Source organism: Pseudomonas sp. PDM10 (assembly GCF_014852295.1).
Lineage (GTDB): Bacteria > Pseudomonadota > Gammaproteobacteria > Pseudomonadales > Pseudomonadaceae > Aquipseudomonas.
Genome location: NZ_JACVBJ010000001.1, coordinates 171352 through 228493 on the forward strand (window position 1 = coordinate 171352; position 57142 = coordinate 228493).

General features: G+C 59.4%; 53 protein-coding genes (1 of these 53 cut by a window edge). 32 read left to right on the forward strand and 21 right to left on the reverse strand.

Features of this window, described 5'->3' with window-relative positions:
* Positions 1-2: 2 nt before the first annotated feature.
* The 5 genes from lepB (at position 3) to pdxJ (ending at position 4342) form a co-directional block, all read left to right on the forward strand.
* Positions 3-857 (forward strand): signal peptidase I, encoded by an 855-nt coding sequence (lepB, locus tag IB252_RS00820; RefSeq protein WP_111451359.1) that lies wholly within the window; start codon positions 3-5, stop codon positions 855-857.
* 184 nt (positions 858-1041) lie between these two features.
* Entirely contained in the window at positions 1042-1731 is a 690-nt protein-coding gene (gene rnc / locus IB252_RS00825; protein WP_033053426.1) for a ribonuclease III, read from the forward strand.
* Positions 1724-2626 carry a GTPase Era gene (gene era, locus IB252_RS00830; RefSeq protein WP_008151577.1) on the forward strand — a complete coding sequence of 301 codons (903 nt, stop codon included), beginning with the start codon at positions 1724-1726 and terminating at the stop codon, positions 2624-2626. Before rnc ends, era begins: the two co-directional genes overlap by 8 nt.
* A gap of 173 nt (positions 2627-2799) precedes the next feature.
* On the forward strand, positions 2800-3489 hold the full coding sequence (gene recO, locus IB252_RS00835) for a DNA repair protein RecO (protein WP_076029865.1): 690 nt from the start codon (positions 2800-2802) through the stop codon (positions 3487-3489).
* Between the two features lie 109 nt (positions 3490-3598).
* Positions 3599-4342 carry a pyridoxine 5'-phosphate synthase gene (pdxJ, locus tag IB252_RS00840; protein WP_095130562.1) on the forward strand — a complete coding sequence of 248 codons (744 nt, stop codon included), beginning with the start codon at positions 3599-3601 and terminating at the stop codon, positions 4340-4342.
* A 125-nt stretch (positions 4343-4467) separates the two neighbouring features.
* Here the strand turns inward: pdxJ and mltF are convergent, their stop codons facing one another.
* Complete coding sequence (mltF, locus tag IB252_RS00845) at positions 4468-5928, reverse strand: membrane-bound lytic murein transglycosylase MltF (protein ID WP_192406276.1); 1461 nt, start codon at positions 5926-5928, stop codon at positions 4468-4470.
* Positions 5929-6202: 274 nt separating this feature from the next.
* On the opposite strand from mltF, the gene purL reads away from it, so the two are divergent.
* The 4 genes from purL (at position 6203) to IB252_RS00865 (ending at position 11797) form a co-directional block, all read left to right on the forward strand.
* Positions 6203-10099 carry a phosphoribosylformylglycinamidine synthase gene (purL, locus tag IB252_RS00850; protein ID WP_192406277.1) on the forward strand — a complete coding sequence of 1299 codons (3897 nt, stop codon included), beginning with the start codon at positions 6203-6205 and terminating at the stop codon, positions 10097-10099.
* A gap of 35 nt (positions 10100-10134) precedes the next feature.
* Positions 10135-10446, forward strand: coding sequence for a divalent cation tolerance protein CutA (cutA, locus tag IB252_RS00855; RefSeq protein ID WP_192406279.1), 312 nt, complete (start codon positions 10135-10137; stop codon positions 10444-10446).
* A 273-nt stretch (positions 10447-10719) separates the two neighbouring features.
* The gene (locus IB252_RS00860) at positions 10720-11358 is read left to right on the forward strand and encodes a DUF6036 family nucleotidyltransferase (RefSeq protein WP_192406280.1); all 639 of its coding nucleotides are present in this window, start codon (positions 10720-10722) and stop codon (positions 11356-11358) included.
* Positions 11342-11797: a hypothetical protein gene (locus IB252_RS00865; RefSeq protein ID WP_111451363.1), complete on the forward strand. Its 456-nt coding sequence runs from the start codon at positions 11342-11344 to the stop codon at positions 11795-11797. Before IB252_RS00860 ends, IB252_RS00865 begins: the two co-directional genes overlap by 17 nt.
* 112 nt (positions 11798-11909) lie before the next feature.
* Here the strand turns inward: IB252_RS00865 and nagE are convergent, their stop codons facing one another.
* The 7 genes from nagE to IB252_RS00900 form a co-directional block, all read right to left on the reverse strand.
* Complete coding sequence (gene nagE, locus IB252_RS00870; protein ID WP_192406282.1) at positions 11910-13625, reverse strand: N-acetylglucosamine-specific PTS transporter subunit IIBC; 1716 nt, start codon at positions 13623-13625, stop codon at positions 11910-11912.
* Positions 13626-13668: 43 nt separating this feature from the next.
* A complete protein-coding gene (ptsP, locus tag IB252_RS00875; protein ID WP_192406283.1) occupies positions 13669-16185 on the reverse strand; it encodes a phosphoenolpyruvate--protein phosphotransferase in 2517 nt (838 codons plus the stop codon).
* 102 nt (positions 16186-16287) lie between these two features.
* The gene (locus tag IB252_RS00880; RefSeq protein ID WP_192406285.1) at positions 16288-17310 is read right to left on the reverse strand and encodes an SIS domain-containing protein; all 1023 of its coding nucleotides are present in this window, start codon (positions 17308-17310) and stop codon (positions 16288-16290) included.
* Positions 17291-18397, reverse strand: coding sequence for an N-acetylglucosamine-6-phosphate deacetylase (gene nagA / locus IB252_RS00885; RefSeq protein WP_192406287.1), 1107 nt, complete (start codon positions 18395-18397; stop codon positions 17291-17293). The genes IB252_RS00880 and nagA overlap by 20 nt, the downstream gene beginning before the upstream one ends.
* 31 nt (positions 18398-18428) lie before the next feature.
* Positions 18429-19160, reverse strand: coding sequence for a GntR family transcriptional regulator (locus IB252_RS00890; protein WP_010463034.1), 732 nt, complete (start codon positions 19158-19160; stop codon positions 18429-18431).
* A gap of 526 nt (positions 19161-19686) precedes the next feature.
* Positions 19687-20190, reverse strand: coding sequence for a L,D-transpeptidase family protein (locus IB252_RS00895; protein ID WP_111451368.1), 504 nt, complete (start codon positions 20188-20190; stop codon positions 19687-19689).
* A gap of 64 nt (positions 20191-20254) precedes the next feature.
* A complete protein-coding gene (locus tag IB252_RS00900; RefSeq protein ID WP_192406288.1) occupies positions 20255-20806 on the reverse strand; it encodes an NUDIX hydrolase in 552 nt (183 codons plus the stop codon).
* 146 nt (positions 20807-20952) lie between these two features.
* Here IB252_RS00900 and IB252_RS00905 point away from each other — a divergent pair, with 146 nt between their 5' ends.
* The 5 genes from IB252_RS00905 to purT all read left to right on the forward strand — a co-directional run bounded on the left by IB252_RS00905 (position 20953) and on the right by purT (position 24293).
* Positions 20953-21552, forward strand: coding sequence for a CoA pyrophosphatase (locus IB252_RS00905; protein WP_111451370.1), 600 nt, complete (start codon positions 20953-20955; stop codon positions 21550-21552).
* Between the two features lie 68 nt (positions 21553-21620).
* The gene (locus tag IB252_RS00910) at positions 21621-22145 is read left to right on the forward strand and encodes a gamma carbonic anhydrase family protein (RefSeq protein WP_007954617.1); all 525 of its coding nucleotides are present in this window, start codon (positions 21621-21623) and stop codon (positions 22143-22145) included.
* Complete coding sequence (locus tag IB252_RS00915; RefSeq protein WP_192406290.1) at positions 22142-22357, forward strand: DUF1289 domain-containing protein; 216 nt, start codon at positions 22142-22144, stop codon at positions 22355-22357. Before IB252_RS00910 ends, IB252_RS00915 begins: the two co-directional genes overlap by 4 nt.
* A gap of 187 nt (positions 22358-22544) precedes the next feature.
* The gene (locus IB252_RS00920; protein ID WP_192407549.1) at positions 22545-23012 is read left to right on the forward strand and encodes a VUT family protein; all 468 of its coding nucleotides are present in this window, start codon (positions 22545-22547) and stop codon (positions 23010-23012) included.
* A 99-nt stretch (positions 23013-23111) separates the two neighbouring features.
* Positions 23112-24293: a formate-dependent phosphoribosylglycinamide formyltransferase gene (gene purT / locus IB252_RS00925; protein WP_033056398.1), complete on the forward strand. Its 1182-nt coding sequence runs from the start codon at positions 23112-23114 to the stop codon at positions 24291-24293.
* Positions 24294-24399: 106 nt separating this feature from the next.
* On the opposite strand, the gene IB252_RS00930 is transcribed toward purT, so the two are convergent.
* The 3 genes from IB252_RS00930 to IB252_RS00940 all read right to left on the reverse strand — a co-directional run bounded on the left by IB252_RS00930 (position 24400) and on the right by IB252_RS00940 (position 28092).
* Complete coding sequence (locus IB252_RS00930) at positions 24400-25716, reverse strand: MFS transporter (RefSeq protein WP_192406291.1); 1317 nt, start codon at positions 25714-25716, stop codon at positions 24400-24402.
* A gap of 315 nt (positions 25717-26031) precedes the next feature.
* On the reverse strand, positions 26032-27267 hold the full coding sequence (locus tag IB252_RS00935; RefSeq protein ID WP_192406297.1) for a transporter associated domain-containing protein: 1236 nt from the start codon (positions 27265-27267) through the stop codon (positions 26032-26034).
* Between the two features lie 12 nt (positions 27268-27279).
* Positions 27280-28092: an inner membrane protein YpjD gene (locus IB252_RS00940; RefSeq protein ID WP_033053429.1), complete on the reverse strand. Its 813-nt coding sequence runs from the start codon at positions 28090-28092 to the stop codon at positions 27280-27282.
* A 210-nt stretch (positions 28093-28302) separates the two neighbouring features.
* On the opposite strand from IB252_RS00940, the gene ffh reads away from it, so the two are divergent.
* From ffh to IB252_RS00995, 11 genes are all read left to right on the forward strand, one after another.
* Positions 28303-29679 (forward strand): signal recognition particle protein, encoded by a 1377-nt coding sequence (gene ffh, locus IB252_RS00945; protein ID WP_192406299.1) that lies wholly within the window; start codon positions 28303-28305, stop codon positions 29677-29679.
* 249 nt (positions 29680-29928) lie between these two features.
* Positions 29929-30180, forward strand: coding sequence for a 30S ribosomal protein S16 (gene rpsP, locus IB252_RS00950; RefSeq protein WP_007944872.1), 252 nt, complete (start codon positions 29929-29931; stop codon positions 30178-30180).
* Between the two features lie 5 nt (positions 30181-30185).
* Complete coding sequence (rimM, locus tag IB252_RS00955; protein WP_111451377.1) at positions 30186-30722, forward strand: ribosome maturation factor RimM; 537 nt, start codon at positions 30186-30188, stop codon at positions 30720-30722.
* Positions 30704-31477 (forward strand): tRNA (guanosine(37)-N1)-methyltransferase TrmD, encoded by a 774-nt coding sequence (gene trmD / locus IB252_RS00960; protein WP_173667518.1) that lies wholly within the window; start codon positions 30704-30706, stop codon positions 31475-31477. Before rimM ends, trmD begins: the two co-directional genes overlap by 19 nt.
* Positions 31478-31522: 45 nt before the next feature.
* Positions 31523-31873: a 50S ribosomal protein L19 gene (gene rplS, locus IB252_RS00965; protein WP_003175895.1), complete on the forward strand. Its 351-nt coding sequence runs from the start codon at positions 31523-31525 to the stop codon at positions 31871-31873.
* Between the two features lie 99 nt (positions 31874-31972).
* Positions 31973-32869, forward strand: coding sequence for a site-specific tyrosine recombinase XerD (xerD, locus tag IB252_RS00970; protein WP_074879884.1), 897 nt, complete (start codon positions 31973-31975; stop codon positions 32867-32869).
* Positions 32870-33189: 320 nt separating this feature from the next.
* Complete coding sequence (dsbC, locus tag IB252_RS00975) at positions 33190-33921, forward strand: bifunctional protein-disulfide isomerase/oxidoreductase DsbC (RefSeq protein WP_192406304.1); 732 nt, start codon at positions 33190-33192, stop codon at positions 33919-33921.
* A gap of 134 nt (positions 33922-34055) precedes the next feature.
* Positions 34056-35360: a homoserine dehydrogenase gene (locus tag IB252_RS00980; RefSeq protein WP_074880855.1), complete on the forward strand. Its 1305-nt coding sequence runs from the start codon at positions 34056-34058 to the stop codon at positions 35358-35360.
* Between the two features lie 66 nt (positions 35361-35426).
* The gene (thrC, locus tag IB252_RS00985) at positions 35427-36836 is read left to right on the forward strand and encodes a threonine synthase (RefSeq protein WP_192406306.1); all 1410 of its coding nucleotides are present in this window, start codon (positions 35427-35429) and stop codon (positions 36834-36836) included.
* Positions 36837-36969: 133 nt separating this feature from the next.
* Positions 36970-38328, forward strand: a complete 1359-nt coding sequence (locus tag IB252_RS00990; protein ID WP_192406308.1) for a transporter substrate-binding domain-containing protein — start codon at positions 36970-36972, stop codon at positions 38326-38328.
* 162 nt (positions 38329-38490) lie between these two features.
* Positions 38491-38778, forward strand: coding sequence for a DUF3509 domain-containing protein (locus IB252_RS00995; RefSeq protein ID WP_033056390.1), 288 nt, complete (start codon positions 38491-38493; stop codon positions 38776-38778).
* A 170-nt stretch (positions 38779-38948) separates the two neighbouring features.
* On the opposite strand, the gene IB252_RS01000 is transcribed toward IB252_RS00995, so the two are convergent.
* Entirely contained in the window at positions 38949-39917 is a 969-nt protein-coding gene (locus IB252_RS01000; protein WP_192406309.1) for a TIGR02285 family protein, read from the reverse strand.
* Positions 39871-41070, reverse strand: a complete 1200-nt coding sequence (locus IB252_RS01005) for a CaiB/BaiF CoA transferase family protein (protein WP_192406311.1) — start codon at positions 41068-41070, stop codon at positions 39871-39873. The genes IB252_RS01000 and IB252_RS01005 overlap by 47 nt, the downstream gene beginning before the upstream one ends.
* Before the next feature lie 147 nt (positions 41071-41217).
* Between IB252_RS01005 and IB252_RS01010 the strand changes: the two genes are divergently transcribed.
* The 3 genes from IB252_RS01010 to IB252_RS01020 all read left to right on the forward strand — a co-directional run bounded on the left by IB252_RS01010 (position 41218) and on the right by IB252_RS01020 (position 44911).
* A complete protein-coding gene (locus tag IB252_RS01010; protein ID WP_008151638.1) occupies positions 41218-41760 on the forward strand; it encodes a YaeQ family protein in 543 nt (180 codons plus the stop codon).
* 66 nt (positions 41761-41826) lie between these two features.
* Positions 41827-43536: a single-stranded-DNA-specific exonuclease RecJ gene (gene recJ, locus IB252_RS01015; RefSeq protein ID WP_192406312.1), complete on the forward strand. Its 1710-nt coding sequence runs from the start codon at positions 41827-41829 to the stop codon at positions 43534-43536.
* A 268-nt stretch (positions 43537-43804) separates the two neighbouring features.
* Entirely contained in the window at positions 43805-44911 is a 1107-nt protein-coding gene (locus IB252_RS01020; RefSeq protein WP_192406313.1) for an NADH:flavin oxidoreductase/NADH oxidase, read from the forward strand.
* 208 nt (positions 44912-45119) lie between these two features.
* Here IB252_RS01020 and IB252_RS01025 read toward each other — a convergent pair whose 3' ends face one another.
* The gene (locus IB252_RS01025) at positions 45120-46745 is read right to left on the reverse strand and encodes a glucan biosynthesis protein D (RefSeq protein ID WP_192406315.1); all 1626 of its coding nucleotides are present in this window, start codon (positions 46743-46745) and stop codon (positions 45120-45122) included.
* Between the two features lie 391 nt (positions 46746-47136).
* On the opposite strand from IB252_RS01025, the gene IB252_RS01030 reads away from it, so the two are divergent.
* Entirely contained in the window at positions 47137-47322 is a 186-nt protein-coding gene (locus IB252_RS01030) for a hypothetical protein (protein ID WP_111451415.1), read from the forward strand.
* A 97-nt stretch (positions 47323-47419) separates the two neighbouring features.
* Entirely contained in the window at positions 47420-47581 is a 162-nt protein-coding gene (locus tag IB252_RS01035; RefSeq protein WP_192406316.1) for a hypothetical protein, read from the forward strand.
* A gap of 96 nt (positions 47582-47677) precedes the next feature.
* Here the strand turns inward: IB252_RS01035 and IB252_RS01040 are convergent, their stop codons facing one another.
* The gene (locus tag IB252_RS01040; RefSeq protein WP_192406318.1) at positions 47678-48190 is read right to left on the reverse strand and encodes a Bro-N domain-containing protein; all 513 of its coding nucleotides are present in this window, start codon (positions 48188-48190) and stop codon (positions 47678-47680) included.
* Between the two features lie 303 nt (positions 48191-48493).
* Between IB252_RS01040 and IB252_RS01045 the strand changes: the two genes are divergently transcribed.
* Both IB252_RS01045 and IB252_RS01050 read left to right on the forward strand, forming a co-directional pair.
* On the forward strand, positions 48494-49747 hold the full coding sequence (locus IB252_RS01045; protein WP_192406319.1) for an AAA family ATPase: 1254 nt from the start codon (positions 48494-48496) through the stop codon (positions 49745-49747).
* Between the two features lie 2 nt (positions 49748-49749).
* Positions 49750-50376, forward strand: coding sequence for an RloB family protein (locus IB252_RS01050; protein WP_192406321.1), 627 nt, complete (start codon positions 49750-49752; stop codon positions 50374-50376).
* A gap of 44 nt (positions 50377-50420) precedes the next feature.
* Here IB252_RS01050 and IB252_RS01055 read toward each other — a convergent pair whose 3' ends face one another.
* The 6 genes from IB252_RS01055 to ydcS form a co-directional block, all read right to left on the reverse strand.
* Positions 50421-51905: an APC family permease gene (locus IB252_RS01055; RefSeq protein WP_192406322.1), complete on the reverse strand. Its 1485-nt coding sequence runs from the start codon at positions 51903-51905 to the stop codon at positions 50421-50423.
* Positions 51906-52159: 254 nt separating this feature from the next.
* Positions 52160-53584 (reverse strand): gamma-aminobutyraldehyde dehydrogenase, encoded by a 1425-nt coding sequence (locus IB252_RS01060; protein WP_192406324.1) that lies wholly within the window; start codon positions 53582-53584, stop codon positions 52160-52162.
* 167 nt (positions 53585-53751) lie between these two features.
* Positions 53752-54594 carry an ABC transporter permease gene (locus tag IB252_RS01065; protein ID WP_008151649.1) on the reverse strand — a complete coding sequence of 281 codons (843 nt, stop codon included), beginning with the start codon at positions 54592-54594 and terminating at the stop codon, positions 53752-53754.
* Positions 54584-55531: an ABC transporter permease gene (locus IB252_RS01070; RefSeq protein ID WP_111451390.1), complete on the reverse strand. Its 948-nt coding sequence runs from the start codon at positions 55529-55531 to the stop codon at positions 54584-54586. Before IB252_RS01070 ends, IB252_RS01065 begins: the two co-directional genes overlap by 11 nt.
* A gap of 1 nt (position 55532) precedes the next feature.
* Entirely contained in the window at positions 55533-56570 is a 1038-nt protein-coding gene (locus tag IB252_RS01075; RefSeq protein WP_111451391.1) for an ABC transporter ATP-binding protein, read from the reverse strand.
* Positions 56571-56828: 258 nt separating this feature from the next.
* A protein-coding gene (gene ydcS, locus IB252_RS01080) for a putative ABC transporter substrate-binding protein YdcS (protein ID WP_111451392.1) crosses the window boundary here: on the reverse strand, positions 56829-57142 show its 3' end. 838 nt of this gene lie beyond the right edge of the window; the window shows 314 of its 1152 coding nt (coding positions 839-1152); its start codon lies beyond the right edge, outside the window; its stop codon occupies positions 56829-56831.

A 57142-nucleotide genomic window follows, 5' to 3' on the forward strand; every position in this document is an offset into this window, starting at 1 on the left:
CTATGTCACTAAATTTCCCGCTGTTGCTGGTCATCGCCGTGTTCGTCTGCGGCCTGTTGGCGTTGCTCGATCTGCTGTTCCTGGCGCCACGGCGCCGGGCTGCCATTAACTCTTACCAGGGTAGCGTCAGCCAGGCTGACATGGTGGTGCTCGAGAAACTGAACAAGGAGCCGCTGCTGGTCGAATACGGCAAGTCGTTCTTCCCGGTGTTGTTCATCGTGCTGGTGCTGCGTTCGTTCCTGGTGGAACCGTTCCAGATTCCTTCGGGCTCGATGAAACCTACGCTGGATGTTGGCGACTTCATTCTGGTGAACAAGTTTTCTTACGGGATCCGCTTGCCGGTGATCGACAAGAAAGTCATCGAAGTCGGTGATCCACAGCGCGGCGATGTGATGGTGTTCCGCTACCCGAGCGATCCGAACGTCAACTACATTAAACGTGTGGTGGGCCTGCCGGGTGACCAGATTCGTTACACCGCCGACAAGCGTCTGTTCGTCAACGGTGAGTCGATTGCCGAACAACTGGTCGGCTCCGAGCCGGGCACGTTGGGCAGCGCTGAGCTCTACAAGGAAAAACTCGGCGTCGCCGAGCACCTGATCCGCAAGGAAATGAGCCGCTATCGTGCATCGCCGGACCATACATGGACCGTGCCTGCCGGGCACTACTTCATGATGGGCGACAACCGCGACAACTCGAACGACAGTCGCTACTGGGATGATCCGAGCATTCCCAAGGATCTGCTGGGCATGGTTCCCGACAAGAATATCGTCGGCAAGGCCTTTGCAGTCTGGATGAGCTGGCCGGAACCCAAACTCAGTCACCTGCCGAATTTCTCGCGGGTTGGCCTGATCAAGTAATCACACACGGCGCTGTTGAACACAGCGCCGAATGCATTTCTGGAGTCGGCACAATCGGCGCCAGACGCATGAAAACAATGATATTCAGGACGTAATTTTTGAACACAGCGTTAATTGTCCCAAGCCTGCGCCGCACCACGGCGATGGCGGTGGAATCCAGCCACGAACTCAGCGTGGGTAAACCGTGAGCGTCTCCTTAAGCCGTCTAGAGCGTCAGCTCGGCTACACCTTCAAGGATCAGGAACTGATGGTCCTGGCCCTGACTCACCGCAGCTTTGCCGGGCGTAACAACGAACGCCTGGAGTTCCTCGGTGATGCCATCCTTAACTTCGTCGCTGGCGAGGCGCTGTTCGATCGCTTCCCGCTGGCCCGCGAAGGTCAGTTGTCGCGCTTGCGCGCACGCCTGGTGAAAGGCGAGACCCTGGCCGTACTGGCTCGCGGTTTCGATCTGGGCGAATACCTGCGCCTGGGTTCCGGTGAGTTGAAAAGCGGCGGGTTCCGTCGCGAGTCGATTCTGGCCGACGCCCTTGAAGCGCTGATTGGTGCGATCTATCTGGATGCCGGCATGGACATGGCGCGCGAACGCGTGCTGGCCTGGCTGGCCGGGGAGTTCGAAGGCCTGACGCTGGTCGACACCAACAAAGATCCGAAAACCCGCCTGCAAGAATTCTTGCAGTCCCGTGGTTGCGAACTGCCGCGTTACGAAGTGGTGGATATCCAGGGTGAGCCGCATTGCCGGACGTTCTTCGTCGAATGTGAAATCACCTTACTGAATGAAAAAAGCCGAGGTCAGGGTGTGAGCCGTCGTATTGCCGAACAGGTAGCGGCCGCTGCAGCACTGATTGCCCTGGGCGTGGAGAATGGCCATGACTGATTCAACTGCAACTCGCTGTGGCTATGTCGCCATCGTCGGCCGTCCCAACGTGGGCAAGTCCACGCTGCTGAACCACATCCTCGGTCAGAAGCTGGCGATCACCTCGCGCAAGCCTCAGACCACTCGCCACAACATGCTCGGCATCAAGACCGAGGGCGCCGTGCAGGCGATCTACGTCGACACCCCCGGCATGCACAAAGGTGGCGAGAAAGCCCTGAACCGCTATATGAACAAGACCGCTTCGGCAGCGTTGAAAGACGTCGACGTAGTGATCTTCGTGGTTGACCGCACCAAGTGGACCGACGAAGACCAGATGGTCCTCGAGCGCGTTCAATACGTGACCGGTCCGCTGATCGTGGCGCTGAACAAGACTGACCGCATCGAAGACAAAGCCGAGCTGATGCCGCACCTGACCTGGTTGCAGGAACAGTTGCCGAACGCGCAGATCATGCCGATCTCGGCCCAGCACGGGCATAACCTCGAAACGCTGGAGCGTGTGATTGCCGGTTACCTGCCGGAAAACGATCACTTCTTCCCGGAAGACCAGATCACCGACCGCAGCAGCCGCTTCCTCGCCGCTGAACTGGTACGCGAGAAAATCATGCGCCAGATGGGCGCCGAGCTGCCATACCAGATCACCGTCGAAATCGAAGAGTTCAAGCAACAGGGCAAAACCCTGCACATCCATGCCTTGATCCTCGTTGAACGCGACGGCCAGAAGAAAATCATCATTGGCGACAAGGGTGAGCGGATCAAGCGCATCGGCACCGAGGCACGCAAGGACATGGAGTTGCTGTTCGACTCCAAGATCATGCTCAACCTCTGGGTAAAAGTGAAAGGCGGCTGGTCCGACGATGAACGCGCCTTGCGTTCGCTGGGTTACGGCGACCTGTAACATCGGTTCCCGATACGCCGAAGTACCCTGTGGGAGCGAGCCTGCTCGCGATAGCGGTCTGCCAGTCAACATCAATGTTGAATGTCATGCCCTCATCGCGAGCAGGCTCGCTCCCACATTGGTTTTTGGGTGGTTTATAAATCTGTGCTGACTCATTGAGAGCGCTGACTTCCATGTCCCCAACCCAACCCATCGGCCAACCCGCCTTCGTGCTCCACTCCCGCGCTTACCGCGAGAACAGCGCGCTGGTGGATTTCCTCACGCCGCAAGGCCGGCTGCGGGCGGTGTTGCGCAGTGCGCGGGGCAAGGCCGGGACGTTGGCGCGGCCGTTCGTGCCGCTGGAAGTGGAGTTCCGTGGCCGTGGTGAGCTGAAGAATGTCGGGCGCATGGAAAGCGCCGGTGTTTCCACCTGGCTCAACGGTGAGGCGCTGTTCAGCGGTCTCTACCTCAATGAGCTGTTGATTCGGCTGTTGCCCTCCGAAGACCCGCATCCGGCTGTGTTTGACCACTACGCCGCGACCCTGCTTGCGCTTGCCGAAGGCCGTCCGCTGGAGCCTTTGTTGCGATCCTTCGAATGGCGGCTGCTGGATGACTTGGGTTACGGCTTCGCTCTGACTACTGACATCCATGGCGAGCCCATCGCGCCGGACGGTCTCTACCGTCTGCAAGTGGACGCGGGGCTCGAGCGGGTCTACCTGCTGCAACCCGGTCTGTTCAACGGCACCGAACTGTTGGCCATGGCCGATGCAGATTGGTCTGCCCCTGGCGCGCTATCGGCAGCCAAGCGATTGATGCGCCAGGCACTGGCGGTTCATCTGGGTGGTCGTCCCTTGGTAAGTCGCGAGTTGTTTCGCAAGCCGTAGGGTCTGTTGATGCTTGGCAGCGCCCGGCGCGGCCGCTGCCAAACATCAACAGACCCTATCTCCCCGTGTATGCTGTGCACCGAACTTTCCCTTCTTCAGGAGCGCTTCCGTGACCACCAGCAATCGCATTCTTCTTGGCGTGAACATCGACCACGTTGCCACCCTGCGTCAGGCCCGGGGCACTCGCTATCCGGATCCGGTCAAGGCTGCACTGGACGCGGAAGAGGCGGGCGCTGACGGCATAACCGTGCACCTGCGCGAAGACCGTCGGCACATTCAGGAGCGCGACGTGTTGCTGCTCAAGGATGTGCTGCAAACCCGCATGAACTTCGAAATGGGCGTGACCGAAGAGATGATGGCGTTTGCCGAACGCATTCGTCCGGCGCACATTTGCCTGGTACCGGAAACCCGTCAAGAGCTGACGACCGAAGGTGGTCTGGACGTGGCGGGGCAGGAAGCACGGATTAAAGCCGCGGTGGATCGTCTGTCAAAGATCGGCTGTGAAGTGTCGCTGTTCATTGATGCTGACGAGCGGCAGATCGAAGCATCCCGTCGTGTTGGTGCGCCGGCTATTGAGCTGCATACCGGCCGTTACGCCGATGCCGAGACGCCGACCGATGTGGCTGAAGAGCTCAAGCGTGTGGCGGATGGCGTGGCGTTTGGTCTGGCTCAAGGTTTGATCGTCAACGCTGGCCACGGTCTGCACTATCACAACGTTGAAGCTGTAGCGGCGATCAAAGGCATCAACGAACTGAACATCGGTCACGCGCTGGTGGCTCATGCGTTGTTCGTCGGGTTCAAGTCGGCGGTGTCTGAAATGAAAGCACTGATCCTGGCTGCCGCAAAAGCCTAAAGCCAAACACAAAACACTGTGGGAGCGAGCCTGCTCGCGATAGCGGTTTTACAGGCAACATCTTTGTTGAATGTTAAGACGCCATCGCGAGCAGGCTCGCTCCCACATTTGATTGGTGGTGGCCGTTAAAGCTGTGGGGTTTCCGGATTCGGCTTGGTCTTGTCGACCCCCGGCACATGCAGGTTGCCCTCGGCGACCTGATTGCCTTCAAGCTGCGGCTGCGTCACCCACGTCAGGATGTCGTAGTAGCGGCGGATGTTCGCCACAAAGTGAACGGGTTCGCCGCCACGGGCGTAGCCGTAACGGGTTTTGCTGAACCACTTCTTCTCGGACAGGCGCGGCAGGATCTTTTTCACGTCCAGCCACTTGTCCGGGTTCAGTCCTTCCTTGGCCGCCAGTTTGCGCGCGTCATCCAGATGACCGCTGCCAACGTTGTAGGCCGCCAGCGCAAACCATGTGCGATCCGGCTCCTGGATCGACTCATCCAGCTGATCCTTCATGTAGGCCAGGTACTTGGCGCCACCCATGATGCTTTGTTTGGGGTCCAGTCGATTGGACACACCCATGGCCTGCGCAGTGTTCTGGGTCAGCATCATCAGGCCGCGCACGCCGGTCTTCGACGTGACGGCCGCTTGCCATAGCGACTCCTGATAGCCGATCGCTGCCAGCAGGCGCCAGTCGACTTTCTCTTTCTTGGCGTACGCCTTGAAGTGCTGTTCGTATTTGGGCAGACGTTGCTGCAAGTGTTGGGCGAAGGTGGTGGCGCCCATGTAACCCAGTACATCGACGTGCCCGTAATAGCGGTCTTTCAGACGTTGCAGGGTGCCGTTTTTCTTCACCTTGTCGAGGTAGTCGTTGATCTCGTTGAGCAAGCTGTTGTCGTCGCCAGCGGCCACCGCCCAGCTCTGGTTGCTGGCATCACCGAGGTCGAAGGCCACTTGTATGTTGGGGAAGTAGACCTGGTTCATCGCGACTTCGTTTGAATCGACCAGGGTCAGGTCTATCTGACCTTCATCGACCATCCGCAGCAAGTCGACGACTTCAACGGCGTCGGACTCTTCGTATTCAATGCCGGGATACTTCTTTTTCAGCTCCGCCAATTGCTCGGCGTGGGTGCTGCCCTTGAGCACCATGATCTTCTTGCCCACCAGATCCTTCGCGTCGGTCGGCCGCGATTGGCCGTTGCGATAGATGACCTGCGGGGTGACTTCAAGATAGGAGTGGGAAAACCGCACCTGCTGTTTGCGTTTGTCGCTGCTGACCAGGCCGGCAGCAGCGATCACCGGGCCGTTGGGTTTGCCCACCTGATTAAACAGGTCGTCGAGGTTGTCGGCGGTTTCGATTTTGAGTTCCACCCCCAGATCGTCGGCGAAGCGCTTCACCAGCTCGTATTCGAAGCCGGTTTCACCGTTGCGATCCTGAAAGTAGGTGGCGGGGCTGTTACGGGTAACCACCCGCAGCACGCCATCCTCCTTTACGCGCTCCAGCGTGTTGGGTTTATCAACACAGCCACTGAGCACCAGGAAGAGTCCGGTTGCGATCAGCCATTTGGCGAACCGCGGACGCAAAGCCGTTGGGGAAAACATCTGCGCAGTATACGCAAAGGACCACGAGCGCCATATCTCGACAGCGAAGGGCTTGTCTGCTAGGCAATTGAAAACCGCTCCGGACCCCGCAGGAATGGGCCCGAGCAGCATTTTGTGACAGAAAAAATATCGCTCGGCGTGCGCCTGTTTTATGTCCGAATACCCGGCCCGACGCCCGGGTGCAGCCGCCCGTACCGTTTCGGGTGATGTCGCGGCCTGTTTAGGCTAGAATGCACGGCCTCAAAGCACACCCCTTCCCGAGGCTGTCCCGAAGATGTTGATCCTGCGCGGCGCTCCTGCCCTTTCTGCCTTTCGCCACAGCAAACTCCTTGAGCAACTGAGCCAGAAAGTTCCGGCTGTCAGTGGCTTGTATGCTGAATTCGCTCACTTCGCCGAAGTTACCGGCGTCCTGACCGGCGACGAACAGCAGGTGCTCGCGCGCCTTCTGAAGTACGGCCCAAGTGTTCCGGTACAAGAGCCGACCGGTCGTCTGTTCCTGGTGTTGCCGCGTTTCGGCACCATCTCGCCATGGTCCAGTAAAGCCAGCGACATCGCTCGCAACTGCGGCCTGACGAAAATCCAGCGCCTGGAGCGCGGCATCGCGTTCTACGTGGCCGGCCAGTTCAGCGACGCCGAAGCGCAGCTGATCTGCGATGCGCTGCACGACCGCATGACCCAGATCGTCCTCGGCAACCTTGAACAAGCCGCCGGCCTGTTCAGCCATGCCGAGCCGAAACCGCTGACTGCCATCGATGTGCTGGGTGGCGGCCGCGCCGCGCTGGAAAAAGCCAACACCGAGCTGGGCCTGGCCCTGGCCGAAGACGAGATCGACTACCTGGTCAACGCCTTCATCGGCTTGAAGCGCAACCCCCACGACATCGAACTGATGATGTTCGCCCAGGCGAACTCCGAGCACTGCCGTCACAAGATCTTCAACGCCAGTTGGGACATCGACGGTCAGAGCCAGGAAAAAAGCCTGTTCGGCATGATCAAGAACACCTACGTGATGCACAGCGAAGGCGTTCTGTCGGCTTATAAGGACAACGCTTCGGTGATCGTCGGCAACGTCGCCGGTCGTTTCTTCCCGGACCCTGAAACCCGCCAGTACGGCGCGGTGCAGGAACCGGTGCACATCCTGATGAAAGTCGAAACGCACAACCACCCAACCGCGATTGCCCCGTTCCCGGGCGCTTCCACCGGTTCCGGAGGCGAGATTCGCGACGAAGGCGCAACCGGTCGCGGTGCCAAGCCAAAGGCTGGCCTGACCGGTTTCACCGTGTCCAACCTGCAAATCCCGGGCTTCGAACAGCCGTGGGAAGTGCCGTACGGCAAGCCTGAGCGCATCGTTACCGCGCTGGACATCATGATCGAAGGCCCACTGGGTGGCGCCGCGTTCAACAACGAATTCGGTCGTCCGGCCCTGACCGGTTACTTCCGTACCTTCGAACAGTCGATCACCACCCCGCGTGGCGACGAAGTTCGCGGTTACCACAAGCCGATCATGCTGGCCGGCGGTATGGGTAACATCCGTGCCGAACACGTGCAGAAAGGCGAGATCACCGTTGGCTCCAAGCTGATCGTGCTCGGCGGCCCGGCGATGCTGATCGGCCTGGGCGGCGGCGCGGCTTCCTCCATGGCCACCGGCACCAGCTCGGCAGACCTGGACTTCGCTTCCGTACAGCGCGAAAACCCGGAAATGGAACGTCGCTGCCAGGAAGTCATCGACCGTTGCTGGCAGTTGGGCGAACACAACCCGATCAGCTTCATCCACGACGTCGGCGCGGGCGGTCTGTCCAACGCCTTCCCGGAACTGGTCAACGATGGCAACCGTGGCGGTCGCTTCGAACTGCGCAACATTCCTAACGACGAGCCGGGCATGGCCCCGCACGAAATCTGGAGTAACGAATCCCAGGAACGCTACGTTCTGGCGGTCGGTCCGGCTGACTTCGAACGCTTCCAGGCGATCTGCGAACGCGAGCGTTGCCCGTTCGCCGTCGTCGGCGAAGCCACTGCCGAGCCGCAACTGACGGTCACCGACAGTCACTTCGGCAACAGCCCGGTGGACATGCCACTCGAAGTGCTGCTGGGCAAAGCCCCGCGCATGCACCGTTCGGCCGTTCGTGAAAATGAACTGGGCGACGATTTCGATCCGTCGACGCTTGAGATTGCAGACTGCGTCGAACGCGTTCTGCATCACCCGGCCGTGGCCAGCAAAAGCTTCCTGATCACCATCGGCGACCGCACCATCACCGGCCTCGTGGCTCGTGATCAGATGGTCGGCCCGTGGCAGGTTCCGGTGGCCGACGTTGCCGTCACCGCTACCAGCTTCGACGTCTACACCGGTGAAGCCATGGCCATGGGCGAGCGCACTCCGCTGGCACTGCTGGACGCTCCAGCGTCGGGCCGTATGGCCATCGGCGAAACCCTGACCAACATCGCGGCTTCGCGCATCAACAAAATTTCCGACATCAAACTGTCGGCCAACTGGATGTCCGCTGCCGGTCACCCAGGTGAAGACGCGCGTTTGTATGACACCGTGAAAGCGGTCGGCATGGAGTTGTGCCCGGACCTCGGCATCACCATTCCGGTGGGCAAGGACTCCATGTCCATGGCCACGCGCTGGAACGACGAAGGCGTCGACAAGACCGTGACCTCGCCGATGTCCCTGATCGTGACCGGTTTCGCGCCTGTGGCTGACATCCGTCAGACCCTGACGCCGGAACTGCGCATGGACAAGGGCACCACCGACCTGATCCTGATCGACCTCGGTCGTGGTCAGAACCGCATGGGCGCTTCGATCCTGGCTCAGGTTCACGGCAAGCTCGGTTCGCAAGCGCCGGACGTCGACGATGCCGAAGACCTCAAAGCCTTCTTCGCCGTGATCCAGGGCCTCAACGCCGACGGTCACCTGCTGGCTTACCACGACCGCTCCGACGGTGGTCTGTTGACCAGCACCGTGGAAATGGCCTTCGCCGGCCATTGCGGTCTGAGCCTGAACCTCGACGGTCTGGCAGAGACTTCTGCCGACATCGCCGCGATCCTGTTCAACGAAGAACTGGGCGCCGTGATCCAGGTTCGCCAGGACGCTACTCCAGACATCCTCGCGCAGTTCAGCGCTGCCGGTCTGGGCGAGTGCGTGTCGGTGATCGGTCAGCCGATGAACAACGGCCAGATCAGCATCACCTTCAACGGCGAAACCGTGTTCGAAGGTCAGCGTCGTCTGCTGCAACGTCAGTGGGCTGAGACCAGCTACCAGATCCAGCGTCTGCGTGATAACGCCGACTGCGCAGAGCAAGAATTCAACGTGCTGCTGCAAGAAGACAACCCGGGCCTGAGCGTCAAGCTCAGCTACGACGTCAACCAGGACGTCGCCGCGCCTTACATCAAGAAAGGCATCCGCCCACAGGTTGCCGTGCTGCGTGAGCAGGGCGTCAACGGTCAGGTGGAAATGGCGGCTGCGTTCGACCGCGCCGGTTTCAACGCAATCGACGTGCACATGAGCGACATTCTGGCCGGCCGTGTCGACCTGAACGAGTTCAAAGGCCTGGTGGCGTGCGGTGGTTTCTCCTACGGCGACGTTCTCGGCGCCGGCGAAGGCTGGGCCAAGTCCGCGCTGTTCAACAGCCGTGCTCGCGATGCGTTCCAGGGCTTCTTCGAACGTACCGACAGCTTCACCCTCGGCGTGTGCAACGGTTGCCAGATGATGTCCAACCTGCACGAGCTGATCCCGGGTAGCGAGTTCTGGCCGCACTTTGTGCGTAACCGTTCCGAGCAGTTCGAAGCCCGTGTGGCGATGGTTCAGGTTCAGGAATCGAACTCGATTTTCCTGCAGGGCATGGCCGGTTCGCGTATGCCGATCGCTATTGCTCACGGTGAAGGTCATGCCGAATTCGCCAGCGAAGAAGCGTTGCTGGAAGCTGATCTGTCGGGTTGCGTGGCGATGCGTTTCGTCGACAACCACGGCAAGGTCACCGAAAACTACCCGGCCAACCCGAACGGCTCGCCGCGCGGGATCACCGGTTTGACCAGCCGCGACGGTCGCGTGACGATCATGATGCCTCACCCGGAGCGTGTGTTCCGCGCGGTGCAGAACTCGTGGCGTTCGGAAGACTGGAACGAAGACGCACCTTGGATGCGTATGTTCCGTAATGCGCGCGTCTGGGTGAACTAAGAGCGGGTAAATTAAGAGCGGGTGAACTAAGCGCTGTGTACAAGCTCAGTTTTTTTGTTCCAACCAGTCACGTCGAAGACGTGAAAAGCGCCGTATTCGCCGCCGGTGGCGGACGAATCGGCGCGTACGACCATTGCGCCTGGCAAGTGCTCGGCCGCGGCCAGTTTCGCCCGTTGGACGGCAGTCAGCCGTTCATTGGGGAAGCGGGGCAGGTCGAGCAGGTTGAGGAATGGAAGGTTGAGCTTGTGGTCAGTGATGAGTTGATTCGGGCGGTGGTGGAGGCTCTGAAGCAGAGTCATCCCTACGAGACGCCGGCTTATGAGGTGTGGCGGTTGGAGGAACTTTGATCTGCCTGCCGCTGAAATGAGAAACCCGCTGATGAAGATCAGCGGGTTTTTTTTGCCCGGGATTTGGACTGATGTACACAACTCAAACTGTGGGAGCTGGCTTGCCTTCGATGATGGCCTAATAGCCGTTTTCGTCGAGGTGTGGATACTATTCTTGCGGTAACGGCTACATCGTTCGATGAAATATCCGACAACCTTTTCAGGTTGTCCGTCGGAAGTCTCAAGTCCAGCCTTTGTCCATCACAAACACTTCAATCCACTTGAGGTTCAACGATGGAATTGCCGGACGCAATTACTCCCTGGGTTAACTCGAACACCGCGCTTGGGCAGGCGCTAATTTCGATGTTCAAATCAGTCGAACTGGAGCTAGTCGGTGAATGCGCAGAGCCAGGGGCGGTCAAGGTTGTTGTGTTCGGAGGGTGCGCCGTCCACCTCTACACTCATCACCGCGTGTCAACTGATGTTGATGCTGAGATCTATTATGCAAATCTTCCGCAGGGTCTTCACTTACAGACCTTGCTCGCAGAAGTACCTGAACAATTCGTTGATGAGCAATCCGGCCGGTTAATGGAGCTGAACTACGACCTTCAGTACAACACCAGCTTCGGTCCCATTCATGAAGACTACTGGGAACGTAGTCTTCCTCTTGCAGATTTCTCCGTAGAGTCGCCGCTGCATGTCCATATTGCTGCTCCTGTCGACATCGCAATATCCAAACTAGGTAGAGCGACAGACCAGGATATCGGCGACGTCATGGCGCTGCTCCGGGCGGGTTTCATACTGACCACTGAACTCCGTCGTCTGGCATTGCAGGCAATTGATGTATATGTTGGCAACAAAGAGCCACCGACGTCCGTTCTCACTAACATATTGCAAGATTACCTGGAGACTACAGATGGCGACGCCCCTTAGCGGCCACGTCCTCTCATCCGCCTTGGACACCTTGGTCAAAAAACCGTTGAATCAAGCAGATGACGCTGCGTTGGTGCGCGCAGCTAAAGTTGTCTGGTATTCGGAGGATGATCTTGTGAGTGAAGTCGAAGCCTTCCTGAGCCTTCACTCTGACGAGCTCGAAGTTCGCCGCGCAGGTTATTTGCTTGAGCGGTTCACGCGTTTTGCATGTGTTTCTGATAGCCGTGTATTGGAAACCTTCTGGGCTCTTAAGCTTTTTTTACGCTCTACGTCCAGACTGGAAGTGAGGTCGGAGGTAGCGACTGTTCCGCTTCGCAAGCGTCGCGATGAACTCGCGGCTTCTTGGGGACTGAGTGAGGGGCTTGGCCTGAAGGCTCAGACCCTCATGCCTTTCCAGACTCGACATTACGAAGCTGAGCAGCACGCCACGTCTGCTTGAACTCATCCAATGCCTCATCGCGCGCAGGCTCGCTCCTGCATTGGTTCTATGTACGCCAATCCAATGTGGAAGCTGGCTTGCCTGCGAAGACTGACTATCAGGCACCCACAATTTAAACCTTGGCACTCACCTCACTGCGATTCACCAATGCCTCCAGTGCATCATTCAAACTCGATGCCTTGTCGCCAATCAGCAGATGCCAAATCCCTCCCTCCAACTGACTGACGCCCTGGCAACCCAACGCCTTCAGATCACATTCCGACACTGCTTTGCCGTCCGCCAGTTGCAATCGAATCCGGGTCATGGCGATGCAGTCCATCTGCAACACGTTCTCGCCGCCGCCCAACGCATTCAGCCATTGCTGCGCTTCCAGCGGCGCCACCGCAGCTAGTTTCGGCGCATCGATCACCGCAGCGGGGGAGGAAATGATCGCGCGCCCCAACGCAGGCATCGCCAAGCGAATCTCATCGGCAATGCTGTCTGCCATCGGCCCGACCACCACCTGCAAACTCCCACCCTTGCCCGGACGCACCACCGCCATCGCCCCCAGCGCTTTCAATTCCGCATCGTTCGCCTTGTTGCGATCCACCATGTCCAGCCGCAACCGAGTGGTGCAGGCACCCACGGTGATCAAATTCTGCGCACCCCCCAGCGCCTTGATGTAAGCGCCTGCCCGTTCGCTGTCGGCGACGACGACTTTGTCACCCGTTGGAATGTCTTCACGCCCTGGGGTCTTGAGGTTGAAGCGGCGAATGCAGAAATCGAACACCACGTAGTAGATCACCGCATACGCCAGGCCGACCGGGACCATCAACCAGCCGTTGGTGGATTTCCCCCAGCCGAGAATCATGTCGATCAAACCACCGGAAAACGTAAACCCGAGGTGAATGTTCAGCAGGTTGGTGATCGCCATCGACAGGCCCGTCAGCAACGCATGCACCAGGTAAAGCAGCGGCGCGAGGAACATGAAGGCGAATTCGATCGGCTCAGTCACACCCGTTAAAAACGACGTCAGCGCCATCGACAGAAAGATCCCGCCCATGACCTTGCGGCGCTCCGGCGAAGCATTGCGGTACATCGCCAGGCACGCGGCGGGCAGACCGAAGATCATCACCGGGAACATGCCGGTCATGAACTGGCCGCCCTTCGGGTCACCGGCGAAGTAGCGCGACAAGTCACCGGTGACGATGGCGCCGGTGGTCGGATCAGTGAAGTTGCCGAAGACGAACCACGCCATGTTGTTGAGGATGTGGTGCAGCCCGGTGACGATCAGCAGGCGGTTGAAAACGCCAAAGACGAACGCGCCGAAGCTGCCGCTCTCCATCATCAACGTGCCGAAGCTGTTGATGCCTTGTTGGATGGGCGGCCAGATCAAGCCGAAGATGACGCCCAGGCCGACGGCGGCGAACCCGGTGACAATCGGCACGAAGCGCCGGCCGCCAAAGAATGCCAGGTACTCCGGCAGTTTGATGTCCTTGAAACGGTTGTACAGCGCGCCCGCCATCAAGCCGCTGACGATCCCGGCGAGCATGCCCATGTTGATGCTCGCGTCGAGCACCTTGAGGGTGGAGATCATCACCAGGTAGCCAATGACTCCGGCCAGGCCTGCGGTGCCGTTGTTGTCCTTGGCGAAACCGACGGCGATGCCGATGGCGAAGATCATTGCCAGATTAGCGAAGATCACTTGGCCGGCGTCGTGGATGATCGCGATGTTCAGCAGGTCGGTGTCGCCCAGGCGCAGCAACAGGCCGGCGATCGGCAGGATCGCAATCGGCAGCATCAGCGCGCGGCCGAGGCGTTGCAGGCCTTCGATGAAGTAGTGGTACATGGCGGTTCTCCCTGTGTTCTTTTTGTTATAGCGCTGTTGTTGTTCAGCTCAGAGGCCATTGCTGGTGACAGGCGTGACGCACCGCAGCGGCACTGCTCAACTTGAGCAGGTCCTGGCAGATGCGTCGGCATTCGGCGGCGTCGAGATGACGGACGCGGTCTTTGATTTCACCGATCTGCACCGGGCTGACCGACAGCTCGCTGACGCCAAGGCCAATCAGTACCGGCGTGGCCAGCGGATCGGAGGCGAGCGCGCCGCAGACACCGACCCAACGGTTATGCACCGCCGCACCGGCGCAGGTCTGGGCGATCAGCCGCAGCAGCGCCGGGTGCATGGCGTCTACCCGCGAAGCGAGGCCGGCGTGGTCGCGGTCCATGGCCAGGGTGTATTGCGACAAGTCGTTGGTGCCGATCGACAGGAAGTCCGCGTGTTCGGCCAGTTGCTCGGCCAGCAGTGCGGCGGCGGGGACTTCGATCATCACGCCTAACTCAGGGCGTTCACTCACACCGAGTTCAGTGCACAACGCGTCGAGACGCTGGCGGACGTGCAGCAACTCATCGACTTCAGTCACCATCGGCAGCAGGATCCGGCAACGCGACAGCGGATGGACGTGCAGCAGGGCGCGCAATTGCTGATCGAGGATTTCCGGACGGACCTGAGCCAGGCGAATGCCGCGCAGACCCAGCACAGGATTGGCTTCAGCCGGCAGCGGCAAATAGTCGAGTTGTTTGTCTCCGCCAACGTCGATGGTGCGAATGATCACCGACTTGTCGCCGATGGCGTCGAGCACGGCTTGATAAGCAGTGCGCTGTTCCTCTTCGTCCGGTGCGGTGTTGCGGTCGACGAAGAGAAACTCGGTACGCAGCAAGCCGACGCCGTCTGCACCATTGGCCAAGGCATCAGCCGCTTCAGCGCTGGAGGCCACATTGGCGGCGACTTCAATCTGCAAGCCGTCGAGCGTCAGCGCCGGGGTGTGAGCCTGAGCCTGTTGTTCGGCGCGACGCTGTTGATGATCGAGTTGCGCTTGATGCACTTCGGCCAAACGTTCGGCACTTGGCTTCAGTTCGAGACGACCGCCATCGGCATCCAGCACGACCGCTTGGCCTTGCTGCTGATCCAGCAGCGTAGAACCCAGCGCGACCATGCACGGCAGACCTTTGCCGCGAGCGAGAATCGCCACGTGGGAAGTCGCGCCACCCTCGGCCATGCACAACCCGGCAGCACCTTGCTGACTGAGTTGCAGCAGATCGGACGGGGTCAGTTCATGCGCGGCGACGATGGCGCCGGCCGGCACGTCGTAGTGCCAGGCTTCGCCGAGCAGGACGCGCAGCACGCGTTGTTTGAGGTCGCGCAGATCATTGGCGCGCTCGGCCAACAACGGGCTGCCGAGTTGCTGGAGCACCTCGCACTGCACGTCGATCGATTGGCTCCAGGCGTGGGTTGCGGCCATGCCCTGATCGATGGAGGTGTTGGCTGCGTTCAGCAGCGCCGGGTCTTCGAGCAGGGCGAGGTGTGCGGCGAAGATCGCTTCTTCGTCGGTGTTTTTATGTTTCCTTGCTTGGGCCAGCGTGTGGTTGATTTCACCGCGTACAACGGTCAGCGCGGTGTCGAGGGTTTGCAGTTGTTGCTCGGGAACATGGTTGCCGGCGTCCACCGGCAGGCTGATGGCGCTCAAGCGGAACAATGGCCCGCCAACCAAACCGGGAGCTGCACAAACACCGTGCAGCACGCCCGCTTCGGCCGCTCGAGTGCGTCGGGCAATCGGTGTCGGCGCGGCGGCGTGGCTGTCTTCGGCCAGCGCTGTGGATAACGCGATCAGCAGCGCTTGCAACGCAGCTTCGGCGTCCGGCCCCTGGCAGCTGACCTGAACCTCATCCTGTTCGCCGACTGCCAAACCCATCAAGCCGATCAAGCTGTCGCAGGTCGCCGATTTGCCAGCGAAGTGCAGCTGCGATTGGCTCTTGAAACCTTGCGCTGTCTGGCGAATCAGCGCTGCAGGGCGAGCATGCAAACCGCCGCGATGGGCGATGCGAACGTAGCCATGCATCTCTTCCCCGCAGAGCTCCGCTTCAGCCTGCGCGCCCGACGCGTGCCGACGAATGATGTGCAGCAATGGCTCGCCAACTTTCACCGACTTCAGCGTGATCGGTCGCGCCTGAAAGTCCTGGCTGTTGGTCAGGATCATCAGGCTGACCAGGCTTTTGCAGTGCTGCGCGACCTTGTCCAGATCGTAGCGCAACAGCGGCTGGCCGTTGCTGACCCGCGCACCTTCCTTGACCAGCATCGAGAAGCCTTGGCCCTGCAACTCGACCGTGTCGAGGCCCAGGTGCAGCAGCAATTCGGCACCGTTGTCGGCACGCAAGGTGATGGCATGGCCGGTGCGTGCGACGTGCACCACGACGCCGGCGCACGGGGCGTGGAGGGTGTCGTTCAGCGGATCGATGGCGATCCCGTCGCCCATGGCGCCGCTGGCGAACACCGGGTCAGGGACCTTGGCGAGCGTGAGCACCGGGCCGCTGAGCGGGGCGCTGAGGGTCAGCTCTTTATTATTGTTGTGCATGGCTCGGTCTCATCAGTAAAAACTACGGTTCGGATCAACTCGCCCTGCACGGATTAACGGGGGTATTCATCCGCCGGTAAATAGGGATAGATTCCAATCGGTTCAGTGGGTGCGGGTCACTTTGCTCAAGTGCCGTGGCTGGTCCGGGTCCATGCCTCGGGCGACGGCCAAACCGGCGGCCATGACGTAGAAACTCTGGATCGCCAGAATCGGGTCGAGGGCCGGGTGCTCGGCGCGGGTCAGGGTGAGGTCGCGTTCGGCAATGTCATCCGGTGCGGCCAGCAATACGCGAGCACCGCGCTGGCGCATGTCGGCGGCGAGGCTCAGCAAGCCGGCCTGCTCGGCCCCGCGTGGGGCGAAGATCAGCAGTGGATAATTTTCATCGATCAACGCCATCGGACCGTGACGGACCTCGGCGCTGCTGAAGGCTTCAGCCTGGATCGCCGAGGTTTCCTTGAATTTCAACGCGGCTTCCTGGGCGATGGCGAAACCGGCGCCACGGCCGATCACCATCAGGCGCTGGCAATCACGCAGGGCATCGATGGCCAGGCTCCAATCCTGTTTCGCCGCCTCGCGCAAACCTTCCGGCAGTGCGAGGCCGGCCTCCAGCAATTGCGTGTCCTCTTTCCAATGGGCGATCAGACGGGCGCTGGCGCTGAGGGTGGCAATAAAACTCTTGGTCGCCGCGACGCTGTTTTCGGTGCCAGCACACAGCGGCAAGCTGAACTCACACGCGGCCTCCAGCGGTGAACTCTCGGCGTTGACCATCGAGATGCTCAGGGCGCCGCGCTTGCGCAGCAGACGCATGCTGTTCACCAGATCGGGACTTTGCCCGGACTGCGAAAAGGCGAACGCCACTTGGCCGCTGACCTTCAACGGCGCTTGCAGCATGGTCACCACCGACATCGGCAACGACGCCACCGGGAAGCCCAATTGCTGCATGGTCAGGTAGGCGAAGTAACTGGCGGCATTATCGGAGCTGCCGCGAGCGACGGTCATCACCACCTGCGGCGGCTGACGGCGCAGGCGCCCGGCGATCTCGATCATCTGCGGGTCGAGTTGCTGCAATTGGGCTTGCACGGCCTCGAACGAGGACAGCGCCTCTTCAAGCATTTTTGAAGTCAATGTCTTCTCCTTCGACCATGACGGCGGTCAGTGTGAGTGAGCGATCGAGCCGTACGCAGTCGGCCCAGCTGCCGGGTTGCAGGCGGCCGCGTTCGTTGAGGCCGAGGTAGTCGGCGGGGAATTGCGAAAGACGTTGCGAGGCTCCGGCGATGGGCAAACCGATCTTCACCAGATTGCGCAGGGCCTGATCCATGGTCAGGGTGCTGCCGGCCAGCGTGCCGTCGGTCAAGCGCACACCGCCCAGGCATTTGGTCACGGTGTGGCTGCCGAGCTTGTACTCACCGTCGGGCATACCCGCTGCGGCGGTCGAATCGGTGACGCAATACAGGCACGGGATTGAGCGCAGGGCCACACGGATGGCGCCGGGGTGCACGTGCAGCAAGTCTGGAATCAGCTCGGCGTATTTGGCGTGAGCCAGTGCCGCGCCGACAATGCCTGGCTCGCGGTGATGCAGCGGGCTCATGGCGTTGTAGAGGTGGGTGAAGCTGCTGGCGCCGGCGTTCAGCGCGGCAACGCCTTCCTCGTAACTGCCGAGGGTGTGGCCGATTTGCATGCGCACACCGCGAGCGCTGAGGTCGCGGATCAAGGCGTCGTGACCGGCGATTTCCGGGGCGATGGTGATCACCCGGATCGGCGCCAGTGCCAGGTATTCTTCGACTTCGGCCATCAATGCGGTGTGGGCGAAATTCGGTTGGGCGCCGAGTTTGCCGGGGTTGATGTACGGGCCTTCGAGGTGCACGCCGAGGACTCGGGCGCTGCCTTTCGGGCGCTGTTCGCAATATTTGCCAACGGCTTTGAGCACGCTGGAAATTTCCGCAGGCGGCGCGGTCATGGTGGTCGCCAGCAGCGAGGTCGTGCCGAAACGCACGTGGGTTTTGGTGATGGTCTCGAAGGCTGGCGCACCTTCCATGATGTCTTTGCCGCCGCCGCCGTGAACGTGCAGGTCGATGAAACCCGGCAGCAGGTAAGGCAGGTCGTTGTCGGCCGGATCGCACGGTTGGCCTTCGATCGACACGACCTTGCCGTGTTCGTGAATCAGCCGGCCGCGAACCCAGCCGTGGGCGGTGAGGATATTGTCTTCGGACATGATCGGTTCTCAGTCTTGGCGGCGAAGCTCTTTATCGACGAAGCTCGGCGACAAAGTCGTAGTAGTCGTTGCGGCAATAGGTGTCGGTGACTTCGATCGGCGTGTTGTCTTCCAGGTAACCGACCCGGGTCATCAGCAGCATGGCGGTGCCGGGGGCGATGCCCACCAGGGCGGCGAATTCGTCCGAGGCGTTGATCGCCTGAATGTGCTGCAGGGCACGGACGATCGGCTTGCCGATGCCGTCGAGGTATTCGTACAGGGAGTCGCCCACCGCTTGCGGCTTGGGAATGATCGAGGCGGGCAGGGTGCTCATCTCGATTGCCATCACCGTGTCGTCGGCTTTACGCAGGCGCTTGAGCCGGGCGACCTTATCGTTCGGCGAGAGGCCCAGGCGAATCAGTTCTTCGTGGGTCGGCGGAGTGATTTCACGCTCCAGCCATTGCGAGCCGGGGACGAAGCCTTTCAGGCGCAGCATCTCGCTGAAACCCGAGAGGCGCGACAGCGGTTGTTCCAGGCGCGGGGTGATGAAGGTGCCGGAACCCTGGTTGCGGCGAATCAGGCCTTGTTCGAACAGAACTTCCAGTGCCTTGCGGGCGGTGACGCGGGAGATGCCCAGCAGCTCGCTGAGGTTGCGCTCTGACGGCATGGCCTGTTCGGCTTTCCACTGGCCGGCATGGATCGCCGCTTCCAGATTGCGCGCCAGTTGCAGGTACAACGGCGTGGGCTGGGTGTCGTCAGGGCGTAGGGCCTGGAGGTCATTCATGTAGGTTTGGTCCGATGCGGATATAGGATTGTTGTCGCCCGGTGGTGGGGTGAAACCTAATACCACTTGAATACCATGTCAATGAGACCACTTTGCTGTTGGCACGGGAAAGCCGGCCCTTATTGATGGGCAATAGGGTTGCTGGTTTTAAGTGGTATTAGCGGTGGGGGTTTTGAGCGCAAAGATCGCAGCTTGCGGCAGCTCTTACACAGGGAATTGGTATTCACCCGGTAGGCGCTGCCGCAGGCTGCGATCTTTGGAATTTATTTGTTGATGCCGACCGAAGGTAGCGGCCAGAACATAATGTTGGAGCCCACTCGATCCCTTGTGGTGAGGGGATTTATCGGAACGCCGCACCGCCCCGTTCGGCTGCGAAGCAGTCGCAAACTCAGGCGGCGCGGTGGGCCTGACACAATGCAATTGCAGGTTTCAGCGCTGCTTCGCAGCGCAACGGGGATAAATCCCCTCGCCACAGAAGCCCATCACCAGTCTGGAAAAGTCTTTCATCCGTCCGGGAAGCTTGAGATTACGGGCGGATTTCGATCATCGTGCCGTCCGGCACCAAACCCCAAACCTCGCGCATGTCCATATTGCGCATGGCAATGCAGCCGTCGGTCCAGTCCAGCGTGTGGAACAGGTCTTCGGGGTTTTCTTCAGTGTCCGGGGTGCCGTGGATCATGATCATGCCACCGGGTTCGACGCCTTCACGTCGGGAGCGTACGGAGTCACTGATGTTCGGGTAGGAGATGTGCATCGCCAGATTGAAACGGTCACTGACCTTGCGCCAGTCCAGCCAGTAAAAACCTTCTGGCGTGCGTTTGTCGCCTTCCATGAGTTTCGGGCCGATGGGTCTTTTTCCCAATGAGATGCGATAGGTCTTGATCGGCTTGCCGTCATTGATCAATTGCAATTGGTGAGCGGACTTAAGCACCAGAACTTTTTCGATGACTTTGCCGTCCAGCGTTTCCGCAACGGAAGCCTGGGAGACAGCGACGAACGCCAAGCAAAACAGGGCAAGCAACCAGCGCATTGAAACGATATCCCTAAAAGGTGTCGCGACTATTAAGTTATAGGTGATTTTAGAGCCAGGAGCTTTATGTATTGGCAGGCTGAGCAAGTGGCGGAATCGACTCGGACCGCACAGGGTAGACCTCGGTCCGCCGGTCAGCAAAGAAGCATTCTAAGGTACGGCCCACTGTGCGGAAAGCCAACTCGGACCACGGGATGTCGGCTTCGTCGAAAAGCGCCACTTCCAGGCTCTCGGGGCCGGCGGCAAAGTCCAGGTCCACCAGCTCGGCGCGAAAGAACACATGCACCTGACTGATGTGCGGCACGTCGATCAACGTATAGATGGTCAGGTTACGCACCCGCGCGCAGGCTTCTTCGGCCGTCTCGCGAATGGCCGCCTGTTCGATGGTTTCCCCGTTTTCCATGAAGCCGGCGGGCAGGGTCCAATAACCGAGCCGAGGCTCGATGGCGCGTCGGCACAGCAAGACCTTGGAGCCCCAGGTCGCCACGCAACCGGCGACGATATTGGGGTTCTGGTAGTGAATCGCCTGACAGCTGTCACAGACAAAACGCAGGCGCGAATCGCCTTCTGGAATGCGCTGGGTCACCGGGTTGCCGCACTGACTGCAAAATTTCATGCTTGGGTTCCTGAATGCTGCGCCTATCTTGGCGTGCGGCGGTGTCTGTCGGCAAGTTGTCGTTTAGCGACATGCAGTGGTTATGGGGTTGGGCGGCCGGTTCGATTGGTGCATGATGCGAGATAGAGAACAAATCGAGAAGACTCATGCTGGACGAGCTACTTCACCGAGTAAGCAATCACACCCCAAGCACACTGGAAACCGATAAGCGTTTCCCCGAAGCCGCTGTGCTGGTGCCCATTACCCGCAGCGACGAGCCGGAACTGGTTCTGACCCTGCGCGCCAGCGGGCTCTCGACCCATGGCGGCGAAGTCGCCTTTCCCGGCGGGCGACGCGACCCTGAAGACCCGGACCTTATTTTCACCGCCCTGCGCGAAGCCGAAGAAGAAATCGGCCTGCCGCCGGGGCTGGTCGAAGTGATCGGCCCGCTGAGCCCGTTGATCTCCCTGCACGGCATCAAGGTCACACCCTATGTCGGTGTGATTCCGGACTTTGTCGAGTACCTGGCCAACGATGCCGAGATTGCCGCCGTCTTCAGCGTACCGCTTGAGTTCTTCCGCAAGGATCCGCGCGAGCACACCCATCGAATCGATTACCAGGGCCGCAGTTGGTACGTGCCGAGCTATCGTTACGGCGAATACAAGATCTGGGGCCTGACGGCGATTATGATCGTCGAGTTGATCAACCTGCTCTATGACGCCAAAATCAGCCTGCACCAGCCACCCAAGACGTTTATCAACACCTGAAGCCATCGCCCGTATGGCGTGAACCCCGCTTTTTGCAAGTGAGCCTGCCTGGCCTTGAGGACAATAAGATGAAATATCGCCTGGGCGACGCCCGCGTCGAAACCCATCCGCAGAGCTGGGTCGCACCCAATGCCGTGCTGGTGGGTAAGGTCAAACTGGAAGAGGGCGCCAACGTCTGGTTCAACGCTGTGCTGCGTGGCGACAACGAACTGATCCTGATCGGCAAGAACAGCAACGTCCAGGATGGCACGGTGATGCACACCGACATGGGGTACCCGCTGACCATCGGCACCGGCGTGACTATTGGCCATAACGCCATGCTTCATGGCTGCACGGTGGGCGATTACAGCTTGATCGGGATTAACGCGGTGATCCTCAACGGCGCGAAAATCGGCAAGAACTGCATCATCGGCGCCAACTCACTGATTGGGGAAGGCAAAGAGATTCCAGACGGTTCGCTGGTCATGGGTTCCCCCGGCAAAGTGGTGCGCGAGCTGACCGAGCCGCAGAAGAAAATGCTGGAGGCCAGCGCTGCTCACTATGTGCATAACTCGCAACGTTATGCCCGCGATCTGGTTGAGCAGGAAGAATGAGCGCCACAGAACGGCCGGTGCTATCGCCCTGCGTGAACATTTGCGCGCTGGACGAGGACGATATTTGCACCGGGTGTCAGCGCACAGTGGAAGAGATCACGCGCTGGAGCCGGATGGACAACGAAGAGCGGCGCAAGGTGTTGGGGTTGTGTCATGAGCGGGCCAAGTCCAGCGGGATACTCTGGATGATCGGGGGGAAATCCGATATTTGAGGTGCCGCTATCGCGAGCAAGCTTTGCTCCTACGGGCTCGGGGGATTACGCGATGATGTGATCGACACAAAACCGTAGGAGCATGGCTTGCCCGCGATTGCGTCATTACAGACGCCGCACTCTACCTTGGCCCAACCCGGTCCCTGAAGTACCCTGTGCACCAAATTGACAGGTTTCCTACTTGCCCATGCTCTTCCTGATCGCCTACATCAGCAGCGTCGTGCTGATCAACTACGCCTTTTCCACCGCTCCGCACCTGGACATCATCTGGTCAGCCTGGGGTGGTTTGGTGTTCGTTTTGCGCGATATGGTGCAAACCCGTTTCGGCCATGGCGCGATCGCGGCGATGCTGGCAGCGCTGGTGTTGTCCTACGTGACGTCCGATCCCTCCATCGCCCTGGCCAGCGCCACGGCGTTTGCGGTGTCCGAATGCATCGATTGGCTGGTGTTCAGCGTCACCAAGCGTCCCTTGCACGACCGCCTGTGGATAAGTTCAGCCCTGAGCATTCCTCTCGATACCTTTATCTTCTTCGGCATGATCGATGCGTTCACCCCGGCCGTGATCCTCACCGCCATGGGCTCGAAGTTCGCCGGCGTGACCATTGTGTGGATCGCAATGGCCTGGCGTCTGCGCAAGAACGCGATTCCCGGTTAAAGCCAAACCCCTCGGTTCATGTAAAATGCCGCGCTTTCTCCCCATGGGAAGCGCGCCAGGCGTCGCGTCCCTCGATGATCCGCTTCTTGAGGACCTGAGATGACCCGTATCGGAACTCCATTGTCGCCAACCGCGACCCGCGTATTGCTGTGTGGCTGTGGCGAGTTGGGCAAGGAAGTGGTGATCGAGCTGCAACGCCTGGGCGTTGAAGTGATTGCCGTGGATCGCTACGCCAACGCGCCGGCCATGCAAGTCGCGCATCGCAGCCATGTGATCAACATGCTCGACGGCGCCGCCCTGCGTGCGGTGATCGAAGCCGAAAAGCCGCATTTCATCGTGCCGGAAATCGAAGCCATTGCCACCGCGACCCTCGTGGAGCTGGAAGCCGAAGGCTTCACCGTGATCCCGACCGCTCGCGCCGCGCAGTTGACCATGAACCGTGAAGGCATCCGTCGCCTGGCCGCCGAAGAGCTGGACCTGCCGACCTCGCCGTACCACTTTGCCGATACCTTCGAGGATTACAGCAAGGCTGTCGAAGACCTCGGTTTTCCCTGTGTGGTTAAACCGGTGATGAGCTCGTCGGGCAAAGGCCAGAGCCTGCTGCGTAGCGTCGATGACGTGCAGAAAGCCTGGGATTACGCTCAAGAGGGCGGCCGTGCCGGTAAAGGCCGCGTGATCATCGAAGGCTTTATCGACTTTGACTACGAAATCACCCTGTTGACCGTGCGCCACGTTGGCGGCACTACGTTCTGTGCGCCAGTCGGCCACCGCCAGGAGAAGGGCGACTATCAGGAATCCTGGCAGCCACAAGCCATGAGCCCGATTGCCCTGGCCGAATCCGAGCGCGTTGCCAAAGCCGTCACTGAAGCCTTGGGTGGCCGTGGGCTGTTTGGTGTCGAGCTGTTCATCAAAGGCGATCAAGTCTGGTTCAGCGAAGTCTCGCCGCGTCCACATGACACCGGTCTGGTGACGTTGATTTCCCAGGACCTGTCGCAGTTCGCGCTCCACGCACGGGCGATTCTGGGCCTGCCGATTCCATTGATCCGTCAGTTCGGTCCATCGGCTTCGGCGGTGATTCTGGTGGAAGGGCAGTCCACACAAACCGCATTCGCCAATTTGGGCGCTGCGTTGAGCGAGCCGGATACGGCGTTGCGTCTGTTCGGCAAGCCTGAGGTGAATGGTCAGCGTCGGATGGGTGTGGCGTTGGCCCGTGATGAGTCGATTGACGCGGCTCGTGCTAAAGCGACCCGCGCTTCTCAGGCTGTCGTGGTCGAGCTGTAAACCGAGGCGCGGCTATCGCGAGCAGGCTCACTCCCACAGAGGGCGCGTTCTTTCTGACAGAACGCGGTCACTGTGGGAGTGAGCCTGCTCGCGATGCTCTTGCTTTTTAAGCCACTCGATTCAGATCGTTATTGCGCGTTTCCTTCAGGCACAGCACAGCAATCAAGCTCAGCACCGCCGCCCCCGACACATACCCGCCGACATAACTCAAACCACCCATCGCCACCAGCTTCTGTGCGAAGAACGGCGCCGCCGAGGCCCCGACAATACCGCCCAGGTTGTAGGCCGCTGACGCACCGGTATAACGCACGCGGGTTGGAAACAGCTCCGGCAGCAGCGCGCCCATCGGCGCAAACGTCACGCCCATCAGAAACAGCTCGATGCACAGGAACAGCGCCACGCCCCAGGTCGAACCTTGGGTCAGCAGCGGCTCCATCAGGAAGCCGGACAGAATCGCCAGCACACCGCCGATGATCAGCACCGGTTTGCGCCCGTATCGATCACTGGCCCAGGCCGACAGCGGCGTAGCGGCGGCCATGAACAGCACGGCGAAGCACAGCAGCGCGAGGAAGGTCTCGCGGGTGTAGCCGAGCGTCGACACGCCATAGCTCAGCGAAAATACCGTCGAGATATAGAACAGCGCGTAGCACACCACCATCGATCCGGCACCCAGCAGCATCGGCGCCCAATATTGGCTGAACAACTCGACCAGCGGGATTTTTACCCGCTCCTGGCGAGCCATTGCGTTGGCAAACACCGGGGTTTCGTGAAGCTTGAGACGCACGTACAGACCCACCATTACCAGCACGGCACTGAGCAGGAACGGAATCCGCCAGCCCCACGAACGGAACTGCTCGTCGTTCAGGGTCATGGCCAGCGTAAGAAACAGCCCATTGGCCGCGAGGAATCCGATCGAGGGGCCAAGCTGCGGGAACATGCCGAACCAGGCGCGTTTGCCCTTCGGCGCATTCTCCGTCGCCAGCAGCGCTGCACCGCCCCATTCGCCGCCGAGTCCCAGGCCCTGGCCGAAGCGCAGCACGCAGAGCAGGATCGGCGCCCAGGCCCCGATGCTGTCGTAACCCGGTAGTACGCCGATCAGCGTGGTGCACACGCCCATCAACAGCAGCGAGGCAACCAGCGTCGACTTGCGCCCGATGCGGTCACCAAAGTGGCCGAAAAGCGCTGAGCCCAGCGGTCGAGCCAGGAAAGCGATGCCGAAGGTGAGGAACGCCGAGAGCATCTGGGCTGTGCCGGAGGTCTGCGGAAAAAATACCGGACCGATCACCAACGCAGCGGCAGTGGCATAGACGTAGAAGTCGTAGAATTCGATGGCCGTGCCGATGAAACTCGCGGTCGCCACGCGGGTGGCGGAGTTCGTCGGCTGCGCAGGCGCGGTGTCGTTATAAGTCGTGCTGGTCGTCATGCGGTTATCCCTGACAGTCATGTGCCCCAGTGGAGCGAATTATTATGGTCGAACACCCAGGGATGTGGGTTTGATGCGGGGTGCGGGTAGCACGGGGGTATGGCGGGGCTTGGGTAAGCTGGGATGATTATAGGAAGGAGGCTAACGATCGAACAAGGGGCCAAGCGCTGGCGATGACAACAAGTGGATAAGGCTGGTAATGCCAACAGGTGGACAAGGCTGGCAATGCAATTGTGGTGAGGGGATTTATCCCCTTGCCACAGGTAAATCCCACTTCACAGGTAAATCCCCTCAGCGCAGGGAAGGTGCCACGGTTTAAATTACTGCTGGAACCGAGCTGGTATGCCAGATCAAAACCCGCGTGACCCGATTATCTTCCGTCTCCAGAATCTCCAGCCGATAACGCCCGATCTTCAGGCATACCGCACTGTCCGGAATCGTTTCCAGCGCCTCGGTCACCAACCCGTTGAGGGTTTTCGGACCGTCGCTCGGCAAGTGCCAGCCCAGGCTCTTGTTTAGTTCGCGAATCGACGCCGCCCCTTCGATCACCAGGCGGCCATCGGCCTGTGGGTGGATGTGCGGGTTATCCAGGCTGTGCTGGCTTTCGAACTCGCCGACGATTTCTTCGAGGATGTCTTCCAGCGTCACGACACCGAGCACTTCGCCATACTCGTCGACCACCATGCCCAGGCGTCGCTGTTGTTTGTGGAAATTCAACAGCTGCAGTTGCAGCGGAGTGCTTTCCGGCACGAAGTAGGGGTCGTGACAGGCTGCAAGCAGTGCCTCACGGGTCAGGCTGGCGTCAGACAGCAGATGGCGGATCTGCCGGGTATTGAGCACTGCCTCGACCTGGTTGATGTCGCTGTGGAAAACCGGCAAGCGTGTGCGTTTGTTGGCGCGAAGCTGCTCAATGATTTCCTCGAGGGAGTCGTCCAGATTGACCCCGTCGACGTCACTGCGTGGCACCAGAATGTCGTTGACCGTGATGTTGTCCAGCGCATGGATGCCTGACAGCGGGTGTGGGCGGCAGGCGGCGTGTTCGTGATCGTCGTGCCGATGGTTCGGGGCCTCGTCTTCGCTCTGCTGCACAACTTTGACTTTGCGGGCGAACGGTCGCATCAGCAGCTGGCTTATGCCATTGAGCAACCAGGCGGCGGGATAGATGATTTTCAGTGGCGCGCCCAGCAAGGTGTTGCCCAGGGCCAGGACGGCGTCCGGATAACGCACGGCGATGGTACGCGGCAGGTAGTCGGCGAACACCAGAAGCACGGCGCCAGCCCCCAGGCAGGCCACCCATGGACCGTTTTCCGCCCAAGTGAAAATCGCCAGCAAGGTGCTGATGACCACGACCAGTGCGCGGCACAGGGTGTTGCAGAGGATCAGGCTGTTGAGCGAAAAGCTCAGTTTTGCCACCGGCTTGTCGCTCGAGCGCGAAGCTGTCCGCTGGGCGAGCAAGTGCTGTTGCGCAGCTTCGATGGCGGTAAACAGCCCCGACCATAAAATCAGCAGGGCCACTACCGCGAGCATCGGCCCTATGGGCAAGTCGTCCATTAATGCCGCCCGTCAGATATGCAGGATGTATTCACGAACCAGCTTACTGCCGAAATAAGCCAGCATCAGCAGGCAGAAACCGGCGAGGGTCCAGCGAATGGCCTTGTGGCCGCGCCAGCCGAGGCGATTACGGCCCCATAGCAGCACGCTGAAGACGATCCAGGCCAGGCATGCCAGCAAGGTTTTGTGCACCAGGTGCTGGGCGAAAAGGTTGTCAACGAACAGCCAGCCGGAGATCAACGACAGCGACAGCAGGGTCCAGCCGGCCCAGAGGAAACCGAACAGCAGGCTTTCCATGGTTTGCAGCGGCGGGAAGTTCTTGATCAGGCCCGACGGGTGTTTGTGCTTGAGCTGATGGTCTTGAACCAGCAGCAGCAATGCCTGGAATACCGCGATGGTGAACATGCCATAGGCAAGGATCGACAGCAGGATGTGGGCGAGGATGCCCGGTTCTTCGTCGATGATCTGCACGGTGCCGGCGGGGGCGAACTGTGCGAGCAGCACGGTGGCGGCGCCGAGCGGGAACAGCAATATAAGCAGGTTTTCCACCGGGATCCGCGAGCAGGCCAACAGCGTCAGGGCAATCACCGCGGCTGCGATCAGGCTGGCGGCGCTGAAAAAATCCAGCCCCAGGCCAATCGGTGTCAGCAGGTGGGTGAACAGGCTGGCGCTATGAGCCAGCACGGCGAGCACGCCGAGCGTGACCAGCAGGCGTTTGTTCGCCTTGGCACCGGTGGCCAGACGAGTGCCCTGATAGAGGGTCGCAGCGGCATATAAGCAGGCGGCGGCGAGGGTAGCTAGCAAACTGGGTGACAAGGGGAGCATAAATCCTGTTAGGCAAGCCCGAAAGGCGCTGAGTTTGGCATAGAACCCCCACAGCACGAAAGACCATGCAACCTGACGACGAGGTGTCCGCCAGACGCAGTCTTCGCTATAATCCGCGACCTGCCCACGCCGCAGGCTCGCCGAGCACATGTTTTTTCCGGTCTGGGCCGCCATTATCCCGGTTTACACAGGGCCTGAAAGGATCGCGCAATGTTTGAAAACTTAACCGACCGTCTCTCGCAGACGCTGCGCCATGTCACCGGCAAGGCCAAGCTGACCGAAGACAACATCAAAGACACCCTGCGCGAAGTGCGCATGGCGTTGCTCGAAGCTGACGTCGCCTTGCCGGTCGTCAAGGACTTCGTCAATTCGGTCAAGGAGCGCGCCGTCGGCACCGAGGTGTCGCGCAGCCTGACGCCGGGCCAGGCCTTCGTGAAGATCGTCCAGGCCGAACTCGAAAGCCTGATGGGCGCGGCCAACGAAGACCTGAACCTGAGCGCCGTTCCTCCCGCCGTCGTGCTGATGGCCGGTTTGCAGGGGGCGGGTAAAACCACCACCGCCGGCAAGCTCGCGCGCTTCCTTAAAGAGCGCAAGAAGAAGTCGGTCATGGTCGTGTCTGCGGACGTTTACCGTCCGGCAGCGATCAAGCAGCTGGAAATGCTCGCGGGTGAAGTCGGCGTTACCTTCTTCCCGTCCGACCTGAGCCAGAAGCCGGTCGACATCGCGCAAGCAGCCATTAAAGAAGCAAAACTGAAATTCATCGACGTGGTCATCGTCGATACCGCCGGTCGCCTGCACATCGATGAAGAGATGATGGGCGAGATCAAGGCCCTGCATGCCGCGATCAACCCGGTCGAAACACTGTTCGTGGTCGACGCCATGACCGGCCAGGACGCCGCCAACACGGCCAAGGCCTTCGGCGATGCTCTGCCGCTGACCGGTGTGATCCTGACCAAGGTCGACGGCGACGCCCGTGGCGGCGCTGCACTGTCGGTGCGCGCCATTACCGGCAAGCCGATCAAGTTCATCGGTATGGGCGAGAAGAGCGACGCGCTCGAGCCGTTCCACCCGGAGCGTATTGCTTCGCGCATCCTCGGCATGGGCGACGTGCTCAGTCTGATCGAGCAGGCCGAACAGACCCTCGACAAGGACAAGGCCGACAAACTGGCCAAGAAGCTGAAGAAGGGCAAGGGCTTCGACCTCGAAGACTTCCGCGATCAGCTGCAACAGATGAAAAACATGGGCGGCCTCGGCGGCCTCATGGACAAACTGCCAAACATCGGCGGTATGAACCTGGCGCAGATGGGCAACGCCCAAGGTGCGGCAGAGAAACAATTCAAGCAGATGGAAGCCATCATCAATTCCATGACCCCGGCCGAGCGCCGCGACCCTGAGATGATCAGCGGTTCGCGCAAGCGCCGGATCGCCCTGGGTTCCGGCACTCAGGTGCAGGACATCGGTCGCTTGATCAAGCAGCACAAGCAGATGCAGAAGATGATGAAGAAGTTCTCCGCAAAAGGCGGAATGGCCAAAATGATGCGCGGCATGGGCGGTATGTTGCCCGGCGGCGGCGCGCCTAGAATGTAATTAATTTACGCGGGGGCTTGCCCTTGCACCTCCCACACGGAAGTGGGATCTCCAGCAAACCCGCACTTGGCGGGAGCTGACTGGCCGTTTTCAACGACGGCTCTATAGCAAATCTTGATGGCGGCCGAAAGACCGTCGGAAAAAGACATTTGCAAAAGTCCGGATATTCCTTAGAATATGCGGCCTTTCGGGCACCTATGCCCGCTGTGCCTTTAGATTTGCAGCACCGACTACAGGAACGATGTTCACATGCTAACAATCCGTCTTGCCCTTGGCGGCTCCAAAAAGCGCCCGTTTTACCACTTGACCGTAACCGACAGCCGCAACCCGCGCGACGGTTCGCACAAGGAACAGGTTGGTTTCTTCAACCCTGTTGCTCGTGGTCAAGAAGTCCGTCTGTCCGTGAACCAAGAGCGCGTAGCCTACTGGCTGAGCGTTGGTGCACAACCTTCTGAGCGTGTTGCTCAGTTGTTGAAGGACGCGGCTAAGGCTGCGGCCTGAGCAATATGAACGCGACGCCAGCTGTTGCTGATGATTTGATCGTTATCGGCAAAATTTATTCGGTTCATGGCGTTCGCGGCGAAGTGAAGGTGTATTCCTTTACTGATCCGACTGAAAACCTGTTGCAGTACAAAACCTGGACGCTCAAGCGCGAAGGTAGTGTGAAACAGGTCGAGCTGGTCAGCGGACGCGGGAACGACAAGTTCCTGGTCGCAAAGCTCAAGGGTCTTGATGATCGTGAAGAAGCACGTCTTCTGGCCGGTTATGAGATCTGCGTGCCGCGCAACCTGTTCCCTGAATTGACCGACGGCGAGTACTACTGGTACCAGCTGGAAGGTCTGAAGGTCATTGATCAACTCGGGCAATTGCTCGGGAAAATCGATCATCTTCTGGAAACCGGCGCCAATGATGTAATGGTGATCAAGCCTTGCGCTGGCAGCCTGGATGATCGCGAACGCCTGTTGCCCTATACAGAGCAATGCGTGTTGGCCGTCGACCTTGCCGCAGGCGAGATGAAGGTGGAATGGGATGCGGACTTCTAAACGTGGCTAACCTGCGCGTAGAAGTGATCAGTTTGTTTCCCGAGATGTTCTCCGCCATCAGCGAGTACGGCATCACCAGTCGTGCGGTGAAACAGGGGCTCTTGCAGCTCACCTGTTGGAATCCGCGAGACTACACGACGGATCGACATCACACTGTGGACGATCGCCCATTTGGCGGTGGTCCGGGCATGGTGATGAAGATCAAGCCCCTGGAAGATGCGTTGGTTCAGGCCAAGGCAGCAGCCGGGGAGGCGGCGAAGGTAATTTACCTGTCCCCCCAAGGCCGTCAACTGACTCAGTCGGCGGTACGCGAGTTGGCGAATCTGGATGCATTGATCCTGATTGCCGGCCGCTATGAAGGCATTGACGAGCGTTTTATTGATGCTCATGTCGATGAAGAGTGGTCGATTGGCGACTATGTACTGTCTGGCGGCGAGCTGCCGGCGATGGTCCTGATCGATGCGGTTACACGACTGCTGCCTGGAGCTTTAGGGCATGCGGACTCCGCCGAGGAAGATTCCTTTACGGATGGTTTGCTGGATTGCCCGCACTACACCCGACCGGAGGTGTATGCGGATCAGCGTGTTCCCGACGTATTGCTAAGTGGCAATCACGCGCATATCCGGCGTTGGCGTTTACAGCAGTCCCTTGGTAGGACCTTTGAACGACGCGCCGATCTTCTGGAAAGCCGCTCGCTTTCTGGAGAAGAGAAGAAGCTGCTCGAGGAATACATCCGCGAGCGGGACGATAGTTAACAACGTATCGATGGTAGATCCGACGATTTACCTTAGGAGCACAGCATGACTAACAAAATCATCCTTGCACTCGAAGCAGAGCAGATGACCAAAGAGATCCCTACCTTTGCCCCGGGCGACACCATTGTCGTTCAGGTGAAAGTGAAGGAAGGCGACCGTTCGCGTCTGCAAGCGTTCGAAGGTGTTGTTATCGCCAAGCGTAACCGCGGCGTAAACAGTGCTTTCACCGTTCGTAAAATCTCCAACGGTGTTGGCGTAGAGCGTACTTTCCAGACCTACAGCCCGCAAATCGACAGCATGGCCGTTAAACGTCGCGGTGACGTACGTAAAGCCAAGCTGTACTACCTGCGTGACCTGTCCGGTAAAGCAGCTCGCATCAAGGAAAAACTGGCTTAAGTCCAGCTTCCGATGCAGAAAAAAGCAGCCTACGGGCTGCTTTTTTGTTGCCTGCGATTTATCTTCCCTGACCGTATTGTCGGTCTTGCCTGAGCCTTTATGCCCGCCATCGATCATCCTTTGATAGACCAGTTTCTCGACGCGCTGTGGCTGGAGAAAGGTCTTTCCGATAACACCCGCGATGCCTATCGCAGCGACCTGGCCCTGTTCAACGGCTGGCTGCAGGAAAAAAACCTGGAGCTGATCAACGCCGGACGCGAGCTGATCCTCGATCACTTGGCCTGGCGCCTGGAGCAGAACTACAAACCCCGTTCCACTGCGAGATTTCTCTCGGGTGTGCGCGGCTTTTACCGCTATCTGCTGCGGGAAAAGTTGATCGCGGTCGATCCGACGTTACGCGTCGATATGCCTCAACTCGGTAGGCCATTGCCCAAATCCCTGTCGGAAGCAGACGTAGAAGCGCTGTTGAAGGCCCCAGATTTGAGCGAAGCCATCGGCCAACGCGACCGCGCCATGCTCGAAGTGCTTTATGCCTGCGGCTTGCGCGTGACGGAGCTGATCAGCCTGACGCTGGAGCAAGTCAACCTGCGCCAAGGCGTGCTGCGAGTGATGGGCAAGGGCAGCAAGGAGCGGCTGGTGCCGATGGGCGAGGAGGCGATTGTCTGGGTCGAGCGTTACCTGCGCGATGGCCGCCAGGAGCTGCTTGGCGGGCGTCCCAGCGATGTCATGTTTCCCAGCCAGCGCGGCGAGCAGATGACTCGGCAAACCTTCTGGCATCGCATCAAGCACCAGGCCAAGGTTGCCGGGATCGGCAAGTCGCTGTCGCCGCATACCCTGCGTCATGCCTTTGCCACCCACTTGCTCAACCACGGCGCCGACCTGCGGGTGGTGCAAATGCTGCTCGGCCACAGCGATCTGTCGACTACGCAGATCTACACCCACGTCGCCCGCGCACGTCTGCAGGACCTGCACGCCAAACACCACCCGCGCGGATGAACACAGCTCCTGAAGTGGAATGCTCCCCTGTGGTGAGGGGGTTTACCCCCATTGGGTTGCGAAGCAGCCCCATCTTGGCAATTCTGGCCAGGCGAATGGGCCGCAAGACGACTGCTGCGCAGCCGAACGGGGCGTTGCGGCGTTCCGATAAACCCCCTCACCACAGTAATGGGTGTCAGTCAGGCAGGGTTGTATCACCCGCATTCGGCCACAGGGGCCTTATGTGGTAGGCTTTGCCGGTTTGCACGATGGGCGTTTATGACCCGGTGTTTCGGCACGGGCGTTCTGATCGTCCCATTTGTCCGCCTTCAGGAGTTCTCATGCGTCTGACCCAGATTTTCGCCGCCGCAGCCATTGCGTTGGTCAGTACCTTTGCCGTCGCCGATGACGCGGCCGACAAAGCCATTCGTAAAAGCCTGGAAAACCTCCAGCTCGAGGTGCCGGTAGAAAGCATCACCGCCAGTCCGCTGCCGGGCCTGTACGAAGTCAAGCTGCAAGGCAGCCGCGTGCTCTACGCCAGCGCCGACGGCCAATATGTGGTGCAGGGCTACATGTTCCAGCTCAAGGACGGCAAACCGATCAACCTGACCGAGAAGGCCGAACGCCTGGGCGTGTCCAAACTGATCAACGCCATTCCAGTCGCGGAAACCGTGGTCTACCCGGCGATCGGCGAAACCAAATCGCACATCACCGTGTTTACCGATACCACCTGCCCGTACTGCCACAAGCTGCACGCTGAAGTGCCTGAGCTGAACAAGCGCGGCATCGAAGTGCGTTATGTCGCGTTCCCGCGCCAGGGCTTGGGTTCGCCGGGTGACGAGCAGCTGCAAGCGGTCTGGTGCTCGAAAGACAAGAAAGCGGCCATGGACAAGATGGTCGACGGCAAGGAGATCAAGGCCGCCAAGTGCGATAACCCGGTTTCCAAGCAGTTCGCCCTCGGTCAGTCGATCGGCGTGAACGGTACACCGGCCATCGTTTTGGCCGACGGCCAGGTCATTCCGGGCTACCAGCCTGCGCCACAAGTCGCCAAACTGGCGTTGGGCGCGAAGTAAATTCGCATCGTCACGGTCAGCCATTGACGATCATGGTTCGGCGGCAGCGTTCGCCGGGCCATTAATAGAGAACCGCGAGTATGCGGTTGTTTTCACGGCCGGCCTTGAGTCGGCCGTTTCATGGGGAGTTCACAGTGAAACCGGTCAAAGTAGGCATCTGTGGGTTAGGGACCGTCGGTGGCGGTACCTTCAACGTACTTCAGCGTAACGCCGAGGAAATTTCTCGTCGTGCCGGGCGTGGAATCGAAGTGGCACAAATTGCCATGCGCACGCCAAAGCCTCAGTTCCAGACGACCGGTATTGCGATTACCAACGATGTCTTCGAAGTGGCCACGAACCCTGAGATCGACATCGTCATAGAGCTGATGGGCGGCTACACCGTTGCCCGCGAGCTGGTACTCAAAGCGATCGAGAACGGAAAACATGTGGTGACCGCGAACAAGGCGTTGATCGCCGTTCACGGTAATGAAATTTTCGCCAAGGCCCGCGAGAAGGGTGTGATTGTGGCGTTCGAAGCCGCCGTGGCCGGTGGCATTCCGGTGATCAAGGCGATCCGTGAAGGCCTGTCGGCCAACCGCATCAACTGGGTCGCCGGCATCATCAACGGCACCGGTAACTTCATCCTCACCGAAATGCGTGAGAAGGGCCGGACTTTCGAAGACGTACTCGCCGAGGCACAAGCCCTGGGTTACGCCGAGGCCGATCCGACCTTCGACGTTGAAGGCATCGACGCGGCCCACAAGCTGACGATCCTGGCGTCCATCGCGTTCGGTATTCCGCTGCAGTTCGACAAGGCCTACACCGAAGGCATCACCAAGCTGACCACCGCTGACGTGAACTACGCCGAAGCGCTGGGCTATCGCATCAAGCACCTGGGCGTGGCGCGCAGCACCGCGGCCGGCATCGAACTGCGCGTGCACCCGACGCTGATCCCGGCCGATCGCCTGATCGCCAACGTCAACGGCGTGATGAACGCAGTGATGGTCAACGGTGACGCTGCCGGTTCGACCCTGTTCTACGGCGCTGGCGCTGGCATGGAGCCGACCGCTTCGTCGGTGATCGCCGACCTGGTGGATGTGGTTCGCGCCATGACGTCCGACCCGGAAAACCGCGTACCGCACCTGGCGTTTCAGCCGGACTCGCTGTCGGCCCACCCGATCCTGCCGATCGAGGCTTGCGAGAGCTCCTATTACCTGCGCATCCAGGCCAAGGATCATCCAGGCGTGTTGGCGCAGGTGGCGAGCATCCTGTCGGAGCGCGGCATCAACATCGAATCGATCATGCAGAAGGAAGTCGAAGAACACGACGGCCTGGTGCCGATGATCCTGCTGACTCACCGCGTGCTGGAACAGCACATGAACGACGCGATCGCCGCCCTGGAAGCCTTGGCGGGCGTAGTCGGTCCGGTCGTACGGATCCGCGTCGAGCACCTGAACTAAGCCGTTATCGTTCACCGGGCTCGCTTGCGAGCCCGGGTTTGCGAACACTGTCTATTGGAGCCAGTCATGCGTTATATCAGTACCCGCGGCCAGGCACCGGCCCTGAATTTCGAAGACGTCCTGCTGGCCGGTCTGGCCACGGACGGTGGTCTGTACGTCCCGGAAAACCTGCCACGTTTCACCCAGGAAGAAATCGCTTCCTGGGCCGGCCTGCCGTATCACGAGCTGGCCTTCCGGGTGATGCGCCCGTTCGTCACCGGCAGCATCCCCGATGCCGATTTCAAAAAGATTCTTGAAGAAACCTACGGCGTGTTTTCCCACAACGCCGTGGCGCCGTTGCGTCAGCTGAACAGCAACGAATGGGTGCTGGAGCTGTTCCACGGCCCGACCCTCGCGTTCAAAGACTTCGCCTTGCAGCTGCTGGGTCGTCTGCTCGACTACGTGCTGGAGAAACGTGGTGAGCGCGTAGTGATTGTCGGCGCCACCTCCGGCGACACCGGTTCGGCCGCCATCGAAGGCTGCAAGCACTGCGAAAACGTCGACATCTTCATCCTGCACCCGCACAACCGTGTGTCCGAAGTGCAGCGTCGCCAGATGACCACCATCTTCGGCGAGAACATCCACAACATCGCGATCGAAGGCAACTTCGATGACTGCCAGGAAATGGTCAAGGCCAGCTTCGCCGACCAGAGCTTCCTCAAAGGCACACGTCTGGTGGCTGTGAACTCGATCAACTGGGCGCGAATCATGGCCCAGATCGTTTACTACTTCCACGCAGCCCTGCAGTTGGGCGGCCCGGCGCGTTCGGTATCGTTCTCGGTGCCGACCGGCAACTTCGGCGATATTTTCGCCGGTTACCTGGCGCGCAACATGGGCCTGCCGATCAACCAGTTGATCGTCGCCACCAACCGCAACGACATCCTGCACCGCTTCATGAGCGGCAATCAGTACGTCAAGGACACCTTGCACGCCACGCTGTCGCCGTCGATGGACATCATGGTGTCGTCGAACTTCGAACGCCTGCTGTTCGACCTGCACGGTCGCAACGGCGCAGCGATCGCCGGGCTGATGGACACCTTCAAACAAGGTGGCGGTTTCAGCGTCGAACAGGAACGCTGGACCGAAGCCCGCAAGCTGTTCGATTCGCTGGCCGTGGATGACGCTCAAACCTGCGAAACCATCGCCGAAGTCTTCGAGCAAACCGGCGAACTGCTGGATCCGCACACCGCCATCGGTGTGAAGGCGGCGCGCGAGTGCCGTCGCAGCCTGGATATTCCGATGGTGATCCTCGGTACGGCGCATCCGGTCAAATTCCCGGACGCAGTGGAAAAAGCAGGCGTAGGAAAAGCGCTCGAACTACCTGCACATCTTTCTGATTTGTTTGAGCGAGATGAGCGCTGCACCGTGCTGCCAAATGACTTGAAAGCCGTGCAGGCCTTTGTCAGCAAGCATGGCAACCGCGGCAAGCCTCTGTAACCAATTAAAACTGTCACATTTTGAAGCCCGTCTCCTGACGGGCTTTCTCATTTCTGCATGCCACACTTGCCGGGTTTCGTAAATGAAGAGCCGCCCATGAAGGGCGGGCGAGACGATTACCAAGGAAGTGGCAATGCTGTTTTTCAGAGGGTTAAAACCAGCCGCGTGCTGGATGTTTTTTTTAGTCGGCACCCTGGGCTTTGCTCAATGGGGGAGCGCGTCGCAATTGGCGGCAACCGATTCCAAGGGATCGATTGCTGGCCCAAGAATCGAGCTGGATGCTCAGGAGTTGAAATGGATTGCCGAGCATTCAAAAGTCATCGTCGCCTCGGTGCAATACCCGCTGTACCTGTTCAAGGATAAGCACGGCCACTGGAACGGCTTGAACAATGATCTGCTCAACCGCATCAGCGCGATGACGGGATTGCAGTTTGTTCACGAAGAATCGTTTTCCACCGATCAGTTGCTCGGGCGACTGGAAAGTGGCGCAGCGGACATGAGCACGACGCTGGCGATGAATGACGAACGCAAGACGTTTCTGGATTTCAGTCATGCGTTCGGTGGCGCTGGCTGGGTGTTCGTCGGGCGGGCCGGGGCGCCAGTGGTGCAATCCCTGGAGCAGCTGTCGGGAAGGGTTCTGGTGTTGCCGACCCGGCATGCGCTGGAGGCCACGATTCTCCGCGACTATCCCGACATCGAGCTGCGCTCGGTTAAAACCTACGCGGAGGCCCGGGCGCTGGTCGAGAGCGGTGAGGCCTATGCCACCATCGAAAACGAAACCGGAGCGCAACTCTATCCGTCCGGGCAGCTCAAGGTCGGGTATACGGTGGAGGGCAAATGGGAGGCGGACCACCTGGCCGTACGCAAAGGTCAGCCACAGCTGTCGAGCATCCTCAACAAGGCGCTCGAGGCGCTTGATCCTGCCGAATTGCGCGCCATTCGCCTGAAATGGCTCAATGGGATTGCCCCCGTCAAGGTGCCCGGCACCTGGCACCGACTCGCCGAGTGGGGCTGCTGGGGAATGTTTATCGCCAGCCTGTTCGGCCTGTTGTCCCTGCTCTGGAACCGACGGCTCACGCTATTGATCCAGCAACGCCTGGATGCCGAGAAAAGTCTGAGTGATCAGCTCGCCTTCCAGCATGCGTTGATGGACGCCATGCCCGATCCGGTGTTTGTTCGTGATCTGGAAGGGCGTTTGATCATGTGCAACAAAAGTTATGAGGAGGGCTTGTCGACCCGTTTCGACCAGGTTCAGGGACGACAGCTGATTGAACTGGACGTGTTGCCCAAAGAGACTGCCGAACTGCTGCATGCAGAGTTCATGGCCCAGCTCGGTACGCGCAAGACGCGCTTCAGTGAGCGTCAATTGATGTTCAACAACGGCGTCAGGCATATCTATCAGTGGACGGTGCCTTTTTACGGTGCCGACGGACAATTGCGGGGCTTGCTGGGAGGATGGACCGATATCGGCAAGCGCAAGCAACAGGCATGACGCGGCTGTTTTTTATCTGTCATCTTGGCCGTGCATGCTCTATTGACCCGAGGCGCAGGTTTCCCAGCAGTCGGTATCCAGAACTTTCTTCTCGAGCCAGTGGTCATTTACTGTAGGTACGCCCCAGGCACTTTGTTTTCGGACTATTGAGTGGTGATCGAGATGGAAAGTATCAGTCTATTGCTCGGTGAAGCTCTGAGCCCGTATCAGGTAACGTTGACCCCGTCGGGAACCCATGGCGAATGCCTGGTGACACTGAAAAATGCGACCGGCGCGATCGTGGTCGAGCGGGCGTTCAATCAGGCCCAACTGACCAGCAAACGTCTGCTGACGGATGTCGTCGACGGATTGCATCGCGACGTGCTGATCGCCGAAGGCAGGCTGGAGCCCTGCGTCATCGCAGCATTACGCAATGCTGCACAGGACAAGATCCTGGCCAACCGGAATTGAATTGTTTTTTGTGGGAACCTTCCTGCGCTTAGGTCAGTCAGACCTTGTAACAGCAGGATCAAGCATTGTGCTCCGGTGCTTGTAGCTTGCTGCCACTGGTCTTTATGTAGACCACGTTTAACCCCGAGTCGTCTCCCCACTTCTCGGGGTTTCTTTTTGCCTGCGATTTGTCATTGCTCGGCCTGCTGCAGGAAAAATGCCCGGCTGGCTTCCAGGTAGTCGCTGCGACTTTCGGGGTCCAGCCAGGCGGCGTATGCCTGGCTCAAGTGATCGTGGGGCAGGGTGCGCAGCAGTTGGTTGATCTCGATGATCGCCTGCCGGCCCTGGGGAGTGTCGGTACAGCCGATGTAACCGGACAGGTATTTGCCCGTGCCGCGAATCGGGTAGAACTGCAATTCATCTTCCGCGATCCCTTGCTGCTGGGCCTGGTAGCGGATTTCCGAGCGGTACCCCAACAGCATCCGCAAGCGCCCGAGGCGTTGCATTTGCAACAGACTGCCCAAGGCATCGTTACCGTAGTGGAGGGTCAGTGAGTTGGCTGGCGCTTGTTTGAGCAGCGCGTCGAGATATTCGCCGTAGTTGCGCTCGGCAATAATCCCCAGTTTCTCCCGGCCACTGGCCAGCAGGGCCGCCAGGTCCACTTCGCTGTCCTTGATAAAGGGCGCCAGGATCTCCCGATCAACGCGTCGCACGGCCAGGCCATTGCTCATGGCCCGAAAGACCGGGATGGAAAACGCGATCCAATCATCGCGCTCCTTGCTCCAGTTCAGCGCCGCATCGCACGTGAGGGATGGCTCGTGGAGCATTTGCAAGCCGCGAGCGCGATTGACTCGCATCAGGGTGTGTTCGTATTGCGGCATGCGGGCGATCAGCAGCGGCAGCAGTTGATCGATGACGCCCTGGTCCTTTTTAGATCCTTCGAAAATCATCAGCGGTGGAAGGTCGCGCAACAGCCAGACCAGGGTTTCCTTCGGCTGCGCCCACGTTGGCTGAGCCTGACCGGCGAGCAACAGAAAAAAACCGAACGCGCACAATGCTCGTCCGCCGCGCGTCAGGCAGTGGTTGATGGGCCGCGTAAGCAGGCGCCTCAGCTTAGATGGCCCCGTCTTCACGCAGCTTTGCGATCTGTTCCTTGTCATAACCAAGATCGTTGAGTACCTGCGCATTGTGTTCGCCCAACTGCGGCCCGACCCATTCCGATGTTCCGGGTGTCTCTGAGAGTTTCGGCACGATTCCCGGCATCTTGAAATCTTTGCCATCCGGCAACTTGGCCTTCAGGAACATTTCCCGGGCCAGGTACTGCGGATCACTGAACATATCTTCTGCACTGAAGATCCGGCTGGCCGGTACGTCGGCCTGATTCAACTGCTCGATGATGGCGTCCAGCGGCAGCGAGTTGACCCAGCGATCAATCACCCCATAAATCTCGTCGCGACGGCTATCGCGTCCGTCGTTGCTCGCCAGCGCAGGGTCGTTGGCCAGGTCCTCGCGACCAATAATCAGCATGAAGCGTTTGAAGATCGCATCGCCATTGGCGCCGATCTGCACATGTTTGCCGTCGGCACTGGTGTGGATCGAGGAAGGCGTGATGCCCGGCATGATGTTGCCGGTGCGTTCGCGGATGAAACCGAACACGTCGAACTCCGGGACCATGCTTTCCATCATGGCGAAGATCGCTTCATACAGCGCCACATCCACCACTTGGCCGAGGCCGCCGTTGACCTCGCGATGACGCAGGGCCATCAAGGCGCCGATCACGCCCCAGAGCGCGGCAATAGAGTCGCCGATGGAAATCCCGGTGCGTACCGGTGGCCGGTCTTCGAACCCGGTGATGTAGCGCAAGCCGCCCATGGATTCACCGACGGCGCCAAAACCTGGTTGATCTTTCATCGGTCCGGTCTGACCGAAACCCGAGAGGCGCACCATCACCAGTTTCGGGTTCAGTGCGTGCAAGACTTCCCAGCCCAGGCCGAGCTTTTCCAGCACGCCAGGGCGAAAGTTCTCGATCAGGATGTCCGCCTCACTGAGCAGTTTTTTCAGGATCGCCAAGCCGTCGGGGTGTTTGAGGTTCAGGGTCAGTGATTTCTTATTGCGCGCCTGGACGAACCACCACAGCGAGGTGCCTTCATACAGTTTTCGCCATTTGCGCAACGGATCGCCGCCATCGGGGGACTCGATTTTGATCACCTCGGCACCGAACTCGCCGCAAATGCGAGAGGCAAACGGCCCGGCGATCAACGTACCCAATTCAATGACTTTCAGCCCTGAGAGCGGTTTTCCGGTGAGCGGCATGCTGGATCCTGTAGGACAAAGGTTGAGCGAAGACAGGGTTTTAACATAGCCGAACGTCAGACGACCAAGGTTGATCGCCTTCAATTCGTGGATTGCCTACCGCATCGGTTAGACTTGCCGCCTTTCCCCGTATCAAGAAGCCCGTTCATGGCCCAGCCGTCCACGACCTACAAGTTTGAACTGAACCTTACCGACCTCGACCGCAGCGTGTACGAGAGCGTGAAGCAGACCATCGCCCGTCACCCTTCGGAGACCGAAGAGCGTATGACCGTGCGGCTGCTGGCCTACGCCTTTTGGTACAACGAGCAGTTGTCGTTCGGTCGCGGTCTGTCAGACGTGGACGAACCTGCCCTGTGGGAAAAGAGCCTGGACGACCGTGTCCTGCACTGGATCGAAGTCGGCCAGCCAGACGCTGATCGCCTGACCTGGTGCTCGCGTCGCACCGAGCGCACCAGTCTGCTGGCCTACGGCAGCCTGCGCGTCTGGGAAACCAAAGTGATCCCGGCGATCAAAAACCTGAAAAACGTACACATCGCTGCTGTTCCCCAGGACGTGCTGGAAACCCTGGCCAAAGACATGCCCCGGGTTATCAAGTGGGACGTGATGATCAGCGAAGGAACGATTTTCGTCACCGACGACCGTGGTCAGCACGAAGTCCAGTTGCAGTGGCTGAGCGGCGAGCGCGGCTGATTATTCGCTGCTGGTCCGCGTTATCCGGTTTTATCCTACGTATTCAAGAGAAGCACCTGTCACCCCATGCGCATCGAACCTCGCCTGTTGCCCGACACCCTGCCATTCCTCGGTGATCTGCCGCCGCTGCTGACCCGGCTGTACGCGGCGCGGGGCGTGCTGTCCGAGGCTGAACTGGACAAGAGCCTGGCGCGGTTGATCCCGTTCCAGCAACTCAAAGGCATCGATGCGGCGGTGGATTTGCTGGTGACGGCGCTCGAGCAGCGTCAGCGGATTCTGATCGTCGGTGACTTCGACGCCGATGGCGCGACGGCCAGCACCGTGGGCATGTTGGGCTTGCGCCTGCTGGGCGCGGCGCACGTCGACTACTTGGTGCCGAACCGGTTCGAGTATGGCTACGGCCTGACGCCGGAAATCGTTGAAGTGGCGCTGACCCGTACACCCCAGTTGCTGATCACTGTGGACAACGGAATCTCCAGCGTTGAAGGCGTGGCGGCGGCGAAAAAGGCCGGGCTCCAGGTGCTGGTCACCGACCACCACTTGCCCGGTGACGAGTTGCCGTTGGCCGATGCCATCGTCAATCCGAACCAACCGGGTTGCGAGTTTCCGAGCAAGGCGCTGGCCGGCGTCGGGGTGATTTTCTATGTGCTGATGGCCCTGCGTGCGCGTTTGCGCAGCCTCGGCTGGTACGAGAGCAAGCCGCAGCCGAACATCGGCGAGTTGCTGGACCTTGTGGCCCTGGGCAGCGTCGCCGACGTGGTACCGCTGGATGCCAATAACCGGATTCTGGTGCACCAAGGCCTGGAGCGGATTCGCGCCGGGCGCGCGCGGCCGGGGATCAAGGCGATCCTCGAAGTCGCCAAGCGTGACCACACGCGCATCACCTCTACCGACCTGGGTTTCATTGTTGGCCCGCGTCTGAATGCGGCGGGGCGTCTGGATGACATGAGCCTGGGCATCGAATGCCTGCTCACCGAAGACGCTGGTCTGGCGCGTGAAATGGCCGCTCAACTCGACGGCATGAACCAGGACCGCAAATCCATTGAGCAGGGCATGCAGCGTGAAGCGCTGGCTCAACTGAAGGATTTGCCGGTCGAGTCGATGCCGTTCGGCTTGTGCCTGTTCGATCCCGAGTGGCACCAAGGTGTCATCGGAATCCTCGCATCGCGTATGAAAGATCGCTATTTCCGCCCGACTATTGCCTTTGCCGATGCCGGCGATGGCTTGCTCAAGGGCTCGGGCCGTTCGGTTCAGGGTTTTCATATTCGCGACGCGTTGAGCGTGGTGGCGGCGCAGCATCCGAATCTGATCAGCAAATACGGCGGCCATGCGATGGCCGCCGGCCTGACGCTGCCGGAGGCGAATTTTCCGTTGTTCGCCGAAGCCTTTGACGCGGAAGTGCGTAGGCAATTACGCGAAGAAGACCTGACCGGGCGATTGCTGTCGGACGGCACGCTAGCGGTCGAGGAATTTCACCTGGAACTGGCCCGCGCCCTGCGTCATGCCGGACCCTGGGGGCAGCACTTCCCGGAGCCGTTGTTCCACGGTGTGTTCCAGCTGATCGAGCAGCGAGTGGTCGGCGAGCGGCACCTCAAAGTGGTGCTGAAGAGTGAATGTGGCTCGGTAAAACTGGATGGCATTGCCTTCGGAATCGACCGCGACATCTGGCCGAATCCGACCATCAAGTGGGTGGAATTGGCCTACAAACTCGACCTCAACGAGTTCCGTGGCAACGAGACGGTGCAGCTGATGATTGCCCACATCGAACCGCGTTGAACCCTTCACGAGCAAGCCCGCTCCCACAGGATTTGCGCAAACCCTGTGGGAGCGGGCTTGCTCGCGAAGGCGATCTCCCTCACGCCAAATTTCCCCGGAACCCGCCCTCATCCCCCGATGTCGACTAGTCTCTAAGCACTGCTTGATTATCCTTGTGACGTCTTGTCGAATTTTTTGCCCGCGGGGGCGGGTGCTGCACCTTTTTCCTGTCACTCGTCGACTTTCAAACAGAACCCTGGAGCCTGCCCACTGATACGAGAGGTGCCCCATGAGTCTGCTGCTTGAACCCTATACCCTTCGCCAATTGACCCTGCTCAACCGAATTGCGGTGTCGCCGATGTGCCAGTACTCCAGCGTTGATGGACTGGCCAATGACTGGCACCTGGTCCACCTCGGCAGCCGCGCTGTCGGCGGCGCCGGCCTGGTGTTTACCGAAGCCACGGCGGTCACGGCCGACGGGCGCATCACCGCCGAGGACCTCGGCCTGTGGAACGATGAACAGATAGAACCGTTGCAACGCATCACGCGCTTCATTGCGGCACAAGGCGCTGTGGCCGGCATTCAGTTGGCTCACGCCGGGCGCAAGGCCAGCACCCATCGGCCGTGGATCGGCAAACATGGCAGCGTCAAACCCGAAGACGGTGGCTGGATTCCAGTGGGCCCTTCGCCGATTGCTTTCGACCCGCAGCACACCCATCCCAGGCAGCTCGATGATGGCGAGATCGCTGAGGTCATTCAGGCCTTTGTCGCTTCGGCCAAGCGAGCGCTGACCGCCGGTTTCAAAGTGGTGGAAATACACGCCGCCCACGGCTACCTGTTGCATCAGTTTCTTTCGCCCCTGAGCAATCAGCGGCGCGATCAATATGGTGGTTCGTTCGAGAATCGCATCCGGCTGGTGCTGCAAGTCACCGAAGCGGTGCGTGCGGTGTGGCCTGAAGAGCTACCGCTGTTCGTGCGGGTGTCGGCCACCGATTGGGTGGAAGACGGCTGGAACCCGGATGAAACCGTGGAGCTGGCGCGACGCCTCCATGCGTTGGGCGTAGACCTGATTGACGTCTCGTCGGGCGGTACGGCGGCCAACGCCGAGATTCCTACAGGTCCCGGGTATCAGACCCGCTTCGCTGAACGTGTGCGCAAAGAGTCAGGTATTGCCACCGGCACGGTAGGAATGATCACCGAGCCAGCACAGGCCGAGCACATTCTGCGCACCTGCCAGGCTGACATCATCTTTCTCGCCCGTGAGCTGTTGCGTGATCCGTACTGGCCGCTGCATGCCGATGATGACCTGGGGGGACGCAAGGCCATCTGGCCAGCGCAGTATCAGCGGGCCACCCATCGTGAACAGCCGATTCATGAGTCGGATTTGCGCGACTGATTGATGCGCTGAAAACAAAAAGCCCCGATCGAGTTGATCGGGGCTTTTGCATTTCTGTGCACTGAGGTTTGTTGTCTGTCAGGCCCTCATCGCGAGCAGGCTCGCTCCCACATTGGATCTCCATGAGACACAGCTCCTGTGTCCGACGATGATCACCTGTGGGAGCGAGCCTGCTCGCGATGGGGCCAGCCCAGACACCCAATTACCCTCAGGTGTACTTACGCTTATCCGGCGCCGGCGGGAAGTACTGGTACAACCAGGTTTCACTCAACGTCCGGTCATTGGTGCGAATGAACAACCGCAGCTCAACCGGAGCCACGCTGTTATTGGTCGGGTACCAGTCAAAGGTAATGCGGTAACCCTTGATGTCATCCAGCACCAGCACGTTGAAATCCTTCACCTGCCCATTCGAGCACGTGACCACCGGCTCGATCCCCGCGCCTTCCGGCAAGCGATCCAGACCGCCTCCGGTGAAGTCCACGGCAAACCGTCGAGCCCAAACCTCTGGGTAGTGCTCGCCAGGGGCCCAGCCTTCGATGAAGCCGCCCATGCCTGAACGAGTGGCGTTGACCCGCGCCAACGGCGTGCCGACCGGTGGCAGTGCGCTCCAGTACAGCTTGTAGCCGTAGTTCAGTGAGTCGCCGGCCGCGACCGGTTTCTTCGGGGTCCAGAACGCGACGATGTTATCCAGGGTTTCGCCCGTCGTAGGAATTTCCAACAGATCGATAGAGCCTTCGCCCCACGCGGTCGTAGGTTCTACCCACAGGCTCGGACGCTTGCTGTACCAGTCGACGGTGTCTTGATAGCTGTCGAACTCATGATCGGTCTGCACCAGACCGAAACCTTTCGGGTCGGTGTCGGCGAAGGCGTTGAATTGCAGGGTGGCCGGGTTGTTCAGCGGGCGGCAGATCCACTCGCCGTTGCCGCGCCACATGGCCAGGCGATCAGAATCGTGGATTTGCGGGTGAATCGTGTCGCACATGCGCCGTTCATGGGTGCCGCAGCTGAACATGCTGGTCATCGGCGCGATGCCCAGTTGTTCGATGGCGGTGCGCGCATTGATGTGGGCATCGATGCCCATGACGACCTGGCTGGCCTGACAATCGATATCGAAACGGTAGGCACCGGTAGCGCTCGGTGAATCCAGCAGGGCGTAGACCACGAAACGGGTGCTGTCCTTGTCCGGGGTCTCGAACCAGAACTTGGTGAAGTCCGGGAATTCTTCACGCTTCTTGGCATAGGTATCGATTGCCAGGCCGCGCGCCGACAGGCCGTACTGGCCTGAGGCATCGACCGCACGGAAATAGCTGGCGCCGAGGAAGGACAGCACGTCGTGCTGGTCCAGCTCCGGGGCCTTGAACAGCTTGAACCCGGAAAACCCCAGGTCGCCCGTGAGCTGTTTGGTATCGACCGTGGTTTTTTCATAGTTGAACAGGGACGGGCGGAAATGCACCTCCCGCGCCTGACGCGTCTTGGGGTCAACGCTGTACATGCGCACCGGCTGCTTGAAACCCATGCCCACGTGGAAAAACTGCACATCCAGCTGACCATTGAGGTCATTCCACAGCGAGTGGTTGCCGTCGTAGCGGATCGCGTTGAAGTTCTGCGGTGTCATGGTCGCCAGGGTCGGCGGCAACACCTGCTTGGTGTCCTGATAGCGATTGCCGGCGAGTTGCTTGGCCTGGATCTTCAGCGATTCGAAGTCGAACGCCTGAGCCTCGCCATCCGCCGCGCCGGTGCCGGCCCAGGCCCGCGAAGCCAGCAGGCCGGTGGCTGATAATCCTGTGTAGGCAGCGATGGCCATGGATGCTTTGAGCAAATTCCTGCGGTGCATAAGTTCAACCTGTCGTGAACAATCCCGCGCCGTTCCTGGCACGTGCTGGATCAAAAATAAAGGTTCGGACATGCCTTCGGCCAAACGCAACGGACATTAAACAGATAACAAATAGCTTAAACCGTTCGGTTGCGGAGAAAAAATGATTGGTAGCACTTTGGCTTCATGGCAATGAAACAAGAAATGTCGGTTAAGTTTTCTGACAGTACTTTCTGATTTATAGGGCATTTCTGCTTTTTTTGACTAATTACTCTAAAAATCGCTTTTCACCGCCGCGATAGTTCCTATTCTGTGTTCATGACCGACCTCTGCCCTTCAGGCCGGCGTCTACAAAAAGGAGAGGGCGATGCGGTTTTTGAAGTTTTCTCGGGCTTATAGAAGGACATCGTCCATGACGAAAGTACAAGGCATCACCCAGTTGCTGGGAATCCTTCCTTGCCTGACCAGTGCGCGCCGAAGGCGTCGGGTCAGCTCGGACGAGATGAAGTTGTTGGAGCGCTATCGGGAGCTGTCGGAAAGCGACCAGATTGCGATGCGGTATCTGGTGGAGGCGATGAGGAGTGTTTCGCGGTTTTGAAAAGGAAAAGGCTTTGGCCGTGACACAGGTGTTGCGGTCAGATCCTACAGAGCAGTAGGAACTCGACATTTCAACAGACAAAGCTCAGGAAATTATCATGTCGACAATCATGAACAACGAGGGCGAAGTCACGATCCCGAAGCCAAATGACGAGTCTCGCAAGACTGGCGCTCCCGATCAGTTCGAAGCCGCGCGAGGTAAAGCGGATATCAAATGGCGAACCGATGAACTGATGGCGCTGCTACGAGATGAGGATTGATGTTTTGGAAGGCTTATGCGGAGGCTTTTTGAGAGGCTGATTAACCCAAGAGGCAGACTGTGAAGTCTGTCCCTTTTTCATTTTGTCACTCTACCTTCAACTGCAAGTGCCTACGATCTTGAACGGCCGTTGTGCCTGCATCAGATCAGGCATGTCCCGCCATTTGATCCAGGCCTGATGCTGCCAATGCAACAGCGGCACCGAGATCCCGGCCCACTGCAACGAACTCAGGCTTGGAATGTTATCCACAGATGCCGTATTCGACTCACGCAGCGAAGGTATGACTTCGTTGCTCAGCCATTGGCGCAGGTTTCGGTTTTCCGGGACGAAATGGTGCACCAGAAGGGCGTACATCCCTGATTCGCTGACCATCAGCGATTCGTCTGTTTTCCCATTCTTGAGCAACCAGACGTATCGACGCTGGTCCGGATCGAGTTTCAGGGTGAGGCGTTGGTCCATCGGGCGGCCCATCAGGCGACCGAGGTCCTGGACGCAAAACCAGGCTTGGTTGTCCTGCATGAAGGCGTGGAGGAAGCGATTGTGGCGGGTGAAGATGGTTGGGGTGAAATGCGGATGGGGTTCAGACGGATTTAGCGTGTGTTCAAACATTTTTTCGACTCCAAGTTGAAAAGGGAGCCGCCACTCAGAGGAGCGCGGTTGCGCCATGTTGATAGTGTTCCGGTTTCGACCCCGGGTCGCTGATTTGGCAGCGACGAGGTGAAGCCTATCGTTCAGGCGCTCGCGGCGCCAAGTCTACCTTGGCGCCGCATGCTGTAGGAATCGGTGTCTATGCCGGAAGGTTCGATCTGTAGGAATTTCCTGTTTTTGCCTGAAGTGCAGTCAAGCAGCGTCACAGCCGTGGTTTTTCCTATAGTTTTTCCCGCATTCAGGAACGAACTGCAGGTTTGCTACATGTTGATCGAATTTTCAGTTTCCAATTATCGCTCCTTCCGTGACAAGCAAACCCTGTCCATGGCTGCGACGCCGCGCTTGAGCAAAAAGCGCAACGTGTTCACACCCATCGTAAATGGAGAAAAGCTGCCTGATTTATTGAAAGTGGCGGCGATTTACGGACCGAACGCATCCGGTAAGTCTTCGCTTATCCGGGCAATGGGGGTCATGGGGAGTTTGCTCGCTTCGATACCTACATCAAATGATGAGCCGCTACCGGTCTCACCATTTCGGTTTGACCCGCAACTTCAAAACGAACCCAGTTCTTTTGAGTACAACTTCATTCAACGCGGGGTCCGATATCGGTTTGTTCTGCGCATGACTGTGCAGCGAATTGTCGAGGAACAATTGGTTTCCTATCCCAAAGGTAAGGAAACGCTGTTGTATTCGCGTCGCTTTGTAGATGAGGGGGAGCATTATGTTTTTGGCTCAAGCCTCGAGGGTGGCAAAGAGGTGCACAACGCCTGGCGGCGTCTGACGAGTCCCAAGATGTTGTTTATTTCGCAGGCGGTTGCGAACAGTAGTGAAGAGTTGACTCAGTTGCGGGGGCCGTTTAGCTGGTTTCAAACCGGTCTACTCGTTATTGAGCAGAACAACATGATGGGGCTGTCAGCAGCGTCCATCAGATTTCTTCGGATGGCATCGGATTACACACATGATTTACGAGACTTTCTAAAGGAAGTGGATATCCCGGTGTCAGCGATCCGGCTCAACACCGAAGACGCAGAGTCTGCTCAACGCACCAAAAAACTCACGCTGAAAGAGTTCTTCGCCGCCGCCCAAAAAGACAAAGTAACCTTGACGCATACGAGCTTGTTAGGCACCGCGGAGTTTGATTTTTCCGAGGAGTCCGACGGTACGAAAAACCTGATTGGATTCTGGCTGCCCTGGTTCATGATCAATCACGCCGATGGTAGCGGGATACTTTCTGTCGATGAGTTAGACAGCAGTCTTCATCCCTCGATAGTCGCGGACTTGATTGAGAAGCACCTGGACGGTGGGTTGGATACTCAACTGATCTTTACCACTCACGACACTCATCTGATGAACGCCAAAGCGCTTCGGCGCGATCAGTTCTGGATCACCGAAAGAGACGCTAACGGTGCAACCTGCCTTTTTTCTGTATACGACTTTGAAGGACGGGAAGGGGAGGATGTTGAGAAACGCTACTTTGAAGGTCGTTATCGCGGGTTGCCACTGATAAGGCGGGGTTGATCATGGCGCGTTCGATACGGCAATTTGATCGAAAGGCACCTCGGTTCAAGCCTCAACCCAAAGTGTTGATCCTCTGTGAAGACAGCAAGTCAGGAAAACGATATCTGGAGGAGGCTGCATTTCATTTTCGCGCCAAAGCTCAAGTGGAAATTGCCCACTGTGGCGTCACACACCCAAGCGGCATTGTTGAAACAGCAATAGCCCGCCAGAAATGCTTCGACAAGGTTTTTTGTGCATTGGATCGCGATACACATCTGTGTTTTGAACGAGCAATAAATCTGGCGAGGCCTCATCCGAAAATCAAAGTCATCGCTTCGTACCCCTGTTTTGAGTTTTGGCTGCTTCTGCACTTCGGTTTTAATCGAAAGCCTTTCCGAGCGGTTGGAAAGCACTCTCCAGGCGACTTGGTGGCCAAGAGCCTCAGAGAGAAACCCTGCATGGATAAGTACGAGAAAGGCGAAGACACCAACTATTTCGCACAACTTTTAGGTCAGCCATTCCAAAGGGCGAGAGATTTAGCACCAAAGATTATCGAGGACGTCGCTATCAGCGGCGAACCCAACCCCAGCACCGAAATTCATCTGCTGATGGACGAATTCGAAATTCTCTCCAAACCCCTACCGATCTAACACCTCAAACCCAGCCCGCATCGCTGCGGGCTGGGCAATTACCACTACCGACTAACCTTCCAGGCATCCCCCGCAGGCGCAGTCCCATGGTCATACGGCTTTGCCAGCCACATGTAAATCAACCCCAACCCAATCACGATCGCAGTACTCAACACCATCGCGTAGTTGATGTACCACGCCGCATCCGGCGTGCGCGGCCAGGCCATGTTGATGATTGCGCCGACGCCATAGATCAGCGCGCCGATGTTCACGGCCCAGCCCCAGGCGCCGAGGGTGAATTTGCCGCTCGGTTTCCAGCCTTTCATGCGCGCATAGAGTGCTGCGAGCACGATCATCTGGAACGCCAGGTAGATGCCGATGGCCGCGAAGCTGACGATGGTTGCCACCGCATCCTGCAGGAAGAAGCCCAGCACAATGATCAGCGCCGGCAGGACGCCGGACACGAACAGTGCCGCAACCGGAACCTGGGTCGTAGGGGAAATCTTCTTCAGCAGTGAGCTGCCGATGACCATTTCATCCCGGGCGTAGGAATACAGCAGACGACTCGCCGCGGCTTGCAGGCTGATGACGCAGGAGATGAAGGAAATCATCACCACGCCCATTACCACTTTCGAACCGACCGGGCCAAAGGCGTTGTTGAGGATGGTGGTGACCGGGTCCTTGTCGGTGCCATTGATCACTGCTTGCATGTCTGGCACAGCGAGGATCAGCGCCAGGCAGGCGAACATCGCCGCGATGCCGCCGATGTAGATGGTCATGCGCATGGCCACCGGGATTTGCTTGCTCGGGTTCGGGGTTTCTTCGGCCACGTCGCCGCAGGCCTCGAAGCCGTAGTACAGGAACATCCCCGCCAGCGAGGCGGTGAGGAACGCTGGCAGATACGAGCCGTCGATGCTGATATCGAAGGTGTTGAACAACACACTGATCGATTGATGACGCTCGAAGATCAGCAGGTAAACGCCAACGATCACCGCACCGACCAGTTCGCAGAGAAAACCGAACATGGCGATCCGCGCCAGCACTTTGGTGCCACTGAGGTTGACCAGGGTAGCGAACAGCGTCAGGAACAGTGCGATGACGATGTTGGTGTTGTTGTTCGGTTCAAAGCCCATCATCGCGGCCAGGTACGGACCGGCGCCCACCGCAACGGCGGCGATGGTGACGCACAGGGCGATGGAGTAGATCCAGCCGACCATCCACGCCCAGCGCTTGCCCACCAAGCGACGAGCCCACGGGTACACGCCGCCGGAAATCGGGAACTGCGAGACCACTTCACCGAAGATCAGGCACACCAGCAACTGGCCGCATCCGACCAGCAAATACGCCCAGAACATCGGTGGCCCACCGGCGGCGAGGCACAGGCCGAACAGGGTATAAACCCCTACGACCGGAGAGAGATAAGTGAAGCCCAGGGCGAAGTTCTCCCACAGGCTCATGCTGCGATTGAAGTTCGAGGTGTAACCCAGCTTGCGCAGTTGCTCGGCATCGCTGTCGGCAACGGCTGCGGAGAGTTCGGGTGATGCACTCATAGTGTGTTAGCTCCGGAAAATCGGCAGATTTCGGATGTCCGAAACCGTGACAGGGCCATGACGGCGCTGCCCGGATCGGTGGTTATTGTTTTGGTTTCGTTGGGGTGGAACCTGGGTGGTGCTTAGTGCCGGTTTCTTCCTTGAGATTGCGGTGACTCCATCGCGGGCAAGCCTTGCTCCTACAGGTTTTGTGGCATGCACCCATCATGCAAACGACATCAATCCTGTAGGAGCAAAGCTTGCTCGCGATGCTTTTAATGCTTGAACATCACATGCCGAACGACGGTGTAGTCCTCCAGCCCGTACATGGACATGTCCTTGCCATAACCGGACAGTTTCTGACCGCCGTGCGGCATTTCGCTGACCAGCATGAAGTGTGTATTCACCCAGGTGCAGCCGTACTGCAAACGCGCAGACAGGCGATGCGCACGACCGACGTCCGAGGTCCAGACCGACGACGCCAGGCCGTAGTTCGAATCGTTGGCCCAGCCCAGCACCTGCGCTTCATCGGTGAATTTGGTCACCGACACCACCGGCCCGAACACTTCACGACGGACGATTTCATCGTCCTGTTGCGCGTCGGCCAACACCGTCGGTTCGAAGAAGAAGCCATTGCCTTCAACAGCCTTGCCGCCAGTGATCAATCGGATATGCGGCTGCGCCAAGGCACGCTCGACAAACCCGGCCACGCGGTCGCGATGTTGCGCGGTGATCAACGGGCCCAGTTCGGTCGACGGATCATCCTGCACGCCGTACTTGATGCTGCTGACCGCTTCGCCGAGCTTCTCGACGAATTTGTCGTAGATGCCTTCCTGCGCGTAGATGCGGCAGGCGGCGGTGCAGTCCTGGCCGGCGTTGTAGAAACCGAAGGTGCGAATGCCTTCCACGGCGGCGTCGATGTCAGCGTCGTCGAAGATGATCACCGGGGCCTTGCCGCCCAGTTCCATGTGCATGCGTTTGACGCTGTCGGCGGTGCTGGAAATGATATTCGAGCCGGTGGCGATCGAACCGGTCAGCGAGACCATGCGCACTTTCGGGTGTGTGACCAATGGATGACCAACCGTAGGACCACGACCGAACACCAGGTTCAGCACGCCGGCCGGGAAAATCTCCGACGCCAGTTCCGCCAGACGCAGCGCGGTCAGCGGGGTTTGTTCCGACGGCTTGAGCACCACGGTATTACCCGCCGCGAGGGCCGGGGCGATTTTCCAGGCGACCATCATCAGCGGGTAGTTCCACGGTGCGATGGACGCGATCACGCCAACCGGGTCGCGGCGGATCATCGAGGTGTGGCCGTGCAGGTATTCACCGCCCGCCGAACCGCTCATGCAACGGCTGGCGCCGGCGAAGAAACGGAACACGTCGGCAATCGCCGGGATCTCGTCGTTCAGTGCAGCACTGTAAGGCTTGCCGCAGTTGTCCGATTCCAGTTTGGCCAGCTCTTCGCCGTGTGCTTCGATGGCGTCGGCGAGTTTGAGCAGCAGCAGCGAACGTTCTTTCGGCGTGGTTTGCGACCAGCTTTCGAAGGCGCTGTCGGCGGCACGCACGGCGGCATCGACCTGGGCTTCACTGGCTTCGTTGATTTCCACCAGCACACGACCGAGGGCCGGGTTGAACACCGCTTGGGCGGGGCCTTCGCCGTCGATCAGTTGGCCATTGATCAAGAGTTTGGTTTGCATGGCTTTGTCCTCTTCGAAGCAATTATTTTTATCTGTGGAAACCGAATTAATGTGGGAGCGAGCCTGCTCGCGAATACGGTGGGTCAGCCGACATCAATGTTGAATGTGATGTCCTCATCGCGAGCAGGCTCACTCCCACAATGGATTCGGTTCCTACAGCTATTCGGTTATTTCCCGCCACTGCCCGCAACGCTTTCGCCGCCACGGGTCAGGTAATAGGCGCCGAGGATCGGCAGCATGGTCACCATCATCACCAGCATCGCAACGACGTTGGTCACCGGCACGTCCCGTGGGCGGCTGAGCTGGTTGAGCAGCCACAGCGGCAGGGTGCGTTCATGGCCGGCGGTGAAGGTGGTGACGATGATTTCGTCGAACGACAGGGCAAACGCCAACATGCCGCCGGCCAGCAATGCCGAGCCGAGGTTCGGCAGGACGATGTAGCGGAAGGTCTGCCAGCCGTCGGCGCCGAGGTCCATCGAGGCCTCGATCAAACTGTGAGAAGTGCGACGCAAGCGGGCGATGACGTTGTTGTAGACGATCACCACACAGAAGGTCGCGTGGCCGACGATGATGGTGAACATTCCCGGCTCGATCCCCAGCGTCTTGAAGGTCGCCAGCAACGCGATACCGGTGATGATCCCCGGCAAGGCAATCGGCAGGATCAGCATCAGCGAGATGCCTTGCTTGCCGAAGAAATCCCGGCGGTACAACGCCGCCGATGCCAGCGTGCCGAGGACCAGCGCAATCAACGTCGCGACGGAGGCAATTTGCAGCGACAGCTTGATCGCTTCCAGCACGTCGGGTCGCAAGAACGCCACGCCGATCCACTTCAACGTGAAGCCTTTAGGCGGAAAACTGAACGCGGCGTCTTCGGTGTTGAAGGCGTACAGGAAGATGATCAGGATCGGAAAGTGCAGAAACAGCAACCCGCCCCAGGCTGCGATGCGCAGGCCGAGCGAGGCTTTTTCTCCGTGGGTTTCCGGCGCTTGTTTTTTTGCATCAGAGCGCATCGAAGGCCCCCAGTCGTTTCACGATAGTCAGGTAAATGGCGATCAACACAATCGGCACCAACGTGAAGGCCGCGGCCATCGGCATGTTGCCGATCGCGCCTTGCTGGGCGTACACCATGCTGCCGACGAAGTAGCCCGGCGGGCCCACCAGTTGCGGCACGATGAAGTCGCCCAGGGTCAGCGAAAAGGTGAAGATCGAACCGGCCGCGATGCCCGGAATCGACAGCGGCAAAGTCACTTGCATGAAAGTCTGTCGCGGCGTGGCGCCGAGGTCGGCCGAGGCTTGCAGCAAGGACGGCGGCAGACGTTCCAGCGAGGCCTGAATCGGCAGGATCATGAACGGCAGCCAGATGTAGACGAACACCATGAACCGGCCCAGGTGCGAGGTCGACAAGGTGCTGCCGCCGACGCCCGGAATCCCCAAAACGAATTGCAAAACCGGCTCAAGACCCAGGTGTTGAACGAACCATTGCGCCACGCCGCCCTTGGCCAGCAGCAAGGTCCAGGCATACGCCTTGACGATGTAACTGGCCCACATCGGCATCATCACCGCGATGTAGAAAAACGCCTTGGTTTTGCCGGTGGTGTAGCGCGCCATGTAGTAGGCGATCGGGAACGCGACGATGGCGCTGGCGATCGACACGACGACGGCCATGCTCAAGGTGCGCAGGATGATGTCGAAGTTCGACGGCTGGAACAGGGCCGCGAAGTTCGCCAGGGTCAGGTCGGGCGTGACCGCCATGGTGAAGTCATCGAAGGTGTAGAAGCCTTGCCACAGCAGAACCAGCAGCGAGCCGAGGTAGATCGCGCCGAACCACAGCAGCGGCGGCACTAGCAGCAGCGACAGGTAAAAATTCGGCCGGCGATACAGCAGGTTGGAAAACCTGCGCAACGGCGAGCCGCCGGCCGGGGTTTGAGGGAGCGCCACGCTGTTCATCTCACACCCCGCCGATAACGTTGTCGTGCAGCGGGATCATCGCTTCCCGTGCCCAGCGTGCGCTGATGCGTTGTCCGGTCTGATGTTGCGCGCTGACGTCCAGCCACTGGACGTTGGCCTGGCTGATGTTCAGGGTCTGGCCGTTTTCCAGTTTCAGTTCATAGCGCGTGGCGCTGCCCTGGTACTGAATGTCATGGAGCAAACCGCTGACTTCGATTTCATGACTGGCCAACGGTCCTTCAGCAAAACGCACGTGTTCCGGGCGAATCGAAAACGGCTGTGGATTGCCGCTCAATTGTTTCGCCAGATCGCCGCGAATCACGTTGGAGGTGCCCACGAATTCCGCCACAAAGGTTGTAGCCGGTTTCATGTAGAGGTTGCGCGGGGTATCGACCTGCTCGATGCGCCCTTTGTTGAACACCGCCACGCGATCCGACATCGACAGGGCTTCGGTCTGGTCGTGGGTGACGAAGATGAAGGTGATGCCGAGCTGGCGTTGCAGCTTTTTCAGTTCACCCTGCATTTGCTCGCGCAGTTTTAAATCGAGCGCGCCCAACGGTTCATCGAGCAGCAGCACGCGCGGACGATTGACCAGGGCGCGGGCCAGGGCCACACGCTGGCGTTGGCCGCCGGACAGTTGCACCGGTTTGCGCTCGCCGTAGCCGCCGAGGGCGACCATGTCGAGGGCTTCTTCGGCGCGTTTCTGGCGTTCGGTTTTGCCGACGCCTTTGACTTTCAAACCGTAGGCGACGTTGTCGAGTACGTTCATGTGCGGAAACAACGCGTAATCCTGGAACACGGTGTTCACGTCACGCTGATACGGCGGCAGCCCGGCGGCCTCTAAACCGTGAATACGAATAGAGCCTGCACTCGGTTGTTCGAAACCGGCGATCAGGCGCAGACAGGTGGTTTTGCCCGAACCGGAAGGGCCCAGCATGGAAAAGAACTCGCCGTCCTGGATATCGATGGAAACCCGGTCAACGGCCTTCACTTCGCCGAACTGACGGGAAACGTTGGTGAACTGGACTGCAAGCGTCATGGTGCGGTGCTCCAAAAAGGCGAGGGTCTCGCAGCGGCCTTGCCTGGACTTCTGAAAATCTGAATCGTTGCGATGTCTCGGTCGAATGAGCGCGGCCCGCTTTTAGCTCCCTCTCCCTCCGGGAGAGGGCGGGGGGTGAGGGCCGCGGTGTCGGTCATTCCCAAGAGTCGAGGCGGAGTCAAAAACCACCCCTCACACCAGCCCTCTCCCCACGGGGGAGAGGGGGGAAAGGGAGCTGACTGTGTCGTGCTTGAGAACTTAACGGCCGCCCATGATCGCGATGTAGTCCTGGGTCCAGCGGCTGTACGGCACGAACTTGCCGCCTTCAGCCTGCGGGGTTTTCCAGAAGGCCAAATTGTCGAATTGATCGTAACCGTTGGTTTTGCAACCCTCGGCGCCGAGCAATTCGCTCTCCTTGCACCCCGCCGGAACCGACGGCAGCGAACCGAACCAGGCCGCCAGGTCACCCTGGACTTTCGGTTGCAGCGACCAGTCCATCCACTTGTAGGCGCAATTCGGGTGCTTGGCTTCGGCGTGCAACATGGTGGTGTCGGCCCACCCCGTTGCACCTT

Bases quoted from the DNA above. Each gene is read 5' to 3' on its own strand.
- IB252_RS00890 (WP_010463034.1), bottom strand. From the start codon at position 19,160: ATGAATGACCTCCAGGCCCTACGCCCTGACGACACCCAGCCCACGCCG.
- IB252_RS00865 (WP_111451363.1), top strand. From the start codon at position 11,342: ATGGCGACGCCCCTTAGCGGCCACGTCCTCTCATCCGCCTTGGACACC.
- IB252_RS00935 (WP_192406297.1), bottom strand. From the start codon at position 27,267: ATGGACGACTTGCCCATAGGGCCGATGCTCGCGGTAGTGGCCCTGCTG.
- IB252_RS00940 (WP_033053429.1), bottom strand. From the start codon at position 28,092: ATGCTCCCCTTGTCACCCAGTTTGCTAGCTACCCTCGCCGCCGCCTGC.
- IB252_RS01000 (WP_192406309.1), bottom strand. From the start codon at position 39,917: ATGACAAGGAACAGATCGCAAAGCTGCGTGAAGACGGGGCCATCTAAG.
- ptsP (WP_192406283.1), bottom strand. From the start codon at position 16,185: ATGCACAACAATAATAAAGAGCTGACCCTCAGCGCCCCGCTCAGCGGC.
- era (WP_008151577.1), top strand. From the start codon at position 1,724: ATGACTGATTCAACTGCAACTCGCTGTGGCTATGTCGCCATCGTCGGC.
- IB252_RS00995 (WP_033056390.1), top strand. From the start codon at position 38,491: ATGGAAAGTATCAGTCTATTGCTCGGTGAAGCTCTGAGCCCGTATCAG.
- IB252_RS01050 (WP_192406321.1), top strand. From the start codon at position 49,750: ATGGCGCGTTCGATACGGCAATTTGATCGAAAGGCACCTCGGTTCAAG.
- purT (WP_033056398.1), top strand. From the start codon at position 23,112: ATGACCCGTATCGGAACTCCATTGTCGCCAACCGCGACCCGCGTATTG.
- IB252_RS01020 (WP_192406313.1), top strand. From the start codon at position 43,805: ATGAGTCTGCTGCTTGAACCCTATACCCTTCGCCAATTGACCCTGCTC.
- nagA (WP_192406287.1), bottom strand. From the start codon at position 18,397: ATGTCCGAAGACAATATCCTCACCGCCCACGGCTGGGTTCGCGGCCGG.
- purL (WP_192406277.1), top strand. From the start codon at position 6,203: ATGTTGATCCTGCGCGGCGCTCCTGCCCTTTCTGCCTTTCGCCACAGC.
- dsbC (WP_192406304.1), top strand. From the start codon at position 33,190: ATGCGTCTGACCCAGATTTTCGCCGCCGCAGCCATTGCGTTGGTCAGT.
- IB252_RS00930 (WP_192406291.1), bottom strand. From the start codon at position 25,716: ATGACGACCAGCACGACTTATAACGACACCGCGCCTGCGCAGCCGACG.
- IB252_RS01035 (WP_192406316.1), top strand. From the start codon at position 47,420: ATGTCGACAATCATGAACAACGAGGGCGAAGTCACGATCCCGAAGCCA.
- IB252_RS01005 (WP_192406311.1), bottom strand. From the start codon at position 41,070: ATGCCGCTCACCGGAAAACCGCTCTCAGGGCTGAAAGTCATTGAATTG.
- recO (WP_076029865.1), top strand. From the start codon at position 2,800: ATGTCCCCAACCCAACCCATCGGCCAACCCGCCTTCGTGCTCCACTCC.
- IB252_RS01055 (WP_192406322.1), bottom strand. From the start codon at position 51,905: ATGAGTGCATCACCCGAACTCTCCGCAGCCGTTGCCGACAGCGATGCC.
- IB252_RS01010 (WP_008151638.1), top strand. From the start codon at position 41,218: ATGGCCCAGCCGTCCACGACCTACAAGTTTGAACTGAACCTTACCGAC.
- IB252_RS00920 (WP_192407549.1), top strand. From the start codon at position 22,545: ATGCTCTTCCTGATCGCCTACATCAGCAGCGTCGTGCTGATCAACTAC.
- thrC (WP_192406306.1), top strand. From the start codon at position 35,427: ATGCGTTATATCAGTACCCGCGGCCAGGCACCGGCCCTGAATTTCGAA.
- ffh (WP_192406299.1), top strand. From the start codon at position 28,303: ATGTTTGAAAACTTAACCGACCGTCTCTCGCAGACGCTGCGCCATGTC.
- rimM (WP_111451377.1), top strand. From the start codon at position 30,186: ATGAACGCGACGCCAGCTGTTGCTGATGATTTGATCGTTATCGGCAAA.
- IB252_RS01070 (WP_111451390.1), bottom strand. From the start codon at position 55,531: ATGAACAGCGTGGCGCTCCCTCAAACCCCGGCCGGCGGCTCGCCGTTG.
- IB252_RS00860 (WP_192406280.1), top strand. From the start codon at position 10,720: ATGGAATTGCCGGACGCAATTACTCCCTGGGTTAACTCGAACACCGCG.
- IB252_RS01075 (WP_111451391.1), bottom strand. From the start codon at position 56,570: ATGACGCTTGCAGTCCAGTTCACCAACGTTTCCCGTCAGTTCGGCGAA.
- nagE (WP_192406282.1), bottom strand. From the start codon at position 13,625: ATGTACCACTACTTCATCGAAGGCCTGCAACGCCTCGGCCGCGCGCTG.
- IB252_RS00990 (WP_192406308.1), top strand. From the start codon at position 36,970: ATGCTGTTTTTCAGAGGGTTAAAACCAGCCGCGTGCTGGATGTTTTTT.
- mltF (WP_192406276.1), bottom strand. From the start codon at position 5,928: ATGTTTTCCCCAACGGCTTTGCGTCCGCGGTTCGCCAAATGGCTGATC.
- IB252_RS01045 (WP_192406319.1), top strand. From the start codon at position 48,494: ATGTTGATCGAATTTTCAGTTTCCAATTATCGCTCCTTCCGTGACAAG.
- rplS (WP_003175895.1), top strand. From the start codon at position 31,523: ATGACTAACAAAATCATCCTTGCACTCGAAGCAGAGCAGATGACCAAA.
- IB252_RS00910 (WP_007954617.1), top strand. From the start codon at position 21,621: ATGAAATATCGCCTGGGCGACGCCCGCGTCGAAACCCATCCGCAGAGC.
- IB252_RS01030 (WP_111451415.1), top strand. From the start codon at position 47,137: ATGACGAAAGTACAAGGCATCACCCAGTTGCTGGGAATCCTTCCTTGC.
- lepB (WP_111451359.1), top strand. From the start codon at position 3: ATGTCACTAAATTTCCCGCTGTTGCTGGTCATCGCCGTGTTCGTCTGC.
- rpsP (WP_007944872.1), top strand. From the start codon at position 29,929: ATGCTAACAATCCGTCTTGCCCTTGGCGGCTCCAAAAAGCGCCCGTTT.
- IB252_RS00900 (WP_192406288.1), bottom strand. From the start codon at position 20,806: ATGAAATTTTGCAGTCAGTGCGGCAACCCGGTGACCCAGCGCATTCCA.
- recJ (WP_192406312.1), top strand. From the start codon at position 41,827: ATGCGCATCGAACCTCGCCTGTTGCCCGACACCCTGCCATTCCTCGGT.
- IB252_RS00905 (WP_111451370.1), top strand. From the start codon at position 20,953: ATGCTGGACGAGCTACTTCACCGAGTAAGCAATCACACCCCAAGCACA.
- IB252_RS01025 (WP_192406315.1), bottom strand. From the start codon at position 46,745: ATGCACCGCAGGAATTTGCTCAAAGCATCCATGGCCATCGCTGCCTAC.
- IB252_RS01060 (WP_192406324.1), bottom strand. From the start codon at position 53,584: ATGCAAACCAAACTCTTGATCAATGGCCAACTGATCGACGGCGAAGGC.
- IB252_RS01040 (WP_192406318.1), bottom strand. From the start codon at position 48,190: ATGTTTGAACACACGCTAAATCCGTCTGAACCCCATCCGCATTTCACC.
- IB252_RS01065 (WP_008151649.1), bottom strand. From the start codon at position 54,594: ATGCGCTCTGATGCAAAAAAACAAGCGCCGGAAACCCACGGAGAAAAA.
- IB252_RS00915 (WP_192406290.1), top strand. From the start codon at position 22,142: ATGAGCGCCACAGAACGGCCGGTGCTATCGCCCTGCGTGAACATTTGC.
- IB252_RS00895 (WP_111451368.1), bottom strand. From the start codon at position 20,190: ATGCGCTGGTTGCTTGCCCTGTTTTGCTTGGCGTTCGTCGCTGTCTCC.
- xerD (WP_074879884.1), top strand. From the start codon at position 31,973: ATGCCCGCCATCGATCATCCTTTGATAGACCAGTTTCTCGACGCGCTG.
- trmD (WP_173667518.1), top strand. From the start codon at position 30,704: ATGGGATGCGGACTTCTAAACGTGGCTAACCTGCGCGTAGAAGTGATC.